Source organism: Collinsella sp. AM10-26, assembly GCF_003472525.1.
Taxonomy (GTDB): domain Bacteria; phylum Actinomycetota; class Coriobacteriia; order Coriobacteriales; family Coriobacteriaceae; genus Collinsella.
This window is the reverse complement of record NZ_QRMC01000002.1, coordinates 242,649-284,635: the sequence shown is the minus strand read 5'-3', so window position 1 is coordinate 284,635 and position 41,987 is coordinate 242,649. Positions and strand designations below refer to the sequence as shown.

Here is a 41,987-nt window from a genome sequence, read left to right as displayed (position 1 = left end):
GGCGGCGGCCCAGGCTGCCGCCGGTGCCGCTGTGCCCACCATCTCGCGCGGGCGCGTGACCTTTGTGGATGCCGCTCTGCCGCAGGGCGTGGTGGTGCCCGATGCCAATCTAGCCGTGTTCTCGATCGCCGACCTCAACGCCCGCATGGATGCCAACCGTGCCCGCAGCCGCCGCAAGGTCGACATTACGCAGATCACCTTCCCCTTTAAGCCGGGCGACTACGTGGTGCACGCAACGCATGGCATCGCGCTCTTTAGCGAGATTGCGCGCCAGGAAGTGGGCGGCAAGGAGCGCGACTACTTTTTGCTGGAATATGCCGATGGCGACAAGCTCTACGTGCCGCTCGAGCAGGTCGACCGCATCACGCGCTATGTTGGCCCCGACGGCGACAAGCCGCGCCTGACTAGGCTCAATACCGCCGACTGGACGCGTGCCACCAACAAGGCGCGCAAGAACGCCAAAAAGCTGGCGTTTGATCTGGTCGACCTGTATACGCGCCGCTCGTCGATTACCGGTATCGCCTGTCCGCCCGATACGCCCGAGCAGATCGAGATGGAGGAGAGCTTCCCCTACGACGAGACGCGCGACCAGCTGGAGGCTATCGCCGACATTAAGGCCGACATGGAGGCGCCCAAGCCCATGGACCGCCTGCTGTGCGGCGACGTGGGCTTTGGCAAGACCGAGGTCGCCCTGCGCGCGGCGTTTAAGTGTGTGGACTCCGGCCGTCAGGTCATGGTGCTCTGCCCCACGACCATTCTGGCCCAGCAGCACTACGAGACCTTCTTTGAGCGCTTTGCCCCGTTTGGCCTTGAGGTCGAGGTGCTCAGCCGCTTCCGCACGCCGGCGCAGCAAAAGCGCGCGCTCAAGGCGTTTGCCGAGGGCACGATCGACGTGCTCATCGGCACGCACCGCTTGCTTTCGGCCGATGTGAACCCCAAGAACCTGGGCCTGGTGATCATCGACGAGGAACAGCGCTTTGGCGTGCAGCACAAGGAGCAGCTCAAGAACCTGCGCGAGCAGATTGATGTGCTCACGCTTTCGGCAACGCCTATTCCGCGAACCATGCAGATGGCCACGAGCGGCGTGCGCGACATGAGCCTGATCACGACACCGCCGACTGGGCGTCGTCCCGTGATCGTGCACGTGGGGGAGTACGACCCCGACGTGGTGAGTGCAGCGATTCGCCTGGAGGTGAGTCGCGGCGGACAGGTGTACTACGTGTCCAATCGCGTCAAGACCATTGACGACGCCGTGGCGCGCGTGCACGAGGCCGCGCCCGAGGCGCGCGTGGGCGTGGCGCACGGCAAGATGAGCCCGCGCGAGGTCGAGGACGTGATGATCGAGTTCGCGACCAAAAAGATCGACGTGCTCATTGCCACGACCATCGTGGAGAGCGGTATCGACAACGCGTGCGCCAACACGCTTATCATCGAGGATTCGCAGCGCCTGGGCCTGGCACAGCTCTACCAGCTCAAGGGCCGTGTGGGCCGCTCGGCTACGCAGGCCTACGCATACTTTATGTTCCCGGGCGAGCTGCCGCTTACCGAGGAGGCAACGGCGCGCCTGACCGCACTGTCCGAGTTCCAGGACCTGGGCAGCGGCATGCGCATCGCCATGCGCGACCTGGAGATTCGTGGCGCCGGCTCGCTTATGGGCGCCGAGCAGCACGGCAACCTGTCGAGCGTGGGCTTTGACCTGTTTACGCAGATGCTGGGCCAGGCCGTGGCCGAGGCGCGCGGCGACGACGATGCCGGCGTGGAGGCGGCGAACGTGGGCATTAACCTGCCGGCCGACTACTTCTTGTCCGAGGAGTACCTGCCGGCGGTGGATCAGCGCGTGCTCGTGTACCGTAAGCTCGCGGCGGCCGAGGACCTGGAGAGCATCGACGAGGTGCAGGAAGAGACTGAGGCCGCGCATGGCGAGCTGCCGTTGGCGGGACTCAACCTGTTCAACCGCGCGCGCATTCGTATTCGCGGCGAGCGCCTGGGGCTCGAGAGTGTCACGCTCAGCGGCGGGCGCATTACCTTCCTGGGCGTCGACGTGCCCAAGAAGGTGGCCTTTGAGTTCAAGACTCGCTATGGCGCGGTGAACTTCCCCAAGAGCCGCAAGCTATCGGTGCCCTACAAGGCGGGCGCCGGCGCAGGCAGCGGCCTGGGCCGCGGTCTCGACGCCAACGACGGCATCGGCCCCGTGGCGGCCGCACTCATGCTGCTGCAGCAGCTGGGTGCGAGCGACGACGACTAACAAGTAAGTCGGTGGGACAAAGTTATCAGTAGTTTTGTCCCAGGTGCGACAGTCGCATCGAGCCTGTCAACGCAAGCAACCCTGGGACAAAAACTACTGATAACTTTGTCCCACCACGTTGCGGGTCGACCCTTCGCCCCATCGAAAGGAAAGCATGTTCGGGTACATTTACAAGAAAGATGCCGCTGCTATCGCGGTTGTCCTGTGCCTTTGTCTGTGCGTGGGCAGCTTTTTCGATTATCAGATCTCGAGCGCGCTGTTTAACATCGCTAGCATGTACGGCCGCTTTATCGAGGCCGCCGGCGAGCTGCCGTTCGAGCTGACGGCGAGCATCGCGGGCGTTATGCTCGTGCGCGCGGTGCGTCCCGACTCCAGGGGGAGCAAATGGCTCGCCGTGCTCGGCATCCTTGTCAACGTCGGTCTGACTGGCTACGAGGTCGTTTCGTCCCTGCGGGTTGGCGGCAAACTTGTCGCAGCACAGTTGGTGCTGACGTTTGTGCTGGTCATCGCCGCCAACCTTATCGTCTGCCGCCTCACGCGCGACACCGATCCCAAAGAGCTCACGCGCTGGGCGTTGATGGTGCTTGCCGTGTGGGTCGCCCAGGCCGTCATCCTCAACGTGATCGTCAAGCCGCTGTGGTCGCGCCCGCGCATGCGCGTGATCGCGGTGACGCAGGGACTCGATTTTCAGCCGTGGTGGGTGATCGGTAACCCCGACAAGTGGGCCTATATCGCCGCCGGCGTGATCAAGGACGGCTTTAAGTCGTTTGCGAGCGGACACACGGCACACGCGGCGATCGGCCTTATGCTCGCCGGGCTTCCCGCGGCGACCTTTAAGGAAAAGCCGTCGCGCCGCCGCGTGGTCTTTTGGGTCGCCGCTGTGGTTGCGGCGCTCGTCGCCTTTGGTCGCATCGTGATCGGCGCGCACTTTTTGAGTGACGTGAGCTGCGGCTTTGCCCTGGTGCTGGCGCTCGAGTGCCTTGCCGCGCGCATTGCTTATCCGGGCGGCGTACAATAGCCCCATCTGAATCATCGGGTTCGTGCCCGGCTAGAGAGGATTATCATGCTCGCGTTCAACAACGACTATTCCCACGGCGCACATCCGGCAGTACTGCAGGCGCTCGTCGACACCAATATGGAGCCGCAGCCCGGCTACGGTACCGATGCACACACCGAGCGTGCCAAGCAGCTTATCCGCAAGGCCTGCCAGGCACCCGATGCCGACGTATTTTTCCTGGTAGGCGGCACGCAGGCCAACGCGACGGTGATCGATATGCTGCTCGCGCCCTACGAGGGCGTTGTTGCCGCCGAGACCGGCCACGTTGCCTGCCACGAGGCTGGTGCCATCGAGTTTGGCGGCCACAAGGTGCTTACCATTCCCGGCTACGAGGGCAAGATGCATGCCGAGGATCTCGAAAACTATATCCAGGTGTTCTACGAAAACGAGAGCTACGAGCACACGGTATTCCCGGGCGCCGTGTATGTGAGCCTGTCGACCGAGTACGGCACGCTGTACTCCAAGGCCGAGCTCGCGGCGATTCATGCGGTGTGCCAGAAGCGCCAGATTCCGCTGTTTGTGGATGGCGCCCGCCTGGCCTATGCGCTGGCAGCCGATGAGTGCGACATTACCCTGCCCGAGCTGGCGCAGCTGTGCGACGTGTTCTACATTGGCGGCACCAAGTGCGGCGCGCTTTGCGGCGAAGCCGTGGTGTTTTGCGGCATGCACGCTCCGGCACATCCCATTCCGCGCATTAAGCAGCACGGAGCGCTGCTTGCCAAGGGCCGCCTGACGGGCGTGCAGTTTGAGGCACTCTTTACCGATGGCCTGTATTTTGAGATTGGTCGCCAGGCAATCGAGACCGCGCAGGCGCTTCGTCGCGTGCTGCACGAGCGCGGCTACCAGTTCTTCTTGGAGACGCCGACCAACCAGCAGTTCGTGATTCTGCCCAACGAGGACATGGCCCGCATTCGCGAGCACGCCTCGATCGAGTACTGGGAAAAGTACGACGAGACCCACACCGTGGTACGTTTTTGCACCAGCTGGGCCACGACGCAGGAGGACATCGACGCGCTGGCGGCTGTCCTGTAGGCTGATGTAATGACGAGGGGCCGCCTTGCGCCTGGGTTTGGCGCGGGGCGGCCTTTGCTTTTGAGAGGGAAGGGTTGTATGGCCGAGATGTCCGAGCCGACGATTCGCCTCGCGACGCCCGAAGACGCGCCGGCGTTGCTTGCCATCTATGAGCCGTATGTGCGCCAGACGGCGATTACCTGCGAATACGAGGTGCCGAGCGTTGAGGAGTTCGCCGGGCGCATCGAGCGTACACTCAAGCGCTATCCGTATCTGGTGATGGAGCTGGACGGGCGTCCGGTGGGTTATGCCTACGTGAGCCCGCTCAACAGCCGCGAGGCATACGACTGGTCGGTCGAGACGTCAATCTACCTGGCGCGCGATGTGCGTCATGGTGGGCTGGGTCGCAAGCTGCACGATGCGCTCAAGCAATGCCTGGTCGCGATGGGCATCACCAACATGTGCGCGCTCATCGCCGTACCGCACGACAAAGACGACGAGTATCTGACGCACAACAGCCAGGACTTCCATGCCCATATGGGGTATCGCTTGGTGGGCGCCTTCGACCGTTGCGCCCAAAAGTTCGGCCGCTGGTACGACATGTGCTGGATGGAGCTGGTCCTAGCCGAGCGCGTCCCCAACCAACCCAAACCAACTTGGTTCCCCGACCTCCCCGCCTAAAACCACCACAATGGGGACAGGCACCTTTGTGGTGGTTTCTCTCGAAAATCGGCCCTTTTTTGGCGCGTTAACCTTAAAAACCACCACAAAGGTGCCTGTCCCCATTGTGGTGGTTTTGGTGGTGGTTAGCCGATGGGCTCGGTGTATTTGGCGCGGTCGGTGCGCTGGATACGCTTGGAGATGTGCAGCGGGCGGCCGTCGGTGTCGTAGACGTAGTCGGTGATCAGAATCAGCGCCTGCCCGCGCTCCACATTGAGCAAAAACGCCTCGTTTTGCGAGGCGTAACACACCTCAAAGGTCTTGTGCCCCTGCGCCGGCGCGCGATGGAACTCCTGGCGCAGCGCGGTGTAGAGCGATCCGTTGATATCGCGATCGATGAGCGCCTCAAAACTTGGCGGCAGATAGGTGGTCTCCAGGCACAGCGGCGCATCGTCTAGATAGCGCAGACGGACGAGCTTGACGAGCTTGCTGCCCACGGCGGCATCGAAGAACTTGGCCACATTGCCTGCGGCCTTGGCAAAGCCCGAGTCCACGGTGCGCGTGGTGGGCTTCATGCCCTGGCCCTGGATCTGCGCCGTGTAGCTCGAAAACACCAGGTTGTTCTCGTGGAGCGCCGGCGTGTCAGCCACAAAGGCGCCGCGCCCGCGCTCGGTGCGAACCAGGCCCTCGTCGACGAGCACCTTAAGGGCATGGCGCACGGTGCTGCGCGACAGCCCCGATTCGTCCATGAGCTCCATCTCGGACGGCAGCTTGTCTCCGCAGGCGTAGATGCCGGCGGCGATGCGGTCGCGCAGCATGCCCGCCAAGCGCTCGTATTGGGCCAGTTTCTTTTTAGATGAAGCGCTCATGTGATTAACCTGTATCTAACCTGTATGCTTGCCTAATCAAGCATGTATCCAATTCAACAACAAAACCGCTGGTAACGAGTATTTATATACCGTATCAGCAAAATATCTAAGACAAATATAGCATACAACTAGTCGACATCGCTAAAACATGTATGTAACTTGTATGCCATCAAGAGCATCAAATGAGAAGAAAGGCTGATGCACGATGACTACTCAGGAACAGGTTAAGGATGTCGTCTCCCAGGTTTTGGCTGACAAGGCAGACAAGGGCGGCATCAAGCGCGTTGTGTGGATTGGCGCCGGCGGATCCAACGGCGGCAACTATCCTGCCCAGTACTTTATGGAGCACGAGGCTACGCAGGTCGTGAGCTCCAGCTACACCAGCAACGAGTTCGTGCACGCCACCCCGGCCTACGTCAACGAGAACACCCTGGCCGTCGTCGTTTCCATGCGCGGCACCAAGGAGACCATTGTCGCCGCTCAGGTCGCTAAGGACCACGGCGCCAGCACCATCGCCATCTATGTTGACGAGTCCGCCCTCACCGAGGTCTGTGACTACAAGATCCAGTACGACAGCCTGGCCGTCGACGAGTCCTGCATGGGCCGCACCAACTCCGCCGTTGTGACCATGATCGCTATGGAGCTTACGCAGCAGACCGAGGGCTATGCCGAGTACGAGACCGCTATGGCAGCCTTCGACCTGGTCGATCCTATCTATCGCAAGGCCGTTGAGTACACCCGTCCGCTCGCTGCCAAGTGGGCCGAGCAGAACGCTGACAAGCCCTGCATCAACGTCATGGCTCAGGGTCCGCTCTTTGGTGCCGCCTATGTCTTTAGCATCTGCAACGTGCAGGAGATGCTGCAGATCGACTCCTGCACCATCAACACCTGCGACTTCTTCCACGGCCCCTTCGAGATCCTGGACAAGCGCACCTCGCTGTTCCAGCTCATCAGCGTCGGCCGCAGCCGCTGCAACGACGAGCGCGGCATCCGCTTTGTCAACCAGTACGGTGGCGAGCGCGTCTATCAGCTCGATGCCAAGGAGCTCGGCCTCAACGACATCAAAGACAGCGTGAGCGAGTACTTCAACCACCTGATCTTTGCGCCGATCCTCAACAACGTGTACATGCGTGCACTCTCTGCCGTTACCCACAAGGACTACATGACGCGCCGCTACATGTGGAAGCTGGACTACTAGGAGTTACGCGGTTTTACCAAACCGCGTAACGGCTCGACGCTGCGCTGTCCGTCCTCTACCTGCGGCGGGTCACTCATTGGGGACGTACTTAAACGACTGCCCCAAGGTGAGAGTGGATAAGCTCCCGTTTTTGGCCTGTTTGGGGGCTCAAAGTGGGAGATTATTCACTCTCGTCATTTTGCGGCAGTTGGGTGACTAGTCATCGGGGACGTTTTTGTTTGACTAGTCGTTTAAGAACGTCCCCAATGACTACACTCCTTTTGTCTAGAGATTTCCCGTTTGCCGATTTGTGTCTTGATAAATGTATATAACGACTATAACGTAGCATGAAACATACTGGAAACAAAGCCAAGGAGGCTACGTTGAAGAGAAGCAATCTGGGCTATGTGCTGGTGCTGATCGCCGCGCTTATGTGGGGCAGCATCGGAATCTTTGTAAACGGCATCTCGGCCATGGGCGTTTCGTCCCGGAGCATGGCTGCCTTTCGCTTGTTGGTCGGAGCGCTTATCTTGGCGCCGGTCCTGATGTTTATGGGCTGCCGTCCGGGTGAGGGGTCTACCGTGGCTCAGGGTCCGCTGGCCCTGTTCAAGGCAAGCCCTAAAGAGCTTGTTCCCTGCGCGCTTGTCGGTATCGTCGGTTTGGCCGCCGCCAACACCTGCTATTACGAGTGCATGGGCGAGGTGGGCATGTCCACGGCCTCGGTGCTGCTCTACACCTCGCCGGTGTTTGGCGTCGTGCTCGGCCGCGTGCTTTATCGTGAGGACGTGACCCCTAACAAGCTTGTTGCCATCGCTTTTAACATAGGTGGCTGTGTACTTGCAGTGACCAATGGCGACCTTTCCGGTTTCCATTTTTCGGTTTGGGGCGTCACGTCGGGCGTGATTGCGGGCCTTTGTGGTGCGTCGCTCGCGGTGTTTAGCCGAATAGCAACCAAGACGGTCCACCCGCTGGCCGTTACGTTTTGGGGCTTTGTTTTTGGCGGTGCGGTTATGGCAGCTATCGCGGCTCCGTGGCCGGATGTCGCCGTGGCAATGTCGCCACAGCTGCTGCTGCTGTTCCTTGGCTTTGGACTCATCCCCACAGCCGTGGCTTACATCTTATATATGCAGGGTCTATCCATGGGGCTCGAGACGTCGAAAGTTCCCGTCGTAATGTCATTCGAGACAGTCGTCACCGTACTGCTGGGCATTGGTATCTACGCGGAGCCCGCCGGCACGATCAAAGTATTGGGCATTGTCTTGGTGCTCGTGTCCATCGTGATCATGAATACGGATTTTACCATGCTGCGCAACACTACCTTTGTCGGCCATGTTATTGAGAGCATGACCTTTAAGCCCAATGCGTGGTGGACGGAGAAATCGCAGGATATGGATCTCTTCAAGGAGCGCACGGGCATCGCGCTGGAACCCACCGTGCAGGAAAGCCCCTGGTATTTCGTGCGATAGAGGCAGTGTAAGCCCTTGGGGAACGTAACTGAGCGGGACTGTCCAACGAGCTACGGCGCTTTCGTTTCCAGTCAGTTAAACCCGCGAACGGTCGATATTTGGCCGTGAGTGGTTCTTATAATAATTATCAATATTCGCAACGTATAAGACGTTATAATGACCATAACGAAAAGGAGGAGGCAAGATGAATCAGATCATTCTCGCATCTCATGGCGGCCTGGCCGCAGGCGCCAAAGACACGCTCGAGATGGTTCTCGGCGACGTGTCGAACGTCCACGTCGTGTCGCTTGCTCGTGACGACAAGGAGCCCATCACCAATAAGGTGGACGCTCTGATCGCCACGTTCAACGCGGACGACACCGTCTATGTGCTGACCGATATGCTCGGCAGCTCGGTCAACAACAGCATGGTCGAGCTTTCCCGCAACGGTGCAGCATTCACGGTGATCAGCGGTTTCAACATTCCGCTGGCACTGACGCTTGCTATGAGCCCCGTCCCCGTCACGGGCGCCGAGCTCGCGGCCCTCATCAACGAGGCCCGCACCGGTCTGACCAACCCCAACGCGCCGATCGAGGCTGCCGTGGCCCCCACTAAGAAGGCCAAGGCGCCCCGTCACAGCTCCGGTCCCGCCAAGATCGTCCTCGCACGTCTTGACTACCGTCTGCTGCACGGCCAGGTCGTCTTTACCTGGACCACCAAGGTTCAGGCCGAGCGCATCATCGTCGTCGACAACGCTGCCGCCAACGATGACATCAAGAAGGGTGCTCTAAAGTTGGCCAAGCCCCAGGGCGTGCGCCTGAACGTCTTCACCGTCGAGCGTGCCCTCGCCAAGATGGACAAGCTCAACACCCTCGGCGAGCGCGTCATGTTCGTCTTTGGCAACACGGCCGAGATGCTGCAGTTCTGCCAGGGTTACAAGCTCGACGCCATCAACCTGGGCGCCACCGCCAACCACGACGGTGCCGATCAGGTCGGCGGCAAGGACAGCTCCGTCTTCTTCGACGCCACCCAGAAGGCCGACGTCAACCAGCTGCTCGACATGGGCATCAAGCTCTACGTCCAGCAGACCCCCACGTATCAGAGCGTCGACATCGACGCCAAGCTGTAATCAACCAGGCTTTTGCCTGACTGAAAGGAGAAGGGTATGAATACGTTCATCAGTGCGGTGCTCGTCGGCCTCGTCGGCGTGTTCTGCATGTGGGACTCCCGCCTGCTCGGTCGTCTTAACTTCGAGCAGCCCCTCGTTGGCGCCACGCTCGTCGGTCTGCTGCTGGGCGATGTGCCCACCGGCCTTGCCGTCGGTGCCGCCGTCGAGCTCGTGTCCATGGGCCTGGTGCAGGTCGGCGCCGCCGTTCCGCCCGATATGGTCCTGGGCGGCATCGTGGCAGCTGCCTTCGCGTGCCTGACCGATGCTTCCGCCGAGACCGCCATGACGATCGCCATCCCGGTCGCCGTCCTAGGTCAGCTCCTCGGCATCGTGTTCCGTTCCATCATCGCCGCCCTCACCCATGTGGCCGATAGCGCGATCGATAACGGCAAGTTCAAGACCGCCTACCGCATGCACATCTGCGCCGGCTCCGGTCTGTACGCCATCATGTACTTCCTGCCGATCTTCCTGGCCGTCTTTGTCGGTACCGACCTGGTCCAGGCCATCGTCAACATGGTTCCCGAGTGGCTGTCCACTGGTCTGAACGTCTCGACCAAGATCATGACCGCCTACGGTCTGGCCCTGCTGCTCACCATGATGATCAAGAAGGGTATGACCCCGTTCCTGTTCATCGGCTTCCTGCTCGCCGCCTACCTCAACCTGTCCGTCATCGCGGTCGCTCTGATCGGTGTGTGCCTGGCTATCGTCTTCATGGGCTTCAAGTTCAATGGCTCCCATGCAGCCGCCGGTGTCGATTCCGACTACGATCCGCTCGAAGACGACGAAGACTAAGGAGGAACACACTATGGCAACCGCAACCAAGGACGTGTCCCTGAACAAGAAGGTCAGCCAGTTCTTCTGGCGCTCCTGGGCCATCCAGGCCTCTTGGAACTACGAGCGTCAGATGAACATGGGCTTCCTCTACGGCATGGTCCCCACGCTCGATCGCCTCTATCCGGACGAGTCCGACCCCAAGCAGCTCGCTGCTAAGAAAGAGGCTTACCACCGTCACATGGCGTTCTACAACTGCACCCCGCAGACGAGCGCTTTTGTCCTAGGCCTCGCCGCCTCCATGGAGGAGGAGTACGCCAAGGATCCCGAGAACTTCGATCCCGATTCGATTAACGCGGTCAAGACCTCCCTCATGGGCCCGCTTTCCGGCATCGGTGACTCCTTCTTCCAGGGCACCATCCGCGTTATCGCCTTTGGCCTGGGCGTTCAGCTGGCTCAGCAGGGCTCCATCATGGGCCCGATCCTGGCCATGCTCATCTCCATCGTGCCCTCCGTGCTGATCACGTGGTTCGCTGCCAAGATCGGCTACCAGGGCGGCCATGAGTACCTGAGCAAGCTCCAGGGCGGCGACCTCATGGAGAAGCTCATGTATGTCTGCGGCATCGTGGGTCTTATGTCCGTGGGCGGCATGATCGCTACGCTGATCGGCGCCACCACCCCGCTGCAGTTTGCTGAGGGTACCGTCGTTATCCAGGACATCCTGGACGGCATGATGCCCCAGATGATCTCCCTTGGCCTCACCGGCCTTATGTACTGGCTCATCAAGAAGAACGTCAACACCGGTTGGCTTCTCGTGATCGCCATCGTGGGCGGCATCGCCCTCTCCGCGGCCGGCATCCTGGCCTAGTCGCGACCCAGCGTCTAACCGCTTTCCCCCGGGGGCCTGCCTGGCATCCCATACCCCAGGCAGGCTTCCATCCCTAAATGTGTCAAAGGGACAGTCCCTTTGTCGCATCCTCAACGGGCCGGCGACTCGGTCCTAACCACGGTAACCCTGCGAGCGTCCGGCAATGTGACGCCGCAAAAATTCGAAAGGAATGTGTCAGATGTACGAGATCGACCTTAACCTCCCTAAGCAGATCGTCGCTGACGTCCTGTCCAACCACGAGATTCACAGCGTCGCCTTCGTCGGCTGCGGTGCTTCTATGTCCGATCTTTACCCCGCCAAGTACTTCCTGGCCAACAACACGGACAAGCTGAACGTTCAGATCTTCACCGCTAACGAGTTCAACTACGACACGCCTTCTTGGGTCAACGAGCACACCTTCGTGATCACCTGCTCCCTCGGTGGCTCCACGCCCGAGACCGTCGAGGCCAACAAGACCGCCAAGAAGCACAACTGCCCGGTCGTCTCCCTCACCAACAAGGCTGGCTCCGCTCTGACCGTCGACGCCGACCACGTCATCGTCCACGGCTTCCACGCCAACTACGCTGCCAAGTGCGAGAAGCCCGGCTATGCCATCGCCCTTGCTCTCGAGATCCTTCAGCAGACCGAGGGCTATGACCACTACGAGGACATGATCACCGGCCTCACCAACGTCTTTGAGCTCTGCGAGAACGCCGCTCAGTCCGCCAAGGGCCTCGCCAAGCAGTTCGCCCAGGACTTCAAGGACGACGAGATGATCTACTTCATGGCCTCCGGTGCCTCCGAGAAGATGGCTTATTCTCACGCCGCCTTCCTGTTCACCGAGATGCAGTGGATCGACGCCGCCGCCTACAACACCGGCGAGTACTTCCACGGCCCGTTCGAGGTTTCCACCGAGGGTAAGCCCTACGTCTTCTTCATGTCCGACGGTGCCACCCGTCCGATGGACGCTCGCGCCCTCACCTTCCTGCAGCGCATGGGCGCCAAGGTCGCTCTGATCGACTCCAAGGACTACGGTCTGGCCGACGCCGTGCCGGCAAGCGTCGTCACCTACTTCAACCCGCTGCTGCACCTCGCCGTTATGCGCGAGTACGGCAACCAGATCGCCGAGGCCCGTCAGCACCCGCTGACCATGCGTCGCTACATGTGGAAGCTTTCCTACTAATCACAAGTAAGTAGACCTTACGGGTTGATTGAGAGGGGATGGGGTTTTGCCCCGTCCCCTTTTTGCTCTGGGGAGGGCGTGTGCGCACGCGCCGCAAAACCCCAGATAAAACCTACCAAAATAAACCTGTCCCTTTTTGGCAAGTGGGAGGAGATGCGTATGATCAAGGCGGTGCTGTTTGATATGGACGGCGTGCTGGTCGATACCGAGTGGTTCTACAATCGTCGCCGCGTGGCGTTTATGGAAGAGAAAGGGTTCCACTTTGACGAGATCCCCGATCTTTCGGGGTCTAACGAGCCCGCCATTTGGAAGTCGCTGGTGCCCGACGATGCTGAGCTGCGCGAGCGCCTGCGCGTGGAGTACAAGCAGGTCTACAGCCCGGTCCATCCCGTTCCGTATGCCGAGCTGCTCAACGAGCAGACGGAGCCGGTGATGCGTGAGCTGCACGAGCGCGGCGTGAAGTGTGCCATCGCGAGCTCGTCCTACCGTGAGCTCATCGACGAGCTGGTGGAGATTGCCGGTATCGCCGACGTGCTGGACTACACCATCAGCGGCCATGAGTGCAGTGCGTTTAAGCCCGACCCCGAGATCTATTTGCGCGCCATGGAGGCGTTGGGTGTTGAGCCGGCCGAGTGCCTGGTTATCGAGGACTCGCCTATGGGCATTGAGGCCGGCAAGCGCTCCGGCGCCCGCGTCCTGGCGCTGCGTCCGCACGAGGGCGTCAACCTGGACCAGTCCGCCGCCGACACCATCATCGACAACCTGGCCGACATTTTGGCCGCTTTGTAGCGTCGATCCACCACGAGTAGTACAGATTCGCACGTCTTTTGCGGCGGATTGGCTTAATTTGGCTTGGATTTTGATTCGTTTGACTTCGACTCAGACTAAGTGAGTAGACTTTTTGGCACATGCCGAGCACAAAGCGTATCTGCTTTAGTAAAACCGCAGGTCACAGAGGTGGCAGTTTTTGGTGTGCTCGGCAGATCGTAAAAAGTCTACTCACTTAGAATTTGGCTCTTTGGTTGGGGAGCTGCTGGCTCGTTTTGGTTGTCGAGAGAGGGTTAATTGAAGCGCCCACTCGCGCTCCATGCTACAATCGCCGGCATGCCCCACAATTACATCTGCCTTCGAAAGGAGCCTACGTGGCGAACGCCATCGATCAGCTCACGGACCGCGTGCTCGTGCTCGGCCGCCTCACCATCGTCCGCCGCGCCATTACTGCCGTGGCGGTCACGATTTCCGCCATTCTTCAGACATTTCTGATCCAGGCGTTCATTCAGCCCGCCGACCTGCTACCGAGCGGTCTCACCGGCGTCGCCGTCTTACTCGATCGCGTTACCTCGCTTGGCGGCGTTCACATCGACATCTCGCTCGGCATGCTGGCGCTCAACATCCCCGTGGCGCTTCTGTGCTGGAGCGGCATCAGCAAGCGCTTCGTCATCTTCTCGATGATGCAGGTCGTGCTCTCGTCGTTGTTCCTCAATATCTTTCACTTCGCCCCGTTTTTGGGCGACAAGATCATGCTCATCATTTTTGGCGGCGTGGTCTCGGGCCTGGGCGCTGCCATCGCGCTTAAGTCCGGCGCATCCACCGGCGGTACCGACTTTATCGCTCTGTGGGTCTCCAACCACACGGGCAAGACCATCTGGGGCGTCATCTTTGGTTTTAACTGCTTTATCCTGGCGATCTTTGGCTTTATGTTTGGCTGGGACAACGCGGCGTACTCCATTGTGTTTCAATTTATTTCGACCAAGACCATCGACAGCTTCTATCGCCGCTACGACCGCGTGACGCTGCAGATCACGACGCGCGAGGCAGATGAGGTCATGACCGCCTATGTCAATCACTTTCAGCACGGCATTAGCTGCGCCGAGGTCATTGGCGGATACAGCCGCGAAAAGATGTACCTGCTGCACACCGTTGTCTCGACCTACGAGAGCCAGGATATCGTCAAGCTGGTGTGCGACGTCGACCCCGGCGCCGTGATCAATGTGTTCCACACGCTTAACTTTGTGGGCGGCTGGTGGGGCGGTCATGTCGACGAGCCCATGCCTACGGCCGTGCCCGATCCCGACAAGCCCGCGCGCATGGCCAGCAGGCAGGCCCGTCTGCACGATCAGGAAAGCTTGCAGCAGGACGACGGCAAGTAAAGATTTGCTGTATGCGGTGTATCGTTTTATCAAGCTGAGGTAACATATAAAAAGACGTTATATACGTATTAGTTATTTCGATATTTTGATAAGAGTGATCAGATATGCCAGCGCCCAAAAATGCACCGCTTTACCAGCAGATTTACGACGAGATCAAGGAAGCGATCGAGAAAGGCGTTTATGCACCTAAGGAGCGCATCCCGTCCGAGCTTGAGCTTGCCGAGCAGTACGAGGTGAGCCGCATTACGGTGCGCCGCGCCGTCGAGGAGCTGTGCTCCGATGGCTACCTGGTTAAGCAACAGGGTCGCGGCACCTTTGTTTCCACGCCGCACATCAACCGCCAGTTCCATGCCTCGACGTTGCAGACGTTTTCCGCGCTATGTGCCGACAACGGCATGAAGGCCGGCGCGCACGTGGTCGATCGCCAGATTGTGCCGGCGCGTCAAAACGAGATGGAGTTCTTTGGCCTGCAGAAGGACGCGCTGCTGCTGCATATCAAGCGCGTGCGTACGGCCGATGGCGAGCCCATATTTGAGGAGAATATCTTTGTGCCGTTTGACGCCTACCGTGAGCTGTTGACGGCCGATCTTGAGGACAAGTCGATTTTTGCCGAGGTCGAGCGTGTTGGTGGAACGCCGATTGTCTCGGTTGGCTACCGTACGGTCGAGGCCGTTCGAGCTAACGTCGAGCAGGCGGCCGAGCTGGGCATTGCTCCGCACGATCCGCTGCTCAACCTGCGTGCCGGCTTTACCGGTCCCAACGGCGAGCCGGTCCTGATGGGTAAGCAGTACTACGTGGGATCGCGCTACGTTATGGTGATGTAGTTCGGGATAGAAAACGAGAGTGGATAATCTCCCGTTTTAGGTCCGGTGGCGGCCTTAAAGTGGGAGATTATCCACTCTCGTTCGTCGGGTGTCCAAAAATCCACTCTCGTTCCTTTCGGAACGCGTTGCTCGTGGCTAGCGGCAGCTCGGCGCTGGTCCGCGTGGCGGCGTATAATCGGCGGCAGAGGATTCTGACGTTAGGAAACCATGACCGATAGCATGCAGCAGATGGCGCTCGACACGCTCGGCGCCTATTTTGGCTACACCTCGTTTCGCCCGGGGCAGGACCGCATGGTCGATGCGATCCTTGGCGGCCGCGACGCGCTGGGCGTTATGCCCACGGGCGCCGGCAAGTCCATTTGCTACCAGGTGCCCGCGCTCATGCTGCCTGGCATCACCTTTGTGGTGAGCCCGCTGCTGTCGCTTATGGAGGACCAGACCCGCGCGCTGCTCGCGGCGGGTGCGCGCCCCAGCTATCTCAACTCCAGCCTTACTCCGGCCCAGCAAAACACCGTGCTCAAGCGGGCGCGCGAGGGTCTCTACCAGCTTATGTACGTGGCGCCCGAGCGCCTGCTCGAGCCGCGCTTTTTAGCCTTTGCGCAGGAGGCCGCGGCGGACGGCGGCATCGGCGTGCCGCTCGTGGCCATTGACGAGGCCCACTGCGTAAGCCAATGGGGCCAGGATTTCCGCCCCGCCTACCTGCAGATTCGCGAGTTCATCGATTCCCTGCCGCAGCGCCCCATCGTGGCGGCCTTTACCGCTACGGCGACCGAGCGCGTGCGCGCGGACATTCAGCAGATGCTCGGCCTGCGCGACCCGGCCACGGTCGTGACGGGCTTCGACCGCAAGAACCTCTACTTTGGCTGCGAGGAGATGGGCGACAAGGCTAAGGCCGCCTGGGTGCGCGACTACGTAATCGCGCATTCGAGCGAGAGCGGCATCGTGTATTGCTCGACCCGCAAGACCGTCGATGCGCTCGCCGGCGAGCTTGCCGAGGCACTGGGTCCCAGCGGCATTCGCGTGGGCCGATACCATGCCGGCATGGGCAACGACGCCCGTCGCCAAAGCCAGCGTGCCTTTATCGACGACGATATCCAGGTGATGGTTGCCACCAACGCCTTTGGCATGGGCATCGACAAGCCCAACGTGCGCTACGTCATCCATAACAACGTGCCCGAGAGCATCGAGGCCTACTATCAGGAGGCGGGTCGCGCCGGCCGCGATGGCGATCCTGCCAGCTGTCACCTGCTGTGGAATGGCAACGATTTTCGCATGCGCCGCTTTTTGATCGACCGCGGCGATGCGGCCGACGAGGCGCTCGACGATGAGCAGCGCGCGTGGGCGTTCCAGAATCGATATCGCCTGCTCAGTCAGATGGAAGGCTACTGCAATACCACCGGCTGCCTGCGCGAATACATGCTGCGTTACTTTGGCGACGAGGCCGCGGCCGAGCATGCGGCCGTAGGTGGCACCGCCTCGGATGACGCCGAGGGCTGCGGCAACTGCAGCAACTGCCTTACGCAGTTCGAGGTCGAGGACGTCACCGATATGGCCCGCGCCACCGTGCGCTATGTGGCCACGCGGCCCATGCGCTTTGGCAAGTCGCTCATCGCCGATGTGCTTCACGGCGGCAACACCGAGCGCATTCGCCAGATGCATCTGGACGAGGGTCGCGGCTATGGTGAGCTGTCGAGCGAATCGGTCGGGCGCATCAAGGACATCATCGGCCAGCTGTGCGGCCGCGGTTATTTGGCCACCTCGCAGGGGCAGTACCCGGTCGTGGGCCTGGGTCCGCGTGCCGGCGAGGTCGAGGACGAGGCGTTTGCCTTTACCGTTAAGCGCCGTGCGTCCAAGCGCAAGGCCTCGGCCCGCGTTCGCCGTGCGGTGGATCTGCTGCGCGAGGAGGCCGAGCTGGATCAGCGCCCGCGCGTGGGCGACGATGCCGAGCTATTCGAGCGCCTGCGTGCCCTGCGCAAGGAAATCTCGACCGAGCTGGAGATGGCGCCGTACATGGTCTTTTCCGACAAGGCCCTGCGCGGTCTGTGTCGCCTGCGTCCGCAGACGCGCGACGAGCTTATCCAGGTCAACGGCATCGGCGAGAAAAAGGCAGACGCCTTTGGCGAGCAGTTTATGGCGGCGATTGAAGAGTTTGAGTCCGAGCATGCGCGAGATGGAGCGTAACGATGGCAACTGACGATAAAACCGAGCGTGCCGACGTGTCCGCCGTGCCGCTGTACCAGCAGGTCATGGACGACCTAAAGGGCGAGATTGCGCGCGGCGTGTACGCGCCCGGCTCGCGCATTCCTTCCGAGATGGAGCTTGCGAAGTCCTACGGCGTGGGGCGCATTACCGTGCGCCGCGCCATCGAGGAGCTGTCGCGTGCGGGGTATCTCAACCGCCAACAGGGGAGGGGCACCTTTGTGTGCGCCCCCAAGCTCAAACGCAAGATTCGCCAGAAAGGCGATGTCCAGAGCTTTACCGAGGGCTGCGCCGCCAACGACATGGTGGCCGGAGCACGCTTGGTGTCGCGCACGGTGGTCGCGGCGACGCGCGAGGACGCGGCTTTTTTTGGCGTGGAGCCCGGCTGCGAGCTTATCGTGGTCGAGCGCGTGCGCACGGCAGATGGCGTGCCCGTCATGCTCGAGAACAACGCCTTTGTGCTGGCCGATCATCCCTACCTGCAGACGCTTGCCGACGAGGGCCTTGCCGATAACTCGATCTTTGCGTTCGTTGCCGAGCATTCGGGCCGCGCACCGCTCAAGTCCGACCCCTGCACCGTGGAGATTGCGCTTGCCGATGCTCAGGCGGCCCCGCTGCTGGAGGTGCCGGTCGGCGAGCCGCTCTTCTATATGGAGGCTTACTTTACCGATGCGGACGGGCTGCCCCTGCTGCTCGGGCGTCAAAAGATCGTGGGCTCGCGCTACTTGTTTGACATCTAACGCCCATAGACAGAACAACATAGAACAAATTTGCTGAAACGACTTCACCTGTGACAGCTCGCATGCTATAAATAGGACAACATAGAACGATCGCAGGTACGAGCTATCGTCGTTCAAAGCCGCCACACAAGGAGGAGCGTCACGGTGAACGCACACGATCTGATTCAGGAAATTATCGAGCGCAAGGGTAAGATCGAGAACGTCTTTTGGATCGCCTGTGGCGGTTCGATGATCGACCTGATGCCGGCCAACGAGCTGCTCAAGCGCGAGGCCACCACGTTTGCCTCGACGGTCTACACCGCGCGCGAGTTTTGCCTGATGGCCCCCAAGAGCCTGGGGCCGAAGTCGCTCGTCGTCGCCTGCAGCCACAGCGGCAACACGCAGGAGGTCGTCGACGGTTGCGAGATGGCGCTGGCTGCCGGTGCCGAGGTCGTGGCTATGACCGACTATGCGGGTTCCAAGATCGACAACGGCAAGTGGACCACCTGGGTCTATCCGTGGGGCAAGGGCGAGTCGCAGGCCGAGGTCCCGCAGGGCATCGGCGTTCTGATGGCTGCCGAGCTGCTCGATCAGCAGGAAGGCTACGAGGCGCTCGCCGACATGTATGCCGGCCTTAAGCAGATGGACGCGCTGCTGCCCGCCGCCCGCGAGAAGGTCAACGCGGAGCTGGGCGACCGCTTTGCCGAGCTCTGCCAGCAGCACAAGTTCTTCTACATCCTGGGCTCCGGCCCCAACTTTAGCCAGACCTACGCTATGGCCATCTGCTCGCTCATGGAGATGCAGTGGCAGCACTGCTGCTACATCCACTCCGGCGAGTACTTCCACGGCCCCTTCGAGGCCACCGAGCCCGGCGTGTTCTACTTTGTGCAGCTCGGATCGGGCGAGTGCCGTCCCATGGAGGAGCGCGCGCTCGCATTCCTCAACACGCATACCGATACGGTCATGGTGCTCGATGCGCTCGAGTACGGCGTGGGCGAGGTGCCGGCCAGCGTGCGTTCGTTCCTGGAGCCGATCTTCTTCTACGCGATGAGCTGCGAGCTGCGCGCCGCCCGCGGCAAGGTGTTCGACCACAGCCCCGAGGTTCGTCGCTATATGGGTGTCGAGCAGTACTAGGTACCGGGAAAAGTATTCACCTTCGATTCGCAAGCGAACAGCGTGCGTAAATAGCGGGCCGCACCGGGGATTTCCGGCGCGGCCCGCTCTGCATTGCGTCCATGCGTGGGGGGTATCGCGTCAACCGACGACCTACTTGGCGTCGTAGGCCTCGGCATCCCACCAGTCGAGCTGGGCAATGTTGTCACGGATGTGCTGGCAGCTCTTGTGGAAGCCTTCGAGCTCGTGCTCGGAAAGGTCGAGCGTGTAGACCTCCTCGACGCCCTCGGCACCGATCACGCACGGCAGGGAGGTAAAGATGCCTTCCTCGCCATACTGGCCGGTCATAAGCGTAGAGGCCGAAAGCACGGCGTGCTCGTTGTGCAGCACGGCGGCGCAGACGCGCGCGGCGGAGTTGGCGACGGCGTACTCGGTGCACTGCTTGCCGGCGTAGGTCACATAGCCGCCCTTGCGCGCGAGCTCCTCGACCTCCATGTGGTCGAAGGCGTACTTGTCGGGGTTCTCGGCCTGAAGCTCGTTGAGGCTCTTGCCGGCGATGGTCGCGGCTTTAAAGGCGGCAAGCTGGCTAAAGCCGTGCTCGCCGATCATGTAGGCGTCGATGGACTTGGGGCTCACGCCGATCTTCTTGGAGATCTCGGTGCGCAGGCGGGCGGAATCCAGGCCGCAGCCCGAGCCGATGATCTTCTTGGGATCGTAGCCGGTCAGGTGCCACAGCTCGGTGCACACGACGTCGCAGGGGTTGGAGATGGAGACGAAGATGCCATCGAAACCGGCGTCGACGATGCGCTTGGCAAAGGTGCGCGCGGCGTCGGTGGTAAAGAACAGCTCGCCGTCGCGGCTGCCAGCGGCCAGCGCGACCTTGCCGGCGGCATTGACGATGACGTCGCAGCAGGCCAGCTCCTCGTAGTGGTCGTAGCAGTTGACGATCTTGGTGTTGTACGGGACAAACGAAAGGGAGTCGCGCAGGTCCTGGACCTCGGACGTCACCTTGGCCTCGTTGCTATCGCACAGGTAAAGCTCGTCGGCAATGCCCTGCATAAGCAGGCTGTTGGCAACGTGTGCTCCTACGTGGCCCTGGCCGACCACACCGATCTTACGCGTCTGGTACATATACGTATCCTTCCGGCCGAGTTTTTCGCGTCGAACCATTGTAGCGTCCTGGCGTCACTTTGCTAGACTAAAGTGCCGTAGATTTTTGGGACATGCCTTAATTTCTACTTTTGCAGCGTTGGAGGGTAGATTTTTGGGACCTACCCGAAAATCTACCGCTGGGCGATGTGCTCGCGCGGATGGGGTCGCTCGTTGTACCATAGCTGCAACTGACTCGTTAGGAGCTTCCATGCCCATTCGCATTCCCGACGCCCTCCCTGCCGCCGCGCAGCTCGAGAGTGAGAACATCTTTGTCATGACCGAGTACCGCGCGCTGCACCAGGACATCCGTCCGCTGCGCGTGCTCATCCTCAACCTCATGCCCACCAAAATCGCCACCGAGACGCAGATCATGCGCAAGCTCTCCAATACGCCGCTGCAGGTGGAGGTGGACCTGCTGCGCACCAAGACGCACGAGGCCACGCACGTGAGCGCCAGCCACCTGGAGATGTTCTACCGCACGTTCGACGACATCCGCGATATCCACTACGACGGCCTGATCATCACGGGCGCGCCGGTGGAGCAGATGCCGTTCGAAGAGGTCGACTACTGGCCCGAGCTCTGCCAGATCATGGATTGGTCTACCACGCACGTGCACTCTACGCTGCACATTTGCTGGGGCGCACAGGCGGGGCTCTACCATCATTACGGTATCCAGAAGCACGATCTGCCGGCAAAGGCGAGCGGCGTCTTTGAGCATTATCTGGTGAAGCCGCAGAGTCCGCTGGTCCGCGGCTTTGACGACCGTTTCTATGCCGTGCATTCGCGCAATACCGATGTGCGCCGCGAGGACGTGGAAGCCGAGCCGCAGCTCGAGGTCGTTGCCGTGTCCGACGAGGTGGGCCTGTACATCGTCAAGTCGACCGACAGTCGCCGCTTCTTTGTATTTGGCCACCCCGAGTACGATACCGACACGCTGCGCCTGGAGTACGAGCGCGACGTGAAGCGCGGGCTTGATCCCGAGGTGCCGGCACATTACTTCCCGGGCGACGACCCCACCGCCGAGCCGCGCAACGTCTGGCGCAGCCAGGCTCAGCTGTTTTACACCAACTGGCTCAACTACTACGTCTACCAGACCACGCCCTACGACCTGGCCCGCGCCGGCGAGGAGCACTAGACTGCGATGGTACTGCTGTAGCCGTGGCTGATGTGGCGGCGATTAGGCGCTGATGATGTTGGGCAGCGGCAGGTCGTGGGCATAGGTGGGGACGTGGTTGATGCGTTGTTCGTCAAAGGCGATGCCGATGATTTGGCATGTGGGTGAGAGCATGGGCAGGTAGCGGTCGTAGCAACCGCCGCCGTAGCCCAGACGCGCGCCGGTTTGATCGAAGGCCACGAGCGGCACAACAATCATGTCGAGTGCTTCGGCAGGCACGATGGGGAAGCGGTCGCTGTCGATGTCCGTGGCCGCGAAGGCCCGCGCGGGGTGGGCGGTAAACGGAGCCGCGAACGCATCGTCGGCGGCAACTGCTCGCATGCACATGCGCTGGCCACAAGCTGCGGTATCAATTGCCGAGAGCATGCACGGATAGGCCACGCGCCAGCCGCGCGCGGCGACCGCAGCGGCAAACGCGGCAGGATTGACCTCGGAACCCATCGCGGCATAGATGGCAACGGTGTGCGGCACCGCGGCATCCGAGCGATCCAACAGCTCAACCAGCTGCGTACAGATAACGGCGGACTTTGCCGCACGCACATCCAAATCAAGAGCATCGCGCCGGGCAATCACCGCCCGTCGCAACTCAGCCTTATCCATCCCAGCCTCCTCTCCCAAACCTGCCAAAAAGGGACAGGTTAATTTTGGCAGGTTTTATCTGGGCAAACGTCGAAGCCGCCGCAAAGGCGCCCTTTGTGGCGGCTTCGACTCGACGTTGGCTTCACAGCGCCGCAGCGATCGCTTCAGTCACAAACTTATTGAGTGACTCACCCTTCTTTGCCGCCGCCAGCGCTGCTTGCTTGTGGAGCTCAGAGCCCGTTCTTACGTTGAACGAGCCCTTAAAAGCCCGCTCGGGTTCCTTGCCCTTCTCGGCGCAAAACTCAAGGTAATCGTCGACGGCGTCGTGGAAGCATTGCTCCACTTCTTCAGCCGTGGAGCCTTCAAATACGATTGCGTCCCTAATGCCGGCGACCATACCTGTTAGCACATGCTGTTCGGCATCGAACTCGACCGGGGCGAAATAACCCTTGTATGCCAAAACGTTACTCATGACTACCTCCGACATCTTGCAGAAAGCGAACTATGTTTCGAATGGTCCCCGCTGTCAATTCGTCAGATGGATGAGGCGTGTGCATTACGAACATCCTGCCATCTGATGGCCTGTAGAAGCGAACGCGCGATCCGGATGTCTTGCCTTTGCTGTCCATTTCAAAGCCATATGAAGCTATAACTTTAAGAAAGTCAGCGAATCTATACGTTGAAGGACAGCTAAGCAGCTGGGCGATGAGTTTATCGGATCGAGTCATCCCGCCTCACATTCTGCAACTATATTCTAGTTGCAATTTCAGTTTGATGCAAGCACCTCTACTATAGAACATGTGTGCGTATAGAACAAGTGTTCGAATCACAACTGAGGAAGGAGACAGGCACCTTTGTGGTGGTCTGTGCTGTGGAGTGGGCGTCTGCGGCGGTTTGTCTCAATCCGTAACAGTAACTCGGCAAAATTGGACCTAGATGTTACAGATTGAGACAAACCGCCGCGGTGGGCTGCGCCGCCCCGCTCAAACCGCAGAAAAAAGGTAGATTTTCAGACATGTCCCAAAAATCTACCTTTGGTGGTTAGGCCAGAAGGTCGACTACGTTGAAGTCGGCGTTGCTCTTGGCGATGACGTCTCGGCCGCCAAAGACGCAGGTCGGCGACTCGGCTGCGATGCGTGTCACGTCGGTGCCGAGCGAGCGCAGCTCACCGGGCGTGGCGGCGAGCATCTGGGCGCGGCGCTTCTCGCGCGCGTCGGGATCGAGGCCGGCCAGGTAAGTCGTGTTGCGGCGCTTGGTGAGCGCGTAGGGCTTCACCGGCGCGTCCATGCCGCTCACGCAGCTCACGATAAAGCCCTCAAAGGCGGACTCGTCGGGTTCAAAGTTGCCGAGCCATTCGCCCGCGCGCGCCACGCGCTCAATCGAGGGATCGATTGCCGGGTCGCGGTAGGTGTAGAACGCCGCCTGGCGCTCGCCGGCCGCGCGGAATCCGCAGCCGTACGCGCCGCCCTTTACGCGGATCTCGTTCCACAGGTAATCGTAGGAGAGCGCGTTGGCGGCAACCGCCCAGGCGCCCGTCACGTCGATGCCCAGACGGCGCGGGTCGCATGCGCTTGCCGCAAAGCAGATGTCGCTGGGGATGACAAAGGCCTCGTGGCGGTCGCGCGGCACCGGCACCACGAGCGCGTCGCGGCCGGCAGCGCCGTCGCCAGCGTCCGCGCTCAACCCCAGGTCGCCCGCGGCGGCCCAGTACGCGTTAAAGTCTTCATCGCTGCCGGTAAAGCTCGCCAGGCAGCCATCGGCCACAAAGATGCGGCCCGCCAGCTCGGCAAGCTTGGCGCGCAGGCTATCCAAGCGCTCGTCAAAGTGTTCGAGCAGATCACGCAAGAACAGGTAGAAGTCCACGCCCGAGAGCTGTTCGCGCACCACGGCCGAAGGCGAGCTGTAACTCATCGCGCGACCGAGTGCTGCCGAGTGGCCGTTGTTGATAAAGCCCTGCTCAAGCCCAATGCGAATCTGCGTGAGCACGTCGCGCACGCGATCGGCGTCGGCATCGAGCAGCAGCGTGCTCGACCACACCTCGCGCGGCAGGTTTGCCAGCGCATCGATCTTCTCGGACAGGGCGCCGGCGCTCACCAGCAGGTAGGGGCGCACGCCGTCCACGTCGGGCTGCGTCATGACCTCGGTCGTAAAGCTCAAAAAGCCCAGCTTGCCGGCGATGAGATTATCGAGCTCCTTGGCCGAGTGCTCGCTCGTGGGCAGCTGCTTGAGCAGGCGGCAGAGCAGGGTCACGTAGGGCAGGTCCTCAAACGCGACGCATCCCAGGTCGAAATACTGCATGGCGTAGGCCAGGCGGTTGGTGGGGATGTCGTGGCGCAAGCAGGGGATGGGTGCGGTCGTGTCCACGACCAGCGGCGGCTCGGGGCGTGCCTCGCCAATGTCGGACACGCGCAGGCGCGGCAGCGTGGCCTTGGCTTCGGGCGTGTCCTCGGCCTCCTGCGCGGCACGCAGCGCGGCCGTGCGCTCGACCACGTCGGCCAGCTCGGTATCGGTCATGGCATCGCGCTTGGCTGCCAGCCCAGCGCCCTCGGCGCTCTCCGAACCGGAGCCGGCGTCCACCGGCACCAGCTCGACGAGCGCCATGTGGTCGTTTTCCAGCACCAGCTCGCGCAGCAGGTCCTCAAAGTAGTTACCGTCCAGCTCGCCGCGCAGCTCCTCGTACACCGGACCGTACTTGAGCGCCAGCGTCGCGGCGTTGTCATCGTAGAGCCAGGTGCTCAGCGCGTCGCACGCAATGGCCACGCCGTCGGCGATGCCGTAATCACGCTGGCGCAGGTCGTATTCGTTGCTGCTGATGATGGCTTCCAGGCGCTCGCGCGGAACGCCGTGCTTGCACAGGTCGCGGCAGGCGTCTTGGAACACGCGGCACAGCTCGCGCGCCACACCAGGCTGCGCGTTTTGCAGCATGATGAGCTCGTAGGGCTGCAGGCTTTCGGCCGCGGTGTAGCTCACCACGTTGCCGCCCACGCCGGCGGCCAGAATGGCCTTCTTAACCGGCGCTTCGTTGGAACCCAGCAGCGCCTCGAACAAGATATCCGCAGCGATCGTGCGCTTGCGATCGAGCGCGCTACCCAGCACAAAGCCCAAGCCCACCAGGGCGTTCTCGGGCGTGGTTGCCATCTCGACGCACTTATACTCGCAGGTCACGGGCGCCTGCACGCCCAGCGGATTGGGCGCCAGCGTGGACGGGTCCTCGCCGGCGGCGACGGCTGCGTCCATGCGGCGGCTCGCAGCGCTCGACTGCGACAAATAGCGCTCGTCCAAAAAGGCCAGCGCGCGGTCCACGTCCAGGTCGCCGTAGAGCGTGATGTAGGAGTTGGAAGGGTTGTAGTGGCGCGCGTGCGTGTCCAGGAACTGCTCGTAGGTGAGCGCCGGAATCGCGCGCGGGTCGCCGCCGCTCTCGTGCGCATAGGCGGTGTCGGGATAGAGCGCGGCGTTGACGGCGTCGTCCAGCACACTCATGGGGTCGGACAGTGCGCCCTTCATCTCGTTGAACACCACGCCGTTATAGCACAGCGTGCCCTCGCGCAGGCTCGCGGCGTCGCCCTCGCCTTCGGCGCCCTCCGGCAGGTCCAGCTCGTAGTGCCAGCCCTCCTGCTCAAAAATGGTGGGCTTGGTATAGATAGCCGGGTTGAACACTGCGTCCAGGTACACGTCCATCAGGTTGTACAGGTCCTGCTCGTTGGTGGTGGCAACAGGGTAGATGGTCTTGTCGGGGTAGGTCATGGCGTTGAGGAACGTCTGCATGGAGCTCTTGATCAGATCGACAAACGGCTCCTTGACGGGGAACTTGGCCGATCCGCACAGCACCGAGTGCTCAAGAATATGGAACACACCGGTGGAATCGGCCGGCGGCGTCTTAAAGCCAATGGCAAAAGCCTTGTTTTCGTCGTCGCACGCCAGGTACAGCAGGCGAGCGCCCGAGGCGGTGTGGCGAAGCACGTAGGCATCCGAGTCGAGCTCGGGCACGGTCTCGCAGCGCTCGACGGCAAAACCGTGGCAGGTGGTACCGGGTGCCAGCAGCGCGGCGGCAGCGGCGCGCGAGTCGGTTGAGGTGGTGGGCATATGCAGCCTCCTTTGACGCCCCAGCGGGGGCGAATCGAGTCGAATCCTCGAGAGTATACCCATATGGGGCCGCGGTTCTGCAGCGAACTGAAGGCGATACCGGCGGATTGGGTAAAGGCCCCGCGTGACCGCCGCGCGAGCGTGGAAATTTGGACGCCTATCGAATGAGAGTGGATTTTCGGACGGAATCAGCCTCAAAACGCCCAAAAACCGTCCAAATACCCACCCTCATTTCCCGATCGTCCAAAATCCACGCTCATCCGCCGCCCACACATCTCTCATATCTCATTCGTCTCTAATACGAGAGATAACAGAAAGGTGAGAGATAAATATGAGAGATAACTGAGCAGCAAGGAGACAAGCAATCATGGTATTTTCTCAATACTGATTGTTCTACCAGCAAAAACATGTTTAAATGAAACAGATGACAGACATCTTTTCTTTCATCTCTCACTTATCTCTAATATGAGAGATAGCAGAAAGATGAGAGATAATTACGAGAGATAACTGAGAGACGAAGGTAATCTATTCGTGGCATTCTCCGCCGGGCCGAGCGAAAGGACATGCAGATGAACGAAAACGAGCTGACCGGTCTGCTCGAGTCTTTAAGGCGCATGGGCTCGGACGATCTTAACGTCGAGGTCAAGGAGAGCGCCACGACGCTTTCCCGCGACGTATGGGAAACGGTTAGTGCATTCGCGAATACCGCTGGCGGAATTATCGTGCTCGGCGTGAGCGAGCGCGCGGGCTTTGTCCCGGTTGAGAACTTTGAGACCGAGAAGGTGCTCAACCAATTCGTAGCGGGCATGGGTGATGCCGGCGGCCGCGGAAAACTGGCCAATCCGCCCAAATACACCATTGAACGCGTGGAGCTTCAGGGCACCGTGGTTCTGGTCATCGCGATTGAGGAGCTCGACCCGTCGAGCAAGCCTTGTTATGTCATAGAGCGGGGCGCTCAAGGCGGCAGCTACAAACGCATCGATGACAAAGATGTCCCGCTTTCGTCGACTGAGGTCCTGTCCTTGTCATCGTATGAACGGACGAGCCCCAGTGATCGCGATGCAGTACCCGGCGCGGTCGCAGGCGATCTTGACGAGGCCCTGGTCGACCGCACGATAGAGCGTGCTTTCTCGCTGACACCCCGTGCAATGCGCGGCGCGCCGGACAAGAAAACGAAGCTGGAGCGCCTGAATTTCCTCGACTCCCAGGGCAATGTTACTAAGGCCGGGCTCCTGGCCGCGGGTGCCTATCCTCAGCAGTTCTATCCCAAGCTCTTTATCGATGTGGCGGTCTATGCCGGAACGCAGAAGGGCGCGGCGGGGTCGTTGAGGTTCATGGACCGTACGATCTGCGAGGGAACGTTGGGCGAAATGATCTCGGATGCCGTCGCGGCTGTCGCCAAAAACCTGCGCCGCACCTCGACCGTCCAAGGCATCTCGCGTATCGACTCGCTGGAGATTCCCGAGGAGGTCCTGCGCGAGGCAGTCGCCAACGCGGTTATCCACAGGGAATACGGGGATCGGTTCTGTGGACAATCGATTGCCGTCGACGTCTTTGATGATCGTGTCGAGGTGACGAATCCTGGCGGCCTTTACGGGGGAAAGACTCGCGAGAACTTGTTTGACGGCAGCTCCCGATGCCGTAACGCGACGCTTGTGAAGCTCATGTCGATTGTCCCGTTGCCGGATGGCGCAGGTTCGCCGGCTGAGGGCAATGGCTCGGGCATCCCGATGATGATCGATGCCATGCGCGCGCATGGTCTGGCCGAGCCCCTGTTCTGCCCGGGATTCGATCGGTTCAAGGTCGTACTTTACCGTTCAAAGATCGAGCCGGTCGATCATGGCGGGGGCTTAATTGTGACGGCACTCAAACACTACGGCGAGCTGGGGACGCGCGAGCTGGCAGAGCACACAGGGCTCACAATTTCCCAGGTTAGGTCGCGCGTCAACGCGCTCATTGCTCAAGGCGAGCTTGAGCCCACGGCGCCGGCGACGAGCCGCAACCGCAAGTATCGACTGTCGGAGCGCGTGGGATAGATGCGTTAGTGGACGAGGCGACCCAATAATCGACTCTCGATTGGCGTCCATTAAGGTAAAGCGGTTGTTGCCCAGTCGACGGTGATGCTAAAGACTCGGCTTACGCCGGCATGGCCCCGAACCCGTCCATCAAGAACAGCCTAAGAACCAGCTTGATGACATATCCCGGTTTGACTTCAGCCGTGCCAAAGACGCTGCGCTCGGCGAGCTCGCTGCAGTATGCATAGATGTCGCGGATAAGGTCCGCGCCCGAAAGCGTAAACATGTAGCCTGCGTCCGAAAGCGCATTGGGTGCGGCGGGCAATTTGGTCATGCGACAAAAGGTCAACAGGTCGGGCGCCATAGCGTCCTGGTAGCCAAGATGGCTGCCGTCTTCTTGTGCGACGAGTTCCAGCTGGCGTACTCGATCCAGCGCCGCTGCCAGCACAAAGCTCGGTGTGGGAGCATTGACGTCCTCCGTGCTCGCCACGAGTCTGCCTGCTGCCTGCGTGACAAGCCAGGCGACCTCGCGCTGGCAGCGCACGGCCTTGCGTGTAACCGGCTTGATGGACGAAGAAGAAACGCTCCCCTTAGGCGGATTCGAAGCAGCTATAAGGCCCTCCCATGAACGACCCGGTCCAACAAGCCCGGATGAAACACGTGCTACATCAGTATACAGGGAAGTGGGACAGCGGGGTACAAGCGCGCCAGCGGCAAACCGAGAGCATCAACGACGTGCCGATCGCGGAATGAGACCTCGTAATAATTGACTCTCGGCCATATTATTGAGGGGCATGATTCGCGTTCGTATGGTTGTAGGTGCTGGCGATGAACGACATTGACCTTGCTGTTCCGTTGATGGATGGACCAAGCTATGACCGCGCCTGCAGTCTCGTGCCTTCCGAATACGTTGAGGCATGGGAGTGGTTTCTGGGTGAGGAACAGCGCGGCGGCGTTTGGACCAGCCTTCCGCACCACACCAAGGAAGATAGCCCTCAGTATCAGTATCGTTTGAGAATTGGCTCGGACTTCTTTCCCGTAACGCGGGATTCAGGGATCTTCTGGCCGGGCCAGGATCGGGTGAAGCAAGATCCCGATAAGATCTTTGCGCTCTCGGTTCATAACTCTAAAAAGAGTTTCTATACCGATGTTCCTCCGCTCTATTTGGATGACGGCACGTGGGTCATTAAGTATTCGGTTCAAGCGCCGGGCACCGTTGGTTCTCGAGACCAAGACTATAACCGGAAAATGCTCAACTGCATGGAATGTGGCGTTCCAGTTGGAGTCATATTTGCAACTGAGGTGGGCTATAAGGTGCTTGGCCTTGCGTTTGTTGAACGGTTCGAGCCCGAAAACGGCTGGTTTGTTCTGCATGGTCCCGTTCATAAAGGCGGGCCTGACCCTCGTTTTGCGTCCGACATGAGCTATCTGAAGCACATGCCAGTCGACATTGAGTTTGCCGGACGGGATGCGACCGATGACGAAAAAGTTCGCTATGCGTTAAGGCGCGAGCGACTGGGGCAACAATGGTTCCGCAAGCAGCTCGTTGCCGCCTATGACGGCCGTTGCGCGGTGTCGGACTGCGGCGTCAGCGAAGCTCTGGAGGCTGCACATATCGAGAATTACTCGGGCCCTAAATCGCAAGTTGCCAGCAATGGCATTCTGCTTCGGCGCGACTTACATTCCCTATTTGATGCTCATCTGATTTCGTTTGAGCCTGTTTGCGGTGAATATCGGCTGTGCGGATCGTACCTGCTGGATAAGACCGACTACGCTTCCTTTGCAGGTGCGACGCTAAGGCAGCCGAATGAGCGTCAGTGGCGACCCAATACGGCGTTTCTTGAGGCCCATCGCATTGAGTTCGATCGCTCGGAAAAGAAGCGTGAAAAGGCGGGGATTCTGCCGTATTAGCGTATTTGGCTTTGGTGGTCTTTTAAGATCGTGTTGTTTGATCGGATCGCGTGGCGATGCAATTTCGCGCGCACTTGCTGGTGCATGCTCTTCCTGGTTTCAATTACGGGAAGGGAGCGAGCGTGAGCTGGCGAGGCGATGTCGTGATGGGGAAGTACGGAAAACTGCCGCGTGCCCTTATCGACAACAATATGTTTCCGAGCGTAGAAGTTGATTGCGGGTCGTTTGTCGTCGCCTGTCCTTGTTGCGGCTCGCAAATACCGTGTCTCGACATTCGGTTCATCGATGCGCGCGACAGACTCAGCGACGAAGTGAGAAAACGGACAGGCGTTCATATGCCGGTGTACCCGGAGAAATGCCCTGTTTGTGGCCTCGATATCGTGTACGACGCCGGCGACGAGGGATAGGTGATGCGGAGGAGCTGGCTGTGAAGGCCTCTCCGTCCCTACAAATAAATCCCCTCACCGAGTTGCTTGTGGAACTCGGCGTGATGGTCACGTGCCCAGGTAAAGAGCGCCTGGTCAAAGTCAGTGCGCGTAGCCGGGACGCCAAAGACGCCGGCAACTTCGACGCGCACAAACTCCAGTGCCGGCAGCTTGTTGATGGCAGTGAGGGCAAACGGGGATGAGGGCTCCTCGAACAGATAGCGGCTGCCTTGCAGCGCATCGCAACTGGTGCACGTGTTGCCGAGCGACGGGGCTTTGGAGGCTCGCGCGCCCACGGGCTTGTAGCCGCAGCGCTTATGAAGGTAGTCGCGGATCTCGCCCGGCGCGCAGCCAAGAGCGGGCACGATGGCGAGTGCGTTGGCGTTGGCCGTGTCGATGGCAATGTGCCCGGCTTCGTTGGGTGCGTGCGCGATGGCGATGCTCTCGTCGTTATCGGTTCGATAGGGAATGCCGAAGGCCGCGACCGAGGTCTCTTTGTGACACTTCCAGCACTCGCGCTTGCCCAGTACTAGATATATATACGGCGCCGAGAGGTCGGATCGGTCAACACCGGGCAGCCACTCGGCAAAGGGTTCGGGGTTGACGCCGCTAGGTACATACCAGATCTTCTTGGTTCGGTCCCATTTGGCGCCCAGCGCCTTGGCTTCTTCTTTGTGCGAAAAGGGAACATCGAGCTCGGTGCGCATGGCGGCTCCTTGGTGCTGCAGGTGCAAGTGGCTCAAGGATACCGCAGAGCGCAGACATCGCGGCGTTTTGCTGAGAAGTTGCGGTTCGGATGGGTTCGAGACGCGTTGGTCTCGGCCTCGGTGGCTATTGGGGCGGTTTTGATTGACTGCGGAGTCAGCCGGGATAGGCACTTGGGTTGCTGACGCGGTTTTGTGCATGGGCAGGGTGGTTGTTTGAGCGGTTGGAGCAGTTTGCGGCGCAGTTTTGTGCCTGGCTATTGTTGATGTTGGGGTATTGAATTTATTTGGCAGCCATTCGTCAGGTGAATTGATGCTACGTTGCGATGATGGTTGGAGCTGCCAGCGGATTTGGCGACATAAAACAAAACAGCCCAGAGACATAGCCTCTGAGCTGTGAACATTTGGTGGGCGTTAGAAGATTTGAACTTCTGACCTCTTCCGTGTCAGGGAAGCGCTCTCCCCCTGAGCTAAACGCCCTATCAAGGGTGCGCAAGTGCGCAAGGGATAATATAACGGAGCCTGAACTCGGTGGCAAGAACATTTTTAAAAATCGCTTGCATTGTGGTCTGGTGAGAAAAAGCCGCTCGCCGCCTGCAGGTGACCGTTTGCGGTCAAATTATCGACAAAGCGTAGACAGATTTGTGGCAAGGTTTCAGGGAAGTATGTGCTGGCTTCGCCGTCTTGCGCACGATTGCACGAGGCGTGTGCCGTTGTTTGAGTAGTATGGGGGCCGACAATGAACATGCTGGTCGTAGATGATGAGGCTGATATCGCAAATATGCTCGCGGAGTTTTTCTGCATGGAGGGCTACGAGGTTTCGGTTGCCCATGACGGGCCGTCGGCCCTGGCGGCGGCTTCTTCTGGCCCCGCCCCCGATATCATGCTGCTCGATGTAAACATGCCGGGGATGGACGGCTTCGAGGTCTGCCGCCGCGTGCGGAAGCATGTGAGCTGCCCGATCATCTTTCTAACGGCGCGCGTTGAGGATATGGACCAGCTTGATGGTTTTGCGGCGGGTGCCGACGACTACGTGCTCAAGCCTTTTTCTCTCGAGGTCCTGGGTCGTCGCGTGGCGGCGCACATGGCGCGCGAGGGAAGGACTCGCGATCGGCAAAGCGACGGCGCCGTCCGCTTTTTTGGCGAGATGACCATCGATTACGCTCAACGCATCGTTGAGGTTCACGGTGCGGGTGGTAATCGGGATTCGTCCGCCGGGGGCGATTCGAACGCGGTGACCGTCGACTTGACCAAGCTCGAGTTCGACATCATCGCCCTGTTGAGCAAGCGCCCTGGCCAGGTGTTTGACCGCGATGTGATTTACGAGCGCGTGTGGGGATGGGACGCCGCGGGTGACCCGTCGCAGGTGCGCGAGCACATCCGCCGCATTCGCAACAAGTTTACGTCGGCGGGGATCGCGGACGATCCGATCGCAACGGTATGGGGCGTGGGCTACAAGTGGGTGGCAAAGTGACAGGTTTTGGTAAGGGCCCACGCGGGCGCCATGCGCCTCACGAAGACGGCCGAGTTGTCGCTTGCGAGGACGGTTGTCGGGACAATGGCGGTTCTGTCCGCAGGCGCGACCGCCGCGCAGCTCGCCGCGCCGAGCGACGCGCGGCCCGCGAGCTTGAGCGCGAACAGCTGAAACGTCTGCCGCGAAAAGAGCGCCTGCGTACCTGGTGGAGCCTGCGGCCGTTGGGCGTGATCTTCACGGCGTATCTGGTCGCCTATCTTGTTGTGGCCACGGTGCTTGCGCTGAGTGCCATCGAGGTGCTCGCGGCTTGGAATAATGGATATTACGAACTTGAGGTGACGCTCGATAACGGTTTGACCGAGCACGGCGTGATCGATTCGGGCCCATACATCTACGACCCCACCTCTCAGCAGCTGCTTCCCGCATCCGAGCTCAACTTGCCAGGCGATGGGCCGTACGCGGTCTTCATTGCGACGGGCGATTGGGGGACTGGTAGCGATTACGTGCCGGAGGGCGGGCGCACCATCAGCACGCTGTACGCGACCGTCGACATGGTTCGTAGCGGCCAGGTGCACCTCTACGACTGGGGGCTCAATTACAACGAGGGTTATCCGCAGGAGGAGATCCTCGAGGTGAACAGCACGATTCCGGCGGAGAACCTCGCCCGCTATGACGCGTTGAGCCGCGCGGGCCGCGCGCAGAGCGTGGAGCTGTTTGAAAACATGACGGGAGCCGATCTTGAGGAGACGTTTGGCGAAGGGCTCGTCTCGAACACTGCCTATTATGCGGCTTCACCGCCTCCCGATGGTCCGATGCCCTGGGTCCTCACGCTTGCGACGGGGCTTGTGCCCGTTTTGGCGTACGGCGGCCTGGGTCGGCTCACGTTCAAGCACTTCTACCGCGTTCACATCGCCGGGCCCTTGGGGGAGCTGGCGAGCGCCGCGGGGCGCATCGCCGGTCAGGATTTGGATTTCTCGATCGAGCGCGTGCGGGGCAAAGAACTTGGTCGCCTGTCCGAGACGCTGGAGAATATGAGGGCGTCGCTGCTCGATGCCCAGCGCGAGCTATGGCGCACCGCCGAAGGGCGGCGTCAGCTCAATGCGGCGTTTGCGCACGACCTCCGAACGCCGATCACGGTGCTCAAGGGGACGGTCGAGATGGCGCAGATGCGCCTGCGTCGCGGCGATGAGCTCGATATTGGTTCGTTGGATGCCCTGTCGGCCCAGGTGGTGCGTCTGGAGCGGTACGCAACAGAGATGGGAGGGCTGAGCAAGCTCGAAGATCGGCCTGTAGACCGCAAGCCGCTGACGTCGCGATTCCTTGTGGATGAGCTCGAGTCGCATGCGAACGAGGTTGTTGCGGCGCGCGGGGAAGGGCTCGCGTTGAGGGCTGCAATCGACGAGGGTGAAGATGGCGCCCGCGCCGACATGACCCACATCGATCTACCCCTGGTCGAAGAGGTTCTCGACAACCTCTTGAGCAATGCGTGCGGCCACGCGAAGGGCGTCATCGAGGTTGAGATTTCTGTTCGAGAGGGCAGGTTGGCCCTGAGCGTTGCCGATGATGGTCCGGGCTTTACGCCCGAAGCCCTGCGGCGCGGGTGCGATCCGTTCTTTAGCGAGAACAAATCTGCCGAGCATTTTGGGCTGGGCTTGAATGTGTCGAGCATTTTGTGCGGTTTACACGGGGGAGCGCTTGAGTTAGGGAATGGTTCGACCGGCGGGGCACGTGTGACGGCGACGTTTAGCATGGGCGGCGATGGGGACGAAACAGGGGAATTGTGACGAGGGCTCGCGCGCTACGCGGGCGGGCGTCGCCGGGCTCATCGAACCGTCGGCGAACCAGTTACCTGCTCTTACCTTAAGAATGGCTTACCTTAACGTAAGGCTTACTGAATTGTCATTGCTGGTAGACAAAACATAGACACCAAGTTGCGAAACTGTCCTTGTCAGGTACACAAGGAGGTAACGCGATGATGAGGATGCAGCCCGAAGCCGAAGGGTATTCCGGTCAGGTTTCTTGCGGGGGCGCTGCTCGCCGTCTTGACGTAAGCGCCTTGAGCGAGCTTCGCAATCGAGTCGCGGGCGCTCATGACGCGCTGGACGACGCCTCTTCTGCCGGCGCGCGGACCGCAAACGCCCCCTCATTCGCGACCGCTGCGGCAATGTCGGCCGAGGCCGTCGCAGAGGACGATGGTCTCGATGCCCGCCGTCGAATCCTGCGCCGTCGCGTGCTTTTGGCGCTTGCGGCCTCGGTCGCGATCCTCGCGACTGCATGCTGGGAATACCTTCCGGGGATCTTGGCATGGCTTGCAGACCCTCAGGCGGTTCGGTCGTTCGTCGCCGACCATAGCGTGATAAGTCGTCTCGTCATGCTTGTAATCAACGTCACCCAGATCTTCTTGGCCTTTTTGCCCGGCGAGCCTGTGGAGCTGGCGAGCGGTTACGCGTTTGGCTTCTGGGAGGGGACGGCGCTGTGCCTCGTCGCCTCGGGGCTGGCGACGTCGGCGATTTATTGGATGACGCGTCGATGGGGCTGGAGCCTGGTTGGCCTCTTCTTCGACCGCAGCCTTCTCGACCGGTTTTCGTGGCTCAATAATGCGAAGCGACTCGAGCTGGTCATGCTGGTGATTTTCTTGATCCCGGGAACCCCGAAGGACTTCTTGACGTATTTCGCCGGCCTCACCAAGATGCGCTTCGCCCCCGTGGTGCTCATCGCAACGTTTGGGCGCATTCCCTCCATTGTGACTTCGACGGCCGCGGCATCCGCTGCGGGCAGCGGAAACTGGTTGGTGGTTGGTGTCGTCGCTGCCGTGTCACTGCTGTGCGTGGCGTTGGGCGGCTTGCTGTATCGTCGCCTGTGTGCCAAGGCGAACTGAGGCGGCCGACGAGGATGTACGGCGGCTGATGGGCCTTTTGCGGCTACATCGGACCGCCGGTCGCCACAGCAATCCAAAACCTCCCCAACATATGCATTCTGAAATCGAAATCTTGCGGAAACGAGAGCAAAATGCACATGCTGGGGGAGGTTTCGAGGGTTTACGCGCTTGCGACCCCGCTATGCGCTCCGATTGATGAAAAAATCGGCCATGGAGCAGAGCAGGTCAGCGGCGTTGTGCGAAATGACACCGGCCTCGGCGAGCGCGCGGCCGGTGTCTTGCGCCTCTTGTGCGAGCTTGAGTGCGAGATCACGGCACGCGTCGATGCCGCCGCCGATCTCGATGAGTTCGACGGCGCGTGCGAGGTCCGCGGGGTCGCTCGTTTTTGCTTCGAGCAGCCCCCAAGGGCCGCGGCCTCAGGTTCGACCGGCTCGCCCCGGCGGACCTGTCGCTGGCGATGTCGCACGTGAACTCCGAGCCCCGCGGCGCGCTCGGCTTCGCGACGCCCGCCCGCGCCTTCCGGGCGATGCCCGGCGCCGACGCGGAGGCGCTGCTGGATGCGTACGGCGTGGAGGACGTGCCCATCGGCGAGCTCGACCTGACGCCGGGGCTCATCGCGCGGGCGCGCGAGGAAAGGGGCGATGCCCCGCTGTCCTAGCCTGAAAGGGAAAAACGGAATAGACGGAACCGACCGTTCGGCTGAGTCTGGGAAGAGGTGCCGGGCGGCGGGCGGAGCATGGCCACCGGACCCATCGAAACACATCTCCACCGTTCCTTCAACTGGGAAAACGGCGCCCCCGGGCCCCAGGAGGGGCCACGGGGGCGTTCGGCTAGGTGCGGGAACGGCCTATTTGCTCAATGTGTTCGGCTGAGATCGGAAATCAACCCTTGCATTGTGGAATTCGGGGGCTTTGTCATATCCATTTCAAAAGAGCCTGCTGCCGCGATTTGACTGTCGCATAATGCAAGGCCATTGCGGTACCGAGCTATGGAAAGACGCCTGCGGAATTGTCCTACCGATAAGCGGACAAGCCTCCGGCTGGTGCCTTCGCCGTGGTAAGGTAAGCCGAATTGTTTCCAGGCTGTTTCGGGGGAGTGGAATGAGCAAAGAGTGCGTCGAGCAGGTCGAAGGCGCAGGAGCTTCGGTGCCGATGACCGATATATCGAACATTGATGTGCCCGAGGGCACCGACGAGCTCAGCCGCAGCACCCGCCGTGCATGGCGCGACCGCCTGAACAGCGCTTCGACGCGCAAGTTGATCATGGGCGTCTTGGCTACGCTGGTGGGCGGTTCGTTTTGGGGCTTCTCGGGCACCAGCGCGAGCTTTCTGTTCGATACCTACCACGTCGATACCTTGTGGCTTATGAGCGTGCGTCAGATTCTCGCCGGTCTACTCTTTATGGCCGTGGTTGTTACGCGCGACCGCGAGCGCCTGATTAAGCTCTGGACCACAGCCGCCGATCGCAGGCAGCTGCTGCTCTTTACCGCCTTTGGCCTGCTGTTCAATCAGTTTTGCTATCTTTCGGCCGTGCGTCTGACGAACGCCGGAACCGCGACGGTGCTCCAGTGCCTGCAGCTCGTTATCATCATGGGCTACACCTGCGTGACCGATCGCCGCATGCCGCGTACTCGCGAAGTCATCGGCATCGGTCTGGCTCTGGGTGGCACCTTTTTAATCGCCACCGGTGGCGACCCCACCAGCCTGAATATCTCGCCGCTCGGCCTGATCGCGGGTCTCATGTGTGCGGTCAGCGCTACATGCATGGCGGTGATTCCCGCCAAGATCCTGCCCGAATACGGCAGCCCCATCGTCACGGGCTCGGCAATGCTCACGGCGGGCGTGGTCTCGTGTGTCTTCGTGCAGCCTTGGGCGCATATGCCGGCGCTCGACGCTGCCGGCGTCGAGGCGCTCGCGGTGTTCGTGGTTATCGGCTCGTTTTTTGCTTACATGCTCTATATGCAGGGCGTTAAGGACATCGGCTCGGTACGTGCGAGCCTCATCGGAACTGTGGAGCCGGTTTCGGCGACCATCACCAGCGCCGTTATGCTGGGCACGGTGTTTTTGCCGACCGACCTTATCGGCTTTGCCATGATCATCGTGATGATGTTCCTCACGGTGTAGCTGGCGCCGCCGCCAAGACAGAAAAGGTGTTGTGCCACATTTTCGCCAATTGATGTCCGTGTCTGGAGTTTAGCTGTCGATGCCCAAAATGCCATAAACTAGCAACGTTATGGACTTTTTCATTGCGACTCAATTGCGAGGATTTCTTTATGGCTGGTAATCACTTTAAGGGCAGCGATAGCGGCCGTCCTGCAGTTCCGCCGCGTCCGAACGGGGCTGGTAAGGCCGGCACGCCGGGCGGCGCTGGACAGGGCGGTTCTGGTAAGCGCGTGTCCCCGGGCGAGACGGCGATGTTTACCGCTCTGTACGAGCAGTCTCAAAAGGCAAAAAAGACCGGCCGTGCAAGAGGGAATGTCTTTGCGGGCGGTGCAACCTCCACGTCGCAGCCGAGCGGGGCTCCTTCGGCACCTGCGAACAACGCAGGTGCTGTCAACGCCGCGAATACCGACGGCAACGTTAATGCCGGCAGGGCCGCCAACAATACTCCCTCTTCCGGTGGCGTGGGGCTTACGGGTAACCTTGGCACGATTTACACCGGCGCCTCCGAGACTGGCACGTTCGCCCGCCTGGATGATAGCGGTGTCGAGTTTGCGGGCTCGGGTTCCAAGGAAGATTATTACGATTTTGGCTTGAACTACGGTGGCGACGCTTCGTCGAGTTCGACCTCTGACGGTCTGGTCCGTCATCGCCATCGCAAGGGCGAGCGCAAAAAGCGTCACACTGGCGCCATTATTGCCGCTGTAGTCGCGGTGCTTCTCGTTGCGCTTGGCGCAAGCGGCTTTATGCTGCTTAACTCGGCAAAGACCGTAAAGAGCGAAGCGAAGGAGGCTGTCGAGATCGTCGGTGGCCTTAAGGACAAGGTCACGTCGGGCGATTTTTCGACGCTGCCTGACGACGCGAAGAAGATCGATGAGCTCTGCGACAGCATGAAGGCGGAGACCTCGAGCCCGCTGTGGACGGCGGCTTCATTTATCCCGGTGTATGGCAGCGATATCAATGCGGCCCGCACCATGATCGACGCCCTGTCCGATGTCTCGAGCAACGCGCTGGTTCCCATGGCCGATAACCTTTCGCAGGCCACGCCCGGCAAGCTGTTCCAGGATGGGACCATCAACGTGTCCGCACTGCAGGCGGTCGCCGATTCGCTCTCCGATAGCTCGAAGGTGTTCAAGAGCGTCAACGAGAAGATCCAGGGCATTGGCGATACTCATATTTCCCAGGTGACCGAGTTGGTCGATAAGGCCAAGGACGGCTTTGCCACCCTCAACGGCGCGGTTGACGCGGCGGAGAAGGTCGCCCCCGTCCTTCCCCAGATGCTCGGCGCCAACGGCCAGACGCGTCATTATCTTGTGCTCGCGATGAGCAATGTCGAGATCCGCGCCTGCGGCGGTTTCCCCGGTTCTCGCGGCGTGATGTCGGTGACTGACGGTAAGCTCGAACTGGGCGATTTTGTCAAAGTCGACATGATGAAAGAGCCTTTGAGTCCGCTTCCCATCACCGATGAAGAGGCAAACTTGTTCACGACCGGATGGGGCCTGACCGGATTCAACACGCTCGGATACACGATGGGCGACGTTACGATGACGCCCGATTATCCGCGTGCGGCACAGCTTGCCAGCGATATGCAGAAGGCCATTGTCGGAGATGACATCGACGGCGTATTTGCAGTCGATCCGGTATTCTTGCAGTATATGCTCGGCATTGTAGGCGGCACACAACTTCCTGACGGTACCGTCGTTGATGGAAGCAACGCTGCAAAGGTGCTGCTGCACGATATTTATTGGAATTACCCGGTAGAGGAACAGGACGCCATTTTTGCGGCGGTTGCCGGATCGGCTTTTAACAAGATCGTGGACGAACTGGGCTCCAGCGATATTGCTAAGATTGCTGGAGCCATCGAAAAGGGTGCTTCCGAGGGCCGCATCCTTATGTATTCGAGAAACGATGACGAGGAAAAGGCCGCGAAGGCTCTTGGAATATCGGGCGCCCTCCAAACCGATACGTCGGAGGCTCCGATTTTGGGCGTCTATGTGAACAACTACAGCTATTCAAAGATGGATTGGTTCCTCGATAAGCGAGTCACCATCGATTCTTCGGTTGAAAATGCCGATGGCTCGACGACGTATCGAGTGACCACCTCGCTCAAGAACACGATGACCCCTCAGGAGAAGGCCGAGATGCCTGGTTATTTCCAGGGCCATAACGGCATTAGCCAGGATATTGATGATGAGGTGCTGAGGCTTTATCTCTATGCTCCTGCGGGAGGCAGCATTTCGGACATTAAGACTTCGGGCTCCGGTTCTATCGAGATGAACGAAGCGACGCACGATGGCCTGAAGGTTGCATGGGGCGGTGTCCACATGCTTCTTGGACAAGACGTAAAGGTCGAGTACACGGTCACGACTTCGAAGGACTCTGGGCACAAAGAGCTTAAGGTTCGTACCACGCCAACCGCTCAAACGTTCGAACAGGATAAGTAAGATATGAAGTACTTTGGCACCGACGGCTTTCGCGGCGAGGCCAACGTTGAGCTGACGGTAGAGCACGCTTATAAGATTGGCCGTTTTGTGGGCTGGTATTACGGCGCCAACCGCGAGCGCAAGGCGCGTGTGATCGTGGGCAAGGACACCCGTCGCTCGAGCTATATGTTCGAGGCGGCGCTGGTGAGCGGCCTGGTCGCGAGCGGTGCGGACGCCTATATGCTGCACGTGATCCCCACGCCGGGCGTAGCGCATCAGACCGTGGAAGGCTGCTTCGATTGCGGCATCATGATCAGCGCGAGCCACAACCCGTTTTGCGATAACGGCATTAAGCTCGTCAATAGCGACGGTTTTAAGATGGACGAGGACGTACTGGAGCTCATCGAGGACTACATCGATGGTAAGAGCGATGTACCGCTGGCCACGGGCAACCACATCGGCGCCACGGTGGACTACATGCAGGGCCGCAACCGCTACATTGCTTCGCTCATCGCCAGCGCGAACTTTTCGTTGCAGGGCGTCAAGATCGGTATCGACTGCGCCAACGGCTCGGCTTCCTCGGTGGCCAAGCCGGTGTTTGACGCGCTCGGTGCCGACGTGCGCGTGATCAACGCCGCGCCCGATGGCTTTAACATCAACGTCGACTGCGGCTCCACGCATATAGAGCGCCTGCAGCGTCATGTGGTGGAGCAGGGCCTGGACGTGGGCTTTGCCTATGACGGCGATGCCGATCGCTGCTTGGCCGTGGACGAGCGCGGTCGCGTGGTAGACGGCGACCAGATCCTGTACGTGTGTGGCGTGTATCTGAACAAGCACGGTCGCCTTTCGGGCGGTACCGTGGTGCCGACGATTGCCAGCAACTTTGGCTTGGTCAAGTCGCTGGAGCTTGCCGGCCTAAGTGCCGTGACCAGCGGCGTGGGCGACCGTCACGTGTATGCCAAGATGCGCGAGGGCGGCTACAGCCTGGGCGGCGAGCAGACGGGCCATACGATCTTTGGCGATATCGAGCGCACGGGCGACGGCATTATGACCTCGCTGCGCGTGATGGAAGTGATTCGCGCCGAGCGCGAGACCCTCTCGCAGCTCACGGCTCCGTGCAAGCTGCTGCCGCAGGCGCAGGTGGCCGTGCACGTGGCGGACAAGGACGCCGCGCTGGGCAACATGGGTGTGCAGGCCGCCATCGCCGAGGCCGAGGCATCGCTGGCGGGCGAGGGACGCGTGCTCGTGCGCAAGAGCGGAACCGAGTCGGTGATTCGCATTTTGGCCGAAGCCCCCGACCAGGCATCCGCCGATGCCGCCATGAAGCGCATCGCCAACGCACTCGAGGCTCTATAGGGCGCCTTTTGGGCTGTCTGACAGGGGGTTATAAAATGATGTGGCCAAAAAAAGCAAAAATGAGTACTGTCACTAAATAAGTAACAGCAAATTTTGCCTCAAAAGGCCGTTTCGGTATTGCCTGAGCGTTATATCGACAGACGTTGCTCCTCATATGTCCAATAAACAGGGTCGCGGATGAGATTAAATCTCATC

34 protein-coding genes and 1 tRNA gene are annotated in these 41,987 nt (G+C 60.5%); 26 read left to right on the top strand and 9 right to left on the bottom strand.

Annotation, left to right across the window (positions count from 1 at the left end):
• The 4 genes from mfd to DW123_RS02830 all read left to right on the top strand — a co-directional run.
• A partial coding sequence (mfd, locus tag DW123_RS02845) for a transcription-repair coupling factor (RefSeq protein ID WP_118297898.1) occupies positions 1–2,245 on the top strand: 2,245 nt, incomplete at its 5' end.
• 154 nt (positions 2,246–2,399) lie between these two features.
• Entirely contained in the window at positions 2,400–3,263 is an 864-nt protein-coding gene (locus tag DW123_RS02840; protein ID WP_117735432.1) for a phosphatase PAP2 family protein, read from the top strand.
• A 45-nt stretch (positions 3,264–3,308) separates the two neighbouring features.
• Positions 3,309–4,334, top strand: coding sequence for a low specificity L-threonine aldolase (locus DW123_RS02835; RefSeq protein WP_118273117.1), 1,026 nt, complete (start codon positions 3,309–3,311; stop codon positions 4,332–4,334).
• A 78-nt stretch (positions 4,335–4,412) separates the two neighbouring features.
• Positions 4,413–4,994 carry a GNAT family N-acetyltransferase gene (locus tag DW123_RS02830; protein WP_118273116.1) on the top strand — a complete coding sequence of 194 codons (582 nt, stop codon included), beginning with the start codon at positions 4,413–4,415 and terminating at the stop codon, positions 4,992–4,994.
• A gap of 125 nt (positions 4,995–5,119) precedes the next feature.
• Here the strand turns inward: DW123_RS02830 and DW123_RS02825 are convergent, their stop codons facing one another.
• The gene (locus tag DW123_RS02825) at positions 5,120–5,842 is read right to left on the bottom strand and encodes a GntR family transcriptional regulator (RefSeq protein WP_117799300.1); all 723 of its coding nucleotides are present in this window, start codon (positions 5,840–5,842) and stop codon (positions 5,120–5,122) included.
• Between the two features lie 205 nt (positions 5,843–6,047).
• Between DW123_RS02825 and DW123_RS02820 the strand changes: the two genes are divergently transcribed.
• The 12 genes from DW123_RS02820 to DW123_RS02765 all read left to right on the top strand — a co-directional run bounded on the left by DW123_RS02820 (position 6,048) and on the right by DW123_RS02765 (position 19,480).
• The gene (locus DW123_RS02820; RefSeq protein ID WP_117648180.1) at positions 6,048–7,040 is read left to right on the top strand and encodes an SIS domain-containing protein; all 993 of its coding nucleotides are present in this window, start codon (positions 6,048–6,050) and stop codon (positions 7,038–7,040) included.
• A gap of 362 nt (positions 7,041–7,402) precedes the next feature.
• Entirely contained in the window at positions 7,403–8,485 is a 1,083-nt protein-coding gene (locus DW123_RS02815; RefSeq protein ID WP_158570713.1) for a DMT family transporter, read from the top strand.
• A 184-nt stretch (positions 8,486–8,669) separates the two neighbouring features.
• Positions 8,670–9,593 carry a PTS mannose/fructose/sorbose transporter subunit IIAB gene (locus tag DW123_RS02810; protein WP_117735437.1) on the top strand — a complete coding sequence of 308 codons (924 nt, stop codon included), beginning with the start codon at positions 8,670–8,672 and terminating at the stop codon, positions 9,591–9,593.
• Between the two features lie 36 nt (positions 9,594–9,629).
• Positions 9,630–10,424, top strand: coding sequence for a PTS sugar transporter subunit IIC (locus DW123_RS02805; RefSeq protein ID WP_117743120.1), 795 nt, complete (start codon positions 9,630–9,632; stop codon positions 10,422–10,424).
• Between the two features lie 13 nt (positions 10,425–10,437).
• Complete coding sequence (locus tag DW123_RS02800) at positions 10,438–11,271, top strand: PTS system mannose/fructose/sorbose family transporter subunit IID (protein ID WP_055252122.1); 834 nt, start codon at positions 10,438–10,440, stop codon at positions 11,269–11,271.
• A gap of 199 nt (positions 11,272–11,470) precedes the next feature.
• Entirely contained in the window at positions 11,471–12,454 is a 984-nt protein-coding gene (locus DW123_RS02795) for an SIS domain-containing protein (protein ID WP_233502247.1), read from the top strand.
• A gap of 159 nt (positions 12,455–12,613) precedes the next feature.
• The gene (locus DW123_RS02790) at positions 12,614–13,243 is read left to right on the top strand and encodes an HAD family phosphatase (protein ID WP_158570712.1); all 630 of its coding nucleotides are present in this window, start codon (positions 12,614–12,616) and stop codon (positions 13,241–13,243) included.
• 353 nt (positions 13,244–13,596) lie between these two features.
• On the top strand, positions 13,597–14,604 hold the full coding sequence (locus tag DW123_RS02785) for a YitT family protein (RefSeq protein WP_117743123.1): 1,008 nt from the start codon (positions 13,597–13,599) through the stop codon (positions 14,602–14,604).
• A 104-nt stretch (positions 14,605–14,708) separates the two neighbouring features.
• Positions 14,709–15,428, top strand: coding sequence for a GntR family transcriptional regulator (locus DW123_RS02780; RefSeq protein ID WP_117735442.1), 720 nt, complete (start codon positions 14,709–14,711; stop codon positions 15,426–15,428).
• Positions 15,429–15,635: 207 nt separating this feature from the next.
• Positions 15,636–17,609 (top strand): RecQ family ATP-dependent DNA helicase, encoded by a 1,974-nt coding sequence (locus tag DW123_RS02775; RefSeq protein ID WP_118273113.1) that lies wholly within the window; start codon positions 15,636–15,638, stop codon positions 17,607–17,609.
• 2 nt (positions 17,610–17,611) lie between these two features.
• Positions 17,612–18,367 (top strand): GntR family transcriptional regulator, encoded by a 756-nt coding sequence (locus tag DW123_RS02770; protein WP_117799305.1) that lies wholly within the window; start codon positions 17,612–17,614, stop codon positions 18,365–18,367.
• Between the two features lie 144 nt (positions 18,368–18,511).
• A complete protein-coding gene (locus tag DW123_RS02765) occupies positions 18,512–19,480 on the top strand; it encodes an SIS domain-containing protein (protein ID WP_117735445.1) in 969 nt (322 codons plus the stop codon).
• Positions 19,481–19,612: 132 nt separating this feature from the next.
• On the opposite strand, the gene DW123_RS02760 is transcribed toward DW123_RS02765, so the two are convergent.
• Positions 19,613–20,590 (bottom strand): L-lactate dehydrogenase, encoded by a 978-nt coding sequence (locus tag DW123_RS02760; RefSeq protein ID WP_118273112.1) that lies wholly within the window; start codon positions 20,588–20,590, stop codon positions 19,613–19,615.
• A gap of 229 nt (positions 20,591–20,819) precedes the next feature.
• On the opposite strand from DW123_RS02760, the gene metA reads away from it, so the two are divergent.
• Positions 20,820–21,746, top strand: coding sequence for a homoserine O-succinyltransferase (metA, locus tag DW123_RS02755; protein WP_118273111.1), 927 nt, complete (start codon positions 20,820–20,822; stop codon positions 21,744–21,746).
• 42 nt (positions 21,747–21,788) lie between these two features.
• Here the strand turns inward: metA and DW123_RS02750 are convergent, their stop codons facing one another.
• From DW123_RS02750 to DW123_RS02735, 4 genes are all read right to left on the bottom strand, one after another.
• Positions 21,789–22,385: a 5-formyltetrahydrofolate cyclo-ligase gene (locus tag DW123_RS02750; RefSeq protein WP_118273110.1), complete on the bottom strand. Its 597-nt coding sequence runs from the start codon at positions 22,383–22,385 to the stop codon at positions 21,789–21,791.
• 121 nt (positions 22,386–22,506) lie between these two features.
• Positions 22,507–22,836: a type II toxin-antitoxin system HicB family antitoxin gene (locus DW123_RS02745; RefSeq protein ID WP_022094981.1), complete on the bottom strand. Its 330-nt coding sequence runs from the start codon at positions 22,834–22,836 to the stop codon at positions 22,507–22,509.
• Entirely contained in the window at positions 22,829–23,092 is a 264-nt protein-coding gene (locus DW123_RS09845) for a type II toxin-antitoxin system HicA family toxin (RefSeq protein ID WP_117799308.1), read from the bottom strand. Before DW123_RS09845 ends, DW123_RS02745 begins: the two co-directional genes overlap by 8 nt.
• Before the next feature lie 313 nt (positions 23,093–23,405).
• Entirely contained in the window at positions 23,406–26,447 is a 3,042-nt protein-coding gene (locus DW123_RS02735) for an insulinase family protein (protein WP_118273109.1), read from the bottom strand.
• 569 nt (positions 26,448–27,016) lie between these two features.
• On the opposite strand from DW123_RS02735, the gene DW123_RS02730 reads away from it, so the two are divergent.
• Positions 27,017–28,483 carry an ATP-binding protein gene (locus tag DW123_RS02730; RefSeq protein ID WP_118273108.1) on the top strand — a complete coding sequence of 489 codons (1,467 nt, stop codon included), beginning with the start codon at positions 27,017–27,019 and terminating at the stop codon, positions 28,481–28,483.
• 100 nt (positions 28,484–28,583) lie between these two features.
• Here the strand turns inward: DW123_RS02730 and DW123_RS02725 are convergent, their stop codons facing one another.
• Positions 28,584–29,006 carry a hypothetical protein gene (locus tag DW123_RS02725; RefSeq protein ID WP_117735452.1) on the bottom strand — a complete coding sequence of 141 codons (423 nt, stop codon included), beginning with the start codon at positions 29,004–29,006 and terminating at the stop codon, positions 28,584–28,586.
• Between the two features lie 284 nt (positions 29,007–29,290).
• Here DW123_RS02725 and DW123_RS02720 point away from each other — a divergent pair, with 284 nt between their 5' ends.
• Entirely contained in the window at positions 29,291–30,373 is a 1,083-nt protein-coding gene (locus DW123_RS02720) for an HNH endonuclease (RefSeq protein ID WP_117763551.1), read from the top strand.
• A 445-nt stretch (positions 30,374–30,818) separates the two neighbouring features.
• Here the strand turns inward: DW123_RS02720 and DW123_RS02710 are convergent, their stop codons facing one another.
• Entirely contained in the window at positions 30,819–31,505 is a 687-nt protein-coding gene (locus DW123_RS02710; protein WP_118093930.1) for a DUF5710 domain-containing protein, read from the bottom strand.
• 402 nt (positions 31,506–31,907) lie between these two features.
• Positions 31,908–31,982: transfer RNA gene (locus tag DW123_RS02705), tRNA-Val, on the bottom strand.
• 259 nt (positions 31,983–32,241) lie between these two features.
• On the opposite strand from DW123_RS02705, the gene DW123_RS02700 reads away from it, so the two are divergent.
• From DW123_RS02700 to glmM, 7 genes are all read left to right on the top strand, one after another.
• Complete coding sequence (locus DW123_RS02700; RefSeq protein WP_118273107.1) at positions 32,242–32,976, top strand: response regulator transcription factor; 735 nt, start codon at positions 32,242–32,244, stop codon at positions 32,974–32,976.
• Positions 32,973–34,760 (top strand): HAMP domain-containing sensor histidine kinase, encoded by a 1,788-nt coding sequence (locus DW123_RS02695; protein ID WP_233540110.1) that lies wholly within the window; start codon positions 32,973–32,975, stop codon positions 34,758–34,760. Before DW123_RS02700 ends, DW123_RS02695 begins: the two co-directional genes overlap by 4 nt.
• 188 nt (positions 34,761–34,948) lie before the next feature.
• Positions 34,949–35,854 carry a TVP38/TMEM64 family protein gene (locus DW123_RS02690; RefSeq protein WP_233540111.1) on the top strand — a complete coding sequence of 302 codons (906 nt, stop codon included), beginning with the start codon at positions 34,949–34,951 and terminating at the stop codon, positions 35,852–35,854.
• 385 nt (positions 35,855–36,239) lie between these two features.
• Positions 36,240–36,512, top strand: coding sequence for a hypothetical protein (locus DW123_RS02685; RefSeq protein WP_199570175.1), 273 nt, complete (start codon positions 36,240–36,242; stop codon positions 36,510–36,512).
• A 442-nt stretch (positions 36,513–36,954) separates the two neighbouring features.
• Positions 36,955–37,977, top strand: coding sequence for a DMT family transporter (locus tag DW123_RS02680; RefSeq protein WP_199570176.1), 1,023 nt, complete (start codon positions 36,955–36,957; stop codon positions 37,975–37,977).
• A gap of 149 nt (positions 37,978–38,126) precedes the next feature.
• Positions 38,127–40,457, top strand: coding sequence for a DUF4012 domain-containing protein (locus DW123_RS02675; RefSeq protein ID WP_118273106.1), 2,331 nt, complete (start codon positions 38,127–38,129; stop codon positions 40,455–40,457).
• A 3-nt stretch (positions 40,458–40,460) separates the two neighbouring features.
• Positions 40,461–41,792: a phosphoglucosamine mutase gene (glmM, locus tag DW123_RS02670; RefSeq protein WP_118273105.1), complete on the top strand. Its 1,332-nt coding sequence runs from the start codon at positions 40,461–40,463 to the stop codon at positions 41,790–41,792.
• Positions 41,793–41,987: the final 195 nt, after the last annotated feature.

Coding starts and splice junctions, on each gene's coding strand:
- DW123_RS02840 (WP_117735432.1), top strand. CDS start 2,400: ATGTTCGGGTACATTTACAAGAAAGATGCCGCTGCTATCGCGGTTGTC.
- DW123_RS02835 (WP_118273117.1), top strand. CDS start 3,309: ATGCTCGCGTTCAACAACGACTATTCCCACGGCGCACATCCGGCAGTA.
- DW123_RS02830 (WP_118273116.1), top strand. CDS start 4,413: ATGGCCGAGATGTCCGAGCCGACGATTCGCCTCGCGACGCCCGAAGAC.
- DW123_RS02825 (WP_117799300.1), bottom strand. CDS start 5,842: ATGAGCGCTTCATCTAAAAAGAAACTGGCCCAATACGAGCGCTTGGCG.
- DW123_RS02820 (WP_117648180.1), top strand. CDS start 6,048: ATGACTACTCAGGAACAGGTTAAGGATGTCGTCTCCCAGGTTTTGGCT.
- DW123_RS02810 (WP_117735437.1), top strand. CDS start 8,670: ATGAATCAGATCATTCTCGCATCTCATGGCGGCCTGGCCGCAGGCGCC.
- DW123_RS02805 (WP_117743120.1), top strand. CDS start 9,630: ATGAATACGTTCATCAGTGCGGTGCTCGTCGGCCTCGTCGGCGTGTTC.
- DW123_RS02800 (WP_055252122.1), top strand. CDS start 10,438: ATGGCAACCGCAACCAAGGACGTGTCCCTGAACAAGAAGGTCAGCCAG.
- DW123_RS02795 (WP_233502247.1), top strand. CDS start 11,471: ATGTACGAGATCGACCTTAACCTCCCTAAGCAGATCGTCGCTGACGTC.
- DW123_RS02790 (WP_158570712.1), top strand. CDS start 12,614: ATGATCAAGGCGGTGCTGTTTGATATGGACGGCGTGCTGGTCGATACC.
- DW123_RS02780 (WP_117735442.1), top strand. CDS start 14,709: ATGCCAGCGCCCAAAAATGCACCGCTTTACCAGCAGATTTACGACGAG.
- DW123_RS02775 (WP_118273113.1), top strand. CDS start 15,636: ATGACCGATAGCATGCAGCAGATGGCGCTCGACACGCTCGGCGCCTAT.
- DW123_RS02770 (WP_117799305.1), top strand. CDS start 17,612: ATGGCAACTGACGATAAAACCGAGCGTGCCGACGTGTCCGCCGTGCCG.
- DW123_RS02760 (WP_118273112.1), bottom strand. CDS start 20,590: ATGTACCAGACGCGTAAGATCGGTGTGGTCGGCCAGGGCCACGTAGGA.
- metA (WP_118273111.1), top strand. CDS start 20,820: ATGCCCATTCGCATTCCCGACGCCCTCCCTGCCGCCGCGCAGCTCGAG.
- DW123_RS02750 (WP_118273110.1), bottom strand. CDS start 22,385: ATGGATAAGGCTGAGTTGCGACGGGCGGTGATTGCCCGGCGCGATGCT.
- DW123_RS02745 (WP_022094981.1), bottom strand. CDS start 22,836: ATGAGTAACGTTTTGGCATACAAGGGTTATTTCGCCCCGGTCGAGTTC.
- DW123_RS09845 (WP_117799308.1), bottom strand. CDS start 23,092: ATGACTCGATCCGATAAACTCATCGCCCAGCTGCTTAGCTGTCCTTCA.
- DW123_RS02735 (WP_118273109.1), bottom strand. CDS start 26,447: ATGCCCACCACCTCAACCGACTCGCGCGCCGCTGCCGCCGCGCTGCTG.
- DW123_RS02730 (WP_118273108.1), top strand. CDS start 27,017: ATGAACGAAAACGAGCTGACCGGTCTGCTCGAGTCTTTAAGGCGCATG.
- DW123_RS02720 (WP_117763551.1), top strand. CDS start 29,291: ATGAACGACATTGACCTTGCTGTTCCGTTGATGGATGGACCAAGCTAT.
- DW123_RS02710 (WP_118093930.1), bottom strand. CDS start 31,505: ATGCGCACCGAGCTCGATGTTCCCTTTTCGCACAAAGAAGAAGCCAAG.
- DW123_RS02700 (WP_118273107.1), top strand. CDS start 32,242: ATGAACATGCTGGTCGTAGATGATGAGGCTGATATCGCAAATATGCTC.
- DW123_RS02690 (WP_233540111.1), top strand. CDS start 34,949: ATGATGAGGATGCAGCCCGAAGCCGAAGGGTATTCCGGTCAGGTTTCT.
- DW123_RS02680 (WP_199570176.1), top strand. CDS start 36,955: ATGAGCAAAGAGTGCGTCGAGCAGGTCGAAGGCGCAGGAGCTTCGGTG.
- DW123_RS02675 (WP_118273106.1), top strand. CDS start 38,127: ATGGCTGGTAATCACTTTAAGGGCAGCGATAGCGGCCGTCCTGCAGTT.
- glmM (WP_118273105.1), top strand. CDS start 40,461: ATGAAGTACTTTGGCACCGACGGCTTTCGCGGCGAGGCCAACGTTGAG.